The sequence below is a fragment of the Vibrio sp. 10N.286.52.C3 genome, from assembly GCF_041468865.1.
Lineage (GTDB): Bacteria > Pseudomonadota > Gammaproteobacteria > Enterobacterales > Vibrionaceae > Vibrio > Vibrio crassostreae_C.
In genome coordinates this window covers 966-58,636 of record NZ_JBFRJM010000063.1, presented here as the reverse complement: position 1 = coordinate 58,636, position 57,671 = coordinate 966, and the positions used below count along the sequence as shown (strand labels likewise).

46 protein-coding genes and 1 riboswitch (1 of these 47 only partly in view) are annotated in these 57,671 nt (G+C 44.3%); of the genes, 23 read left to right on the top strand and 23 right to left on the bottom strand.

Translation table 11 applies throughout. The features are described 5' to 3' along the window. Both AB4138_RS19920 and AB4138_RS19915 read right to left on the bottom strand, forming a co-directional pair. Nucleotides 1-717 carry the 5' portion of a LysR family transcriptional regulator gene (locus AB4138_RS19920; RefSeq protein ID WP_017069525.1) on the bottom strand. Its footprint begins 195 nt before the window's first position, so 717 of the gene's 912 nt are visible here — the first part of the coding sequence; its start codon is at nucleotides 715-717; its stop codon lies off the left edge, out of view. Between the two features lie 330 nt (nucleotides 718-1,047). Continuing rightward, complete coding sequence (locus AB4138_RS19915) at nucleotides 1,048-2,520, bottom strand: carboxypeptidase M32 (RefSeq protein WP_017066275.1); 1,473 nt, start codon at nucleotides 2,518-2,520, stop codon at nucleotides 1,048-1,050. Between the two features lie 296 nt (nucleotides 2,521-2,816). Here AB4138_RS19915 and AB4138_RS19910 point away from each other — a divergent pair, with 296 nt between their 5' ends. After that, entirely contained in the window at nucleotides 2,817-3,452 is a 636-nt protein-coding gene (locus AB4138_RS19910) for a LysE family translocator (RefSeq protein WP_017058961.1), read from the top strand. Between the two features lie 106 nt (nucleotides 3,453-3,558). On the opposite strand, the gene AB4138_RS19905 is transcribed toward AB4138_RS19910, so the two are convergent. The 4 genes from AB4138_RS19905 to AB4138_RS19890 all read right to left on the bottom strand — a co-directional run bounded on the left by AB4138_RS19905 (nucleotide 3,559) and on the right by AB4138_RS19890 (nucleotide 8,606). Continuing rightward, the gene (locus AB4138_RS19905) at nucleotides 3,559-5,034 is read right to left on the bottom strand and encodes an aerolysin family beta-barrel pore-forming toxin (RefSeq protein ID WP_372307412.1); all 1,476 of its coding nucleotides are present in this window, start codon (nucleotides 5,032-5,034) and stop codon (nucleotides 3,559-3,561) included. Between the two features lie 560 nt (nucleotides 5,035-5,594). Next, nucleotides 5,595-6,056, bottom strand: coding sequence for a hypothetical protein (locus AB4138_RS19900; RefSeq protein WP_017059728.1), 462 nt, complete (start codon nucleotides 6,054-6,056; stop codon nucleotides 5,595-5,597). After that, entirely contained in the window at nucleotides 6,053-6,865 is an 813-nt protein-coding gene (locus AB4138_RS19895; protein WP_372156994.1) for a transcriptional regulator, read from the bottom strand. Before AB4138_RS19895 ends, AB4138_RS19900 begins: the two co-directional genes overlap by 4 nt. Before the next feature lie 370 nt (nucleotides 6,866-7,235). Then, nucleotides 7,236-8,606 (bottom strand): sodium:alanine symporter family protein, encoded by a 1,371-nt coding sequence (locus AB4138_RS19890; protein ID WP_248401192.1) that lies wholly within the window; start codon nucleotides 8,604-8,606, stop codon nucleotides 7,236-7,238. Nucleotides 8,607-8,734: 128 nt separating this feature from the next. Then, a riboswitch (glycine riboswitch) is annotated at nucleotides 8,735-8,854 on the bottom strand. A gap of 609 nt (nucleotides 8,855-9,463) precedes the next feature. Here AB4138_RS19890 and AB4138_RS19885 point away from each other — a divergent pair. Both AB4138_RS19885 and AB4138_RS19880 read left to right on the top strand, forming a co-directional pair. After that, complete coding sequence (locus AB4138_RS19885) at nucleotides 9,464-10,198, top strand: chromosome segregation ATPase (RefSeq protein WP_017059725.1); 735 nt, start codon at nucleotides 9,464-9,466, stop codon at nucleotides 10,196-10,198. 322 nt (nucleotides 10,199-10,520) lie between these two features. Continuing rightward, nucleotides 10,521-10,736 carry a hypothetical protein gene (locus AB4138_RS19880; protein WP_372307409.1) on the top strand — a complete coding sequence of 72 codons (216 nt, stop codon included), beginning with the start codon at nucleotides 10,521-10,523 and terminating at the stop codon, nucleotides 10,734-10,736. Between the two features lie 126 nt (nucleotides 10,737-10,862). Here AB4138_RS19880 and AB4138_RS19875 read toward each other — a convergent pair whose 3' ends face one another. The 6 genes from AB4138_RS19875 to AB4138_RS19850 all read right to left on the bottom strand — a co-directional run bounded on the left by AB4138_RS19875 (nucleotide 10,863) and on the right by AB4138_RS19850 (nucleotide 18,303). Continuing rightward, on the bottom strand, nucleotides 10,863-12,404 hold the full coding sequence (locus AB4138_RS19875; RefSeq protein ID WP_017059723.1) for a sodium:alanine symporter family protein: 1,542 nt from the start codon (nucleotides 12,402-12,404) through the stop codon (nucleotides 10,863-10,865). A gap of 560 nt (nucleotides 12,405-12,964) precedes the next feature. Continuing rightward, entirely contained in the window at nucleotides 12,965-14,137 is a 1,173-nt protein-coding gene (locus AB4138_RS19870) for an ABC transporter permease (RefSeq protein ID WP_102320370.1), read from the bottom strand. Further along, nucleotides 14,134-15,435, bottom strand: coding sequence for an ABC transporter permease (locus AB4138_RS19865; RefSeq protein ID WP_065583586.1), 1,302 nt, complete (start codon nucleotides 15,433-15,435; stop codon nucleotides 14,134-14,136). The genes AB4138_RS19870 and AB4138_RS19865 overlap by 4 nt, the downstream gene beginning before the upstream one ends. Nucleotides 15,436-15,442: 7 nt before the next feature. Continuing rightward, nucleotides 15,443-16,417, bottom strand: a complete 975-nt coding sequence (locus tag AB4138_RS19860; protein ID WP_372051455.1) for an HlyD family secretion protein — start codon at nucleotides 16,415-16,417, stop codon at nucleotides 15,443-15,445. Nucleotides 16,418-16,420: 3 nt separating this feature from the next. Beyond that, the gene (locus AB4138_RS19855) at nucleotides 16,421-17,860 is read right to left on the bottom strand and encodes a TolC family protein (protein WP_017063805.1); all 1,440 of its coding nucleotides are present in this window, start codon (nucleotides 17,858-17,860) and stop codon (nucleotides 16,421-16,423) included. Between the two features lie 215 nt (nucleotides 17,861-18,075). Then, on the bottom strand, nucleotides 18,076-18,303 hold the full coding sequence (locus AB4138_RS19850; RefSeq protein ID WP_009846577.1) for a hypothetical protein: 228 nt from the start codon (nucleotides 18,301-18,303) through the stop codon (nucleotides 18,076-18,078). Between the two features lie 621 nt (nucleotides 18,304-18,924). Here AB4138_RS19850 and AB4138_RS19845 point away from each other — a divergent pair. From AB4138_RS19845 to gnd, 5 genes are all read left to right on the top strand, one after another. Next, on the top strand, nucleotides 18,925-20,577 hold the full coding sequence (locus AB4138_RS19845) for a sensor histidine kinase (RefSeq protein ID WP_032545674.1): 1,653 nt from the start codon (nucleotides 18,925-18,927) through the stop codon (nucleotides 20,575-20,577). Nucleotides 20,578-20,646: 69 nt separating this feature from the next. Next, the gene (locus AB4138_RS19840) at nucleotides 20,647-21,342 is read left to right on the top strand and encodes a response regulator (protein ID WP_017069356.1); all 696 of its coding nucleotides are present in this window, start codon (nucleotides 20,647-20,649) and stop codon (nucleotides 21,340-21,342) included. 410 nt (nucleotides 21,343-21,752) lie between these two features. Further along, nucleotides 21,753-23,255 carry a glucose-6-phosphate dehydrogenase gene (zwf, locus tag AB4138_RS19835; protein ID WP_017059714.1) on the top strand — a complete coding sequence of 501 codons (1,503 nt, stop codon included), beginning with the start codon at nucleotides 21,753-21,755 and terminating at the stop codon, nucleotides 23,253-23,255. Further along, nucleotides 23,252-23,986 carry a 6-phosphogluconolactonase gene (pgl, locus tag AB4138_RS19830; RefSeq protein WP_372307423.1) on the top strand — a complete coding sequence of 245 codons (735 nt, stop codon included), beginning with the start codon at nucleotides 23,252-23,254 and terminating at the stop codon, nucleotides 23,984-23,986. The genes zwf and pgl overlap by 4 nt, the downstream gene beginning before the upstream one ends. Before the next feature lie 28 nt (nucleotides 23,987-24,014). Beyond that, complete coding sequence (gene gnd, locus AB4138_RS19825; RefSeq protein ID WP_017066265.1) at nucleotides 24,015-25,463, top strand: decarboxylating NADP(+)-dependent phosphogluconate dehydrogenase; 1,449 nt, start codon at nucleotides 24,015-24,017, stop codon at nucleotides 25,461-25,463. A 132-nt stretch (nucleotides 25,464-25,595) separates the two neighbouring features. On the opposite strand, the gene AB4138_RS19820 is transcribed toward gnd, so the two are convergent. Next, on the bottom strand, nucleotides 25,596-26,756 hold the full coding sequence (locus AB4138_RS19820) for an HD-GYP domain-containing protein (RefSeq protein WP_372183068.1): 1,161 nt from the start codon (nucleotides 26,754-26,756) through the stop codon (nucleotides 25,596-25,598). 429 nt (nucleotides 26,757-27,185) lie between these two features. Between AB4138_RS19820 and AB4138_RS19815 the strand changes: the two genes are divergently transcribed. Further along, entirely contained in the window at nucleotides 27,186-27,599 is a 414-nt protein-coding gene (locus tag AB4138_RS19815) for a VF530 family DNA-binding protein (protein WP_010438513.1), read from the top strand. 133 nt (nucleotides 27,600-27,732) lie between these two features. On the opposite strand, the gene AB4138_RS19810 is transcribed toward AB4138_RS19815, so the two are convergent. The 5 genes from AB4138_RS19810 to AB4138_RS19790 all read right to left on the bottom strand — a co-directional run bounded on the left by AB4138_RS19810 (nucleotide 27,733) and on the right by AB4138_RS19790 (nucleotide 32,354). Beyond that, nucleotides 27,733-27,924, bottom strand: a complete 192-nt coding sequence (locus AB4138_RS19810) for a hypothetical protein (protein ID WP_017066914.1) — start codon at nucleotides 27,922-27,924, stop codon at nucleotides 27,733-27,735. A 226-nt stretch (nucleotides 27,925-28,150) separates the two neighbouring features. Beyond that, complete coding sequence (locus AB4138_RS19805; RefSeq protein WP_372307404.1) at nucleotides 28,151-28,909, bottom strand: sulfite exporter TauE/SafE family protein; 759 nt, start codon at nucleotides 28,907-28,909, stop codon at nucleotides 28,151-28,153. Between the two features lie 192 nt (nucleotides 28,910-29,101). After that, entirely contained in the window at nucleotides 29,102-30,622 is a 1,521-nt protein-coding gene (locus AB4138_RS19800) for a tripartite tricarboxylate transporter permease (protein WP_372307401.1), read from the bottom strand. Nucleotides 30,623-30,632: 10 nt separating this feature from the next. Beyond that, complete coding sequence (locus AB4138_RS19795) at nucleotides 30,633-31,130, bottom strand: tripartite tricarboxylate transporter TctB family protein (protein WP_010438521.1); 498 nt, start codon at nucleotides 31,128-31,130, stop codon at nucleotides 30,633-30,635. 252 nt (nucleotides 31,131-31,382) lie between these two features. Next, entirely contained in the window at nucleotides 31,383-32,354 is a 972-nt protein-coding gene (locus AB4138_RS19790) for a tripartite tricarboxylate transporter substrate binding protein (protein WP_371965279.1), read from the bottom strand. A gap of 499 nt (nucleotides 32,355-32,853) precedes the next feature. Here AB4138_RS19790 and AB4138_RS19785 point away from each other — a divergent pair, with 499 nt between their 5' ends. The 11 genes from AB4138_RS19785 to AB4138_RS19735 all read left to right on the top strand — a co-directional run bounded on the left by AB4138_RS19785 (nucleotide 32,854) and on the right by AB4138_RS19735 (nucleotide 48,865). Next, a complete protein-coding gene (locus AB4138_RS19785; RefSeq protein WP_372307397.1) occupies nucleotides 32,854-36,027 on the top strand; it encodes an HD domain-containing phosphohydrolase in 3,174 nt (1,057 codons plus the stop codon). A gap of 391 nt (nucleotides 36,028-36,418) precedes the next feature. Continuing rightward, complete coding sequence (locus AB4138_RS19780; RefSeq protein WP_102428969.1) at nucleotides 36,419-37,138, top strand: GntR family transcriptional regulator; 720 nt, start codon at nucleotides 36,419-36,421, stop codon at nucleotides 37,136-37,138. 100 nt (nucleotides 37,139-37,238) lie between these two features. Then, entirely contained in the window at nucleotides 37,239-38,135 is an 897-nt protein-coding gene (gene prpB / locus AB4138_RS19775) for a methylisocitrate lyase (protein ID WP_017071740.1), read from the top strand. Between the two features lie 146 nt (nucleotides 38,136-38,281). Continuing rightward, on the top strand, nucleotides 38,282-39,496 hold the full coding sequence (gene prpC, locus AB4138_RS19770; RefSeq protein ID WP_102428961.1) for a 2-methylcitrate synthase: 1,215 nt from the start codon (nucleotides 38,282-38,284) through the stop codon (nucleotides 39,494-39,496). A 101-nt stretch (nucleotides 39,497-39,597) separates the two neighbouring features. Continuing rightward, entirely contained in the window at nucleotides 39,598-42,234 is a 2,637-nt protein-coding gene (acnD, locus tag AB4138_RS19765) for a Fe/S-dependent 2-methylisocitrate dehydratase AcnD (protein ID WP_372307394.1), read from the top strand. A 9-nt stretch (nucleotides 42,235-42,243) separates the two neighbouring features. After that, entirely contained in the window at nucleotides 42,244-43,416 is a 1,173-nt protein-coding gene (prpF, locus tag AB4138_RS19760) for a 2-methylaconitate cis-trans isomerase PrpF (RefSeq protein WP_372112918.1), read from the top strand. A 118-nt stretch (nucleotides 43,417-43,534) separates the two neighbouring features. Continuing rightward, entirely contained in the window at nucleotides 43,535-45,439 is a 1,905-nt protein-coding gene (locus AB4138_RS19755) for a propionyl-CoA synthetase (RefSeq protein ID WP_372112908.1), read from the top strand. Nucleotides 45,440-45,586: 147 nt separating this feature from the next. Continuing rightward, nucleotides 45,587-46,033, top strand: a complete 447-nt coding sequence (locus tag AB4138_RS19750; RefSeq protein ID WP_050648228.1) for a hypothetical protein — start codon at nucleotides 45,587-45,589, stop codon at nucleotides 46,031-46,033. Nucleotides 46,034-46,269: 236 nt separating this feature from the next. Further along, nucleotides 46,270-46,671 carry a glycine zipper domain-containing protein gene (locus AB4138_RS19745; protein ID WP_004733606.1) on the top strand — a complete coding sequence of 134 codons (402 nt, stop codon included), beginning with the start codon at nucleotides 46,270-46,272 and terminating at the stop codon, nucleotides 46,669-46,671. A 215-nt stretch (nucleotides 46,672-46,886) separates the two neighbouring features. Then, the gene (locus AB4138_RS19740; RefSeq protein ID WP_009846623.1) at nucleotides 46,887-47,366 is read left to right on the top strand and encodes a GNAT family N-acetyltransferase; all 480 of its coding nucleotides are present in this window, start codon (nucleotides 46,887-46,889) and stop codon (nucleotides 47,364-47,366) included. Between the two features lie 86 nt (nucleotides 47,367-47,452). Next, complete coding sequence (locus AB4138_RS19735) at nucleotides 47,453-48,865, top strand: NUDIX domain-containing protein (protein WP_029235369.1); 1,413 nt, start codon at nucleotides 47,453-47,455, stop codon at nucleotides 48,863-48,865. Between the two features lie 100 nt (nucleotides 48,866-48,965). On the opposite strand, the gene AB4138_RS19730 is transcribed toward AB4138_RS19735, so the two are convergent. Beyond that, nucleotides 48,966-49,775: a Cof-type HAD-IIB family hydrolase gene (locus tag AB4138_RS19730; protein ID WP_017062301.1), complete on the bottom strand. Its 810-nt coding sequence runs from the start codon at nucleotides 49,773-49,775 to the stop codon at nucleotides 48,966-48,968. Nucleotides 49,776-49,959: 184 nt separating this feature from the next. On the opposite strand from AB4138_RS19730, the gene queE reads away from it, so the two are divergent. Both queE and queC read left to right on the top strand, forming a co-directional pair. Next, nucleotides 49,960-50,628 (top strand): 7-carboxy-7-deazaguanine synthase QueE, encoded by a 669-nt coding sequence (queE, locus tag AB4138_RS19725; protein ID WP_346762947.1) that lies wholly within the window; start codon nucleotides 49,960-49,962, stop codon nucleotides 50,626-50,628. Between the two features lie 58 nt (nucleotides 50,629-50,686). Next, on the top strand, nucleotides 50,687-51,382 hold the full coding sequence (gene queC / locus AB4138_RS19720; RefSeq protein WP_243583528.1) for a 7-cyano-7-deazaguanine synthase QueC: 696 nt from the start codon (nucleotides 50,687-50,689) through the stop codon (nucleotides 51,380-51,382). A 7-nt stretch (nucleotides 51,383-51,389) separates the two neighbouring features. On the opposite strand, the gene AB4138_RS19715 is transcribed toward queC, so the two are convergent. The 4 genes from AB4138_RS19715 to AB4138_RS19700 form a co-directional block, all read right to left on the bottom strand. Next, nucleotides 51,390-53,369, bottom strand: coding sequence for a diguanylate cyclase (locus AB4138_RS19715; protein ID WP_136974303.1), 1,980 nt, complete (start codon nucleotides 53,367-53,369; stop codon nucleotides 51,390-51,392). 162 nt (nucleotides 53,370-53,531) lie between these two features. Further along, a complete protein-coding gene (locus AB4138_RS19710) occupies nucleotides 53,532-53,882 on the bottom strand; it encodes a DUF2750 domain-containing protein (protein ID WP_017062305.1) in 351 nt (116 codons plus the stop codon). A gap of 135 nt (nucleotides 53,883-54,017) precedes the next feature. Next, nucleotides 54,018-54,635, bottom strand: coding sequence for an OmpA family protein (locus tag AB4138_RS19705; protein ID WP_372307390.1), 618 nt, complete (start codon nucleotides 54,633-54,635; stop codon nucleotides 54,018-54,020). Beyond that, nucleotides 54,635-55,942, bottom strand: a complete 1,308-nt coding sequence (locus AB4138_RS19700) for a TolC family outer membrane protein (protein ID WP_017062307.1) — start codon at nucleotides 55,940-55,942, stop codon at nucleotides 54,635-54,637. Before AB4138_RS19700 ends, AB4138_RS19705 begins: the two co-directional genes overlap by 1 nt. Before the next feature lie 402 nt (nucleotides 55,943-56,344). On the opposite strand from AB4138_RS19700, the gene AB4138_RS19695 reads away from it, so the two are divergent. Then, a partial coding sequence (locus AB4138_RS19695; RefSeq protein WP_372307387.1) for an Ig-like domain-containing protein occupies nucleotides 56,345-57,671 on the top strand: 1,327 nt, incomplete at its 3' end.

The following is a 57,671-nucleotide window of genomic DNA, read 5'->3' as shown; positions in this document are numbered from 1 at the left end:
CAGTAACGCCCAACCCAACCCCGCTTCGACCATCTTTATCACTAGGGCAAGTTGATCGATTGCTTCATTGTCTGAGCTGTAAATAATCTTCTCTGACATACCTTCTTCAATAAAAGATCGTAAGACAAATTGTTTGCTGTTTTTCAGAGCCACCAAGACTGCACTTTTCTCCAACCTAGATAGATCTCCACCTTTTTGAACAAAAGGGAGAAATTCGAAATGCCCAAGGAAAGTAGCATCAAAGCTATACATCGCCTGACGGTCATGCACATTGACGATACCAAAATGGTATTCGCCACTATCTATGCCTCTTTTGATGTCCTGTTTATTCCTAACAAAAAAGTTCACGCGCATTAGCGGAAAATCGCGAAGAAATTGCTGGCGGATTTCAACCAAAGCGCGATGAGGAATCACACTAGAATAAGCGATGTTGACGCTTTCTAATCCACCATAAGAGAGGCTTAGCGCCAATTTATCGAAAGTACGCGCTTGCTCGATGGTTAATTTAGCATTGTGATAAAGAAGGTGACCATCTTCAGTTGGCTCTACCGAACGCCCCACTCGTTCAAACAAACTGACCGCTAGTTGGTCTTCAAGGTTGGTAATCACCTGCCCTATCGTAGTTCGGTGCTTATTGAGTTTGACCGCGGCTTTGCTAAACGAGAGTTGTTCATAAACGGTCACGAACGCGAGAAGTTGTTCAAAACTAAAATTCATAGGTTTCGCTTCCTTTCTAGAGTGATTTACTTAAAATATGATAACTGATCTGCACCAGTGATACTGGACACTCGACTAAGCGAGTTGCCCTACTTCTGTTAATTCATGACTTACTAAATTAGATAAAACGCAACTCGTAAATGTCCAGAACCTTCACAGATGGCACTTCGTAACTCAGAAGTGCCCCTTTTCTAGTTAGAACCAAAGCTACCCTTCAGCCATAATTGTGACTTTTGACTTACAATACTTGTACTATGCTTTTTTCAGCTTGGTTCTACTTACACAGCAAGCTCTGCAAGTAGAAACTTTCAATGTAGTTGGGCGTTTTATCTACAGATAACGACTTCTCAAATGGTCTTTGAAGTATTGCGCATTCAAGGTTTCGCCCGTTGCACCTTTCACCAAGTCATCAGTGGTCAGCAGGCTGCCTTTGCTCCAAATGTTTGATTCTAACCAAGTGAAGATAGGGGATAGGTCACCGCTTTCAATCACAGAGTTTATATCTACCGTTTTCTTCATTGAAGCCATGAACTGCGCCGCGTACATCGCACCTAATGTGTACGATGGGAAGTAACCAAATGCGCCGTCTGTCCAGTGGATGTCTTGCATACAGCCGTTAGTGAAGTTGCCTTGAGTGCTTAAACCAAGGTAAGACTGCATCTTGGTATTCCATAACTCTGGCACGTCAGTGTGTTTGATCTTGCCGTTGATCAAGTCACGCTCAATCTCGTAACGCAGGATAACGTGTGCAGGGTAGGTCAGTTCATCGGCATCAACACGGATGAAGTCTTTCTTCACGCGCGTGTAGATCTTCTGGAAGTTTTCTTTCTCAAATTCTGAGCCTGAGAATTGCTGACCAGCCAAGTTCGCTAAGTGTCCAATGAACGGGTCGCTGCGGCCGACTTGCATCTCGAAGAATAAAGATTGAGATTCATGAATGCCCATAGAACGAGCTTCCCCCGCTGGTTGCCCTGCTAGGTGTTTTGGTAAGCCTTGTTCGTAACGTGCGTGGCCTGTTTCATGCACAATACCCATTAAGCTTTGAACGAATTCCGCTTCGTCATAGCGTGTTGTGATACGCACGTCTGAAGGCACGCCGCCACAGAATGGGTGAACACTTTCATCCAATCGGCCGTGTTCAAAATCGAACTGAAGCAGCTTCATGACTTCTAAACCCAGTGCTTTCTGTTTCTCGGTCGAATAGATACCTGATGGTGCGTTAAATTGCTCGCTCGATTGTTTTTCGATCACTTCATCAATTAAACCTGGAAGCCAAGTTTTAACGTCTGCAAATAGGGTGTCAAGTGAAGTAGAGCTGGTGCCCGGTTCATAAATATCCAGCATCGCATCATAAGGCGTTAGATTGGCTGCGTCTGCGCGAATCTGCGCTTCTTCACGAGAAAGCTCAACCACTTCACGCCAGTTCTTTTCGAATCCAACCCAGTCGTTGTTGCCGCGTTGGCTACGCCACGCATGTTCACATTTTGAACCCGATAGAGATTTCGCTTCAACCAGTTTTTCTGGAAGTAGGTTTGCTTGTTGCCACTGGCGTTTTATTTCACGAAGTGACGATTGTTGCTCAGTGTTCAGCGCTTCATTTTCAGCGTCTGCAATCCAATCGCCAAGCTGTGGTTGAGTCATTAAGCCGTGAATATGAACAGAAAGCTCGGCCATCGCTTCACTACGAGCTTGGTTACCACCTGCTGGCATCATTGAAGCTTGGTCCCAACCACAAATAGAAGCTAGGTGTTGAAAGCGTGAACATTTTTGAGAGTGTTCGACTAGTTTTTTGAATGCGCTCATTTGACTACTCTTAATTTGGTTTCTTTAAATGATCCTTAGGGCTGCGTCAGCGTTAAGGTTCATCTCGTGTACTTTGATTATGGCTTTGCTTTTTAATGACGCCGACCTTCGCAGTCGAAGATATAGCGAGAAAAGCATGAGGCGGTACGATGCCTTGAATTTACTATTTCTTAACAAATCAAACTGTTCTATTGTGCACAAAATCAGTGAGTTGTATAGCTGGTGGCAATTGTTGCTTGCGAATTGTTCAGATACACGGTATTGATGATAGATCGCTGAACAAAAATGACAATGATATGGATATTTTGAACTTTGAGGCATTTCTAATTGCCATCACTATTTTAACGCTAACGCCGGGCTTAGATACGGCTTTGGTGATTCGCAATACTAGCCGCTCTGGCTTAGCTGACGGTTGTATGACGAGCTTTGGTATTTGTAGCGGCTTGTATGTACACGCGTTTTTCTCTGCTGTGGGTATATCTGCAATCCTCGCCCAATCCGCTGAACTCTTTCAAGCCGTTAAGATGGTAGGTGCGGTTTACCTCATCTGGCTTGGCTTAAGCAGTTTGCGAGCGTTGATGAAAAACGGTGGCGGTTTGAAGGTCGGAGAACAAGCTCAGCAGGCTTACAGTGCAAAGCGTTCTTTGCGTGAAGGCTTTCTGTCTAACGTTCTTAACCCAAAAACAGCAGTTTTCTATCTGGCCTTTTTACCTCAATTTGTAAACCCTGAAGGTTCGCCTTTATTGCAATCTATGTTGATGGCTTCGGTACACTTTATGATTGCGATGGTATGGCAATGTGGTTTGGCTGGCGCTCTTAACTCGGCTAAAAATTTGCTCAAAAACGCGAGTTTTATGAAGTGGATGGAAGGCGTGACGGGCATGGTGCTGGTTGGGCTGGGTGTTAAGCTTCTGATGGAAGAGCCTGTGTAGTTCACCGTTTTCAGTTGAACATGAATATATGAAAGCCCACGATGTGTCGTGGGCTTTGTGCTTTATTACTGGTAGATCTTTGTACCGATCTTATTCAACAGCGCAGTTATTCAACGACGCTAATGTTCATCTCAGCACCTTCGAAACCTAAGTCACTCAACTCATCGGCGTTAAAGTTGGTGGTAACTTCGATGTCGCCAATGCGCTCAGTAGATTCGTTGACGGAATCAGTACTTCTTTTGCTGCGTAGATTGTTAGTAATTGGTGTTGCTTGTCCAATTTCGATAGTACCTGCAAATTGAGATTCAGCGTAGAAATCTCCAGACACGTAAGAGTGGAAGGGGCGTAAGCTTCCGCCAGTCGCGTATTGCATGCTTGATAAGCCAGCTTCTTTAATCGCCCAGCCCCAATCCCACCATTTTGTTTCACCTGGGATGTAACGGTGATCCCATTGGTAGCGAATGTCGGCAGATTCACTGCTGCCACGACCCATCGTGAAGGTATGAGCCTTGTATGGGCGGTTATCTGGATGAGAGTGCCACGCGTTGCCACCCCAACGAAGGAAGCCGTTGAATTCAACATCGTAGCTAATATCGGCGTTGAATCGGTACGGGTAAGAGATGCTTGAACGATACAACTCAACTCGAATCGGCAGCTCCGAATTCGCAGGAACCATAGGACGAGCTTGAAGTGTTACTTGTTCGCTAGTGGAGTTGCCATTTGTTTCAGCGAAGCTTTGGTTAGCCTCGAACTTAACTGTGAGCCTAGTTTCACCAACCAAAGGCCACTTGAAGGTGTTCTCTGTTTGAACGCTTTGTGAGAATCCATAGCTGTTCGTTTTCGACCAGTTTGTTGATTCGTCTACTTTTAGGTCGACCACCACTTGTTGCGCGATATTGCTGTTGTTTCTTGCCGTCGCGTAAACCGTCTTCACTAATTCACGATCTGACTCGACAACATCACCATGCCAAAAGTTGTCGTCGTTAACGGTATAGGCAAAATTGTCGACGGTGATTTTGGTTTTTTCATCACAGCGATAGCCACTACAAGAACCATTGTTATTTCCCTGTATCACCCAACTGTTGCCAGAGCGCTTTATCGTCATGTCTTCGCCCACGTACTGACTGTTATTACCGCCAACCCAAGCGTAACCTAGGTTGTGGGCTAAGTAGCTTAATGGGCGTACAAAGTCGTTACGGTTGTTCACTAATTCATACTGAACATCGATTTCGCTGCCTTCCTGAACCGATTTGGCGGAATAGTTAGGGATTTCAGATTGGTCGTTGTTTGGGTAACAGAACGTTGACCCACTGCTTGATTGCTTAATTTCGCCATGATAACCCGGCCCCATGATTACCCAGTTTCCTTTTAACCCGGTGATCTGCCAAGTGCCCATGCGAGCGACCAAAGTACTCTTCTGCTCTTCTGCTTCATAACGGTCTATAGGACGATAACCAGAGCGACAGACATCTTCACCAAGTTGGTCAAACACTATTTGGTCTGGGTAAATCTTCGCATTTACACCGGTTGATAGAACAGACAACACTGCGGTTGCTAAGAGACTTCTGTTTACTGTGATCATTAACAATTCCCTCATTTGTAATTTTTCTATTTTGATAATGTTTTGTGTGCCGTGCAGTTAACAAGACAAGTTCACTTTTTCATGTTGATAAATAGATAGATACTGAAAAGGGTTGAATTAAATTACCCAGTTAATTCAATGGCTTGTATTGTCATTAGTGTTTTTACGGTGAAAGAGTATGCAACTGAACGTAAATTGTTTGATGGGGCTCAAACCGTTTTTAGAAAAATGAAGGCCCATTATTCGGGCTTAGACGTCAAAATTATTTGACGTTATTTTTGGCGTTTGTATGAATGGTTAATTAGAAGAACAGGTATAACCATTCACAATACTCGTAGTTTTAAGGTGGGCAGGTAGTGAGTGACAAAGAGTAAAAATCTAACTTGAATATTTTGCTTTGCTATCGGTTTTAAAATGCAAACACTTAAAGTAAGGAAGACTGTAATAATTGTATTACTAATAAAATAATGAAAATAACCATCCGTTTTTTATGTGTAATATCGGAAAAGCTTGCTACTTGATAATAGGGCACTTTTTGCTAGTGGTTAAACTATCTCTAATTATCGTTTGGCCAGAAGTTGCGTTCGGCCTGTATTACACGTTTTAATGATGGCAAATAAATCATTCGAACTTAAGATATCAATCTTTACCGTTAATGGGTCATTGTTGATTAACAGGTAAGGCGCCAATCGGCTGTCATTCATTGTTTTATTTATTTTTTGCACAGAGACTAAGTCAATGGTGCCAGAAATAGAAAAGAAAAGTGATTGAGAAGGACGGGCTGTTCCTCTGAATCGCAGAACAAGTGGGTCGGGCATGTTGTCGTCTTGAACGGACATCAGGTGCAGCACCTTGTTGTTACTTATTTTCGTTAATCCGTCGGTACGTAATACATTGTCATTCACTATCAGGTCCACCACGCTATGTTGGTAGCGATGCTCTTCTTTTGGTTGGGGCGAAGGGATACTCCATATGCCAACCAATAAAACGAATGCAGAAATGAGCGCAACGATTGGCATCATAATTGACCTCTTTCTAGGAATAACGCCAGTTCGGTACTGGCTTGATCTAGTTGGGTTGGAGTGTAAAAGATGTTGACGGACTGGCGTGTGGCTTTGTTGAGAATAGAGAGCTCTGAATATTCCGCTTCTTCGCTAATGTACGCCACACAATCACATTGATACTGATAGAGAATGCTTTCTAGCTCTGGCGTCATCGCCATTTCAGGGGCTTGGAAAACTTGTATTTGACCTATCCATTGCTCTCTGAGCCGGTTAACGGGGTTGATATCGCTGAGGTTTCTCTCATTAACCTTAGCAAAAGCCAATAGCGCTGATGCTAACAGTAAGCAGCCAGTGGTGAAGTAGCACAACTTGTTTCGACTTTCAGCTGTGGGGAAGTAAGCCGAAGAACTTTGTTTAGGGTTAGGCTTAGGTTCGACTGCAACGGCTGCACCGATAGCAATACCATTATTGCCTACAGGTATTAGGTTGCTCGCAGCAGCAAGGGGAGTTGTGGCTCCATTATTGACGGGCGAGTCGATCACCACGCACTCATCGATAAGGCGATAGCCCACCTTAGGAACGGTGACGATTGGGGTTTCTTTGATGCCTAATCTAACGAACCCTTGGCGCAGTAAACTTATACTTTTCGCTAATGACGTATCCCCTATGAACTCGTTTCCCCAAGCGAAGCTAATAATATCTTGTTTGTTAACAATATCGGGTGAGTTTTTATGTAATAACTCCAGAACTCGAGTTTCACGGTATCCTACTTTAATAGAACGTTCATCGTTATAAATACGGTTTTTAATCGGGTCGAATCTGATCATATAGCCAACGTTTTATTTTTATTATAATTCTCTCTACAATGTAGATGACTATAAACTGACTAATATATGAATTAAAGTCACATGTTTTATTCTTCTGGTTTTTTGTGTCGTTGAAACAAAAAGAAATTTAATATGTTTTTGACAAAACGCCTGACACCAACACACAATCTGTTAAATATAAGTAATGTCTAATTAAGTGTTGGTTTTATTAGTCTTCTATTGGCTATATTAAATCGCATAGCAGTCGAATTAATATTCTCGTTATTTATAAGGGCATATGTGCTGCATAATAATTGAAGACGTTTCGCTATGTGATGAAAATAAAAAGGCCCGCAGTTGAAGTGCGGGCTTGGTATTCAATCAATTCAGGTTACGCTTTAACTGCTTCACAATCTTTTGAAGAAGTTAACGGTTTGAAGAATAGCTTGGTTTCTTCGATAACAACGTGGCGCAGCAAGATAAGCCCGATTAGGTTCGGAATTGCCATTAGGCCGTTCACGATATCAGCTATTATCCAGATCATGTCGAGCTTCAAGAATGCACCAGAAGCCACCAACGCAATGAAGATGATCTTGTAAGGCAATACTGCTTTGGTACCCAGCAAGAACACAACACAGCGCTCACCGTAGTAGTTCCAACCTAAAATTGTTGTAAACGCAAAGAAGATTAAGCCAACAGAAACCAACATAGGGCCAAGGGTATCTGCATTCAGACCAACAGCGAATGCGTGAGTGGTCATCGCAGCGCCTGAAAGATCCGTCTGCCAAGCACCCGTTAAGATAAGCGCCAAACCTGTCATCGTACAGATGATGATGGTGTCGAAGAAGGTACCTGTCATAGAGACAAGTCCTTGTTTCACACATGAGTCTGTTTTAGCCGCTGCTGCAGCCATTGGTGCGCTACCTAGGCCAGATTCGTTCGAGAACACACCACGAGCGATACCTGATTGGATAGCAAGCATGATGCTCGCGCCAAAGAAACCACCGGTAGCTGCTGTGTTGGTAAACGCAGAAGTAACAACAAGAGTAATGGCATTCAGTAGTTGGTCTGCATTTGAAATCAGGACGCTTAAACACGCAACGACGTACATAACCGCCATAGTAGGAACAACTTTCCCTGCTACTTTAGCGATAGATTGGATACCACCAAGGGTAACTACTGCAACCAATGTCGTAAGAACGACAGCAGACATCTCACGAGAAGCGCCAAATGAGATTTGAGTTGCGTCTAAGATAGCGTTGACTTGTGGGAAGGTACCGATACCAAAGCAAGCAACACCGAGCGCGAAGACAGCGAACATTACCGCCAAGATTCGTGAGCCGACACCGTATTGCAGGTAGTACATTGGGCCGCCAACCATTTCGCCATTGCTATCGGTTCTGCGGTATTTAACGGCAAGTAGACATTCTGCGTATTTGGTCGCCATACCAAATACAGCGGCAAGCCACATCCAGAAAAGGGCGCCAGGGCCACCAATCTTGATTGCGGTCGCTACACCAACGATGTTACCTGTACCAATGGTTGCTGAAAGTGCAGTACACAAAGCTGCGAAACTCGATACGTCACCCGTACCAGATTTGTCTTTGCTGAATACCATTTTCAGTGCAGTTGGGAGGTGTCTAAACTGGAGTAAGCCTAAGCGAAAAGTAAAGTAGATACCTGTACCCACTAGCAGAATAAGCAGTGGTGGTCCCCAAACGAATTGGTTGATGGTTTGTAGTGTAGCTTGTAGGTGGTTCATAGATTCCCCTTAATAAATTAAAAATTTAAGGAGAAGAGGGAAGGCAGTGCAGATCACAGGGATCGATAGCACTACTTAATACATACGGATTTCTAGATAGAATTCTTTTGTTAATTAAGGCTGTTGCTTTCCACTCCTCTGTCCTTTTGCCTGAGAGTTTCACTTAGCGAATCACTTATAGATAAGTAACGGGCACTAAGCTTGCTCCTTCGGCGACCGATCTAACGGTTCTCTCCAGAGGTTCCTCCAACGACAGTCCTCACTTTTCTGGATTTCTCCAGCATAAAGCACCTGAAAGATTTACTTCTTCGGCGGGTCAATCTAACTAAATGTTAATGTTTAGTTAAAAACCACTCTCCTGCAGTCTTCATCGGAACAATTACCTAAATAATTAGGTAATCTGTAGGCGTATCCTAGATCATATAAAATGTGATGTCAGCTACAAAATATCTGTTTGCACAAATGTTGTTCAACTAAATGATCAAACAACGAGTCTCTGACGTAACTTGCTTATTTAAATGGTATAAAATAGAGAAACAAGGAGGAGTTATGACTCGACTAATAGCGATTGTTTTTTTATTGGCTTTGGCATTTGTACTATTTCGTTACCGGACAAACGAAAAACTGCAAAAATGGGTAGTGATAGTTATCGTTAGCAGTTTCCTTTTGTATACTGCCAGCTTGATGATTTCGGAGTTAACTCGTTAAGCCTGCCTGTAAACAGGTGGGATGAATGTGTTAGTAAAGCTTAAGTGCTTCTGGCTTGAGCGATAGGTTTAACTGAGCCTTCACAATCAGTATTGGCATTCGTGTCAGTGACCGCGTAACGTTAAATAAATTTTTGGGAGTACCCGCTAGTGAACCAGCAATCTGGACAAAGCGAACAAGATGAAGTGGTTGTTATAGAAGAACGCGATAAGCGCAGTCAGCTCTATATCGGCATTGCTGCGGTTATAGGTTTAGCACTGGGTGGCTTAATTGGTTCTACAGTTACGGCTTCTAAGTGGGAGTCCACTTATCAGGTACTCGAAACTCGTTATCAAGAACTGCATGACAGCAGAGCACAGTTGATGACATCCGTTGAAACTAAAGTGGCAAAAGTTGATACCGAAATCGATGCGAAAGTAGAAGCCGCTCTAGTGAAACAAACGGAAGAGCATCAAAAAGAGCTCCAGGAATTAGCGAAGCAGTCTTCGGTTTTAGAGAAGGCGAACTACTCGTTAGAGCAACAGCTAAATGAACAGAAGCAAACGTTAGAGCAAACTCAGCAAGACAACCAGAAACTTAATCGTCAGGCTGACATGCAATCGACTTTGTTTGAGCGTGCGCGTGAAGTTTTCCGAAAAGAATTACAGATTTCTCAAGAACTTGAAAAACTTGAGAAAGAAAGAGATCAACTCGAGCAGAATCTTGGTTCTCTTAAGAAAGCGTGTGATGTTTACTTAGATGGCACATCATGGGATGCGAAATCTGACGCGTGTGAGAAGCAAGATAACGCTAACTCTCGACTGAGCGATATCAGACAAATGATTGAAGTCCACACCATGGATCTCAAGCAGATCAAAACGCTCACTGAAGAGATGGGTTTATAAGCCGAAGGCTTTACCAACCTAACGTTAGTTTTGCATTAAATATTGAAACGCCCACATCACACACGTGATGTGGGCGTTTTGCGTTTGTCGAGAGCATAGATCCGGTGCTTTCTCATTATTGATTATTTGCGTGTTTTCATTGTTTGCTTAGATATTTGTGAATAGTTACGTATATCCACAATGATATGTTACTTGTTGTCTATTAAATGACTTTGCATACATATTTTCAGCTCAGAGTCGCTGCATAATAGTGTTGTTCAGGATGAACACGCAGTCGATTGCTAGCTCGCATTTGGCTGCTTTGACGAAAAGGGATGGAGTGATGCCAGAGTATCTTTGTGAGAACTGCACCATAGCTTATTGTTTCGATGATTGTCGCTCGCCATTAGCGCAAAAAGAGATGATCAAAGTAGAAGAGTTGGTTCGTCGTGTCGATGTTGAACAGAGTGAAAAGGGTGAAAAGAGTGAGCAGGGCATTGAAGGTAGTTATTCGCCTAATCGTTCAGACATAAAAAATCCCCACAAGCCAAGCTGGTAGGGATTTTGGATAAGTTGCAGTCCTGTTCTCGCTTTCTCAAGCAAAGGGTCTTACAAAAATTTTTAGAACAGTTTCGTTTCTTAGAATGCAGTTAGCTACTAGAGCAAAACCTCATTCCACTAAACGTTATTTCTCATACGTTTTGATTTCGCCTGATTTCACACGAGCAACAAACGATTGCAGTTCTTTCTTCACAACTGGCATCAAGAAGTACAGACCAAGAATGTTGAAGATAGACATCGCAAAGATAGCCGCATCAGAGAAGTCGATTACCGCACCAAATTGAATCGTGGCACCAATAACAACAAACACACAGAACATCACTTTGAAAATCAGTTCCGTTGTTTTACCTTCACCAAATAGGTAAGTCCAAGCCTTAAGACCGTAGTACGACCAAGAGATCATGGTAGAAAACGCAAACATAATTACCGCGAGAGCGAGTGTGTATTTGAATACTTCTGCCGTTTCAGTAAACGATGCAGCAGTCAGCGTTACGCCCGTTAAACCAGAACCATCGAATGGACCTACGTTTAAGCCAGCAATAGTGATAACCAATGCGGTCATTGTACAAATGATTACCGTATCAACGAACGGTTCTAATAGTGATACTAGACCTTCGGTGATTGGTTCTTTTGTTTTAACCGCTGAGTGAGCGATAGCTGCTGAACCTACACCTGCTTCGTTCGAGAACGTTGCACGTTTCAAGCCTTGAATTAACGCACCAATAAATCCACCAACAACACCTTCACCAGTAAATGCACCTGTAAAGATTGCGCTGAACGCAGGGCCGACTTGATCAAGGTTAGAACCGATAACAATCAGAGCCATACCGATATACAGAGCAGCCATCCAAGGAACAACTTTTTCCGTTACCGATGCGATAGAAGGCATACCACCAACAATCACAGAGAAAACTAAAGAAGCAAGTACAAGGCCAGTGATCACACCGTATTCACTTGGTACATCAAATGCGTAAGTTAACATGGCGTGTGCTTGGTTAGCTTGGAACATGTTACCGCCGCCTAATGCGCCTAAAATACACATTAATGCGAAACCAATAGCGAGCACTTTACCTAGTCCGCCTAAACCTCTTTCACCCAGACCTTGGCTTAGGTAGTACATTGGACCGCCCGAAACAACACCTGAAGGTAGGATAGTTCGGTATTTCACACCTAAAGTACACTCACAGAACTTAGAAGCCATACCCAGAAGGCCACACAAGATCATCCAGAATGTCGCGCCAGGACCACCAATCGCAAGTGCAGCACCTACACCGGCAATGTTACCAAGCCCGACAGTACCAGAAAGCGCCGTTGTTAACGCTTGAAAGTGAGAAACCTCGCCGTCCTCTTTAGAGTTAGGATCGGTATACTTACCTTTGATAATGTCTATCGCCATGCCGACACGTTTAAATTGAACAAAGCCAAAATAAACAGTGAAGATGATCGCAGCGAGCAACAGCCAGCCAACAATCACTGGGAAGTTAGCTTCACCAATCGGTACACTTTTAAATATCAGCCCAACGAACCAACCTGTGTATTCGTTGAAAAAACCATCAACACTTTGACTTAAGTTGCTGATAGCTTGGTTAAATGATCCTTCTTCTGCAAATGCACTGGAACTAAACAATAATATAAACCCAAAAAATAATTCACGTATGTTTTTCATGGTTTTCCCTGTCTTTTTAATAAATTATGTTTGTTGCTGTTGTGTTTGTTTTCTATTTGATTTGTATATTTCAGCGCTATATCTACTTCATTCGACGGCAACATAAACGGCTGTAGCTAGGTCGAAAAACGAAATAAATATAAGTACTGATCTTGCTTTATATGGATATCCTTTTGGTATGTGCACCAATAAGACTATGGTATTCGGACTACCAAGCCCTACTGGCAATCCTATACATAAAAATAATGCCAACAAAGAAATTTTTACAATAAATTTACAATTGTTCGGGTTTTGTCATCATTTGGGAATAAGTCGATGCTTTTTATGCTGAGAAAAGCATATGCAGTAGCTGCTATAGAGTCGGGTGAAGGAGAATTCAGAGTGATGGGCTGGAGGGACATAGAGGGCGCGTAGGGGATTTCGAGTATTCGATATGTTTTCGAGGTGTATAAACATTCTAAGGCTGAAAGTGTATTCGGATCTTAGGATATTAAAAAAGCCCTTTATAAGAGCTTTTTTGATGAGCGGAAAGCATGACTACTTTCCGATAGCACATAAAACTAAACGGCTCGATCACTATTGCTATTGCCAACCGTGCTTTTGCTGGATTTGTGGTAGAGCTTAAGTGCCAATAACGAACCCCACAACAAAACTTGTCCCCAGAGTAATGTCCATTGAGATGCCACCTCTTGCCAAGATGCACCCATCTGATCAAGTGCTAAGAAACCTTGGATAGCCGGTGTGCTTGGGAACAGCTGTGATAATAGAACTAACCATTCGGGCATCATTTCAACTGGCCAGATAAAACCTGAAGAGAAGATCAGTGGCATTGAACTGATTAACACTACAACCGTGACTAGCTCTCTTCGTGGCACTAACTCACCAATAAAAATCCCGATCAAACAACTGGCCAGTAAGAATGGCAGAAGTAAGGTTAAGATCTGTGTTGTTGAGGCGAGCTGGTTTATCCCATACATCGAAAAGCTAGCGCCGAAGTAGTACATCGACAACAGGTAATAAATGCCGACTAAGGTACAACAGCGGGCAAGCATCAATTTCGCTGGAGAGGTCTTACTCCAGTAGCCAAATGTCGATTGAGCATTTTGGGTTGCACCCACTAAACCAGAAGCCATGGCTAAGGTTTGTTGCAGGATCAACACAAAGACGGCTGGAACTACGTAATCGATGTATCCCATGCGACTATTAAACGTTGGTTTCAGGTTCAAGCTGAATGCACTGTAGCCTTTGGCTGCCGATTCTAAAGGCACACCTTCGACTAACAAATGGCTGACCTTAACTTGCGCAGCTAACGTACCACCGGCCTTGGCAAGCCCTTCAACAATGGTTCCGTAGACCAAAAAGTAAGAAGCATCACCAGCGTAAGAAAGTGTCGGGCTCTTACCGAGCAACAAGTCTTTATAGAAATCTTCTGGAATGACAAGGAATCCGCCAATCTCTTGGTTAAGCACGGCTTGTTTCGCATCGGCGATGGTGGAGTCTCGACGGACCAATTCGATCTGAGAGGTGGCATCCACCATACGCTCTAATTGATAGCTGCTTTGACTCTTATCCAAGTTCACAACCGAAGCTTTCAGTTGTTGAGGAACTTGGTTCGCGTAAGGCAATGGATACAAGAAGGAATAGAAGACCACACCACCAAATACCGTAAGAAGCACGACAGGGTTGCGCAATACCGCTAAGAGTTCTTGCTTGAGCAGTTGAGTAAAGCTCATCGTTTTACTCCTTGTTGTGCTGATGCTTCTGGCTGTGTTGACGGCGTTGTTTTTGCAGATATAGCTGCTTTTGTAGATGGATCTGCTTGTGCAGTTAGAGTTGATTGCGCCAAGTGTTTCTTAATTAGCAACATTACCACGAAAGCAGGAACTGCGTACCACAACATAGAAGAGAGGCTGATCAAAGACTGTGCTGCGCTCACACCATAACTAGACTGCGCCGTTTGTACTTCGATGTAATGACTCACGGGCAATAAGCTTCTCCAAATTTGAGCAGCTGTGTTCATGTCTGTTACTGGAAAGGTAATACCCATGAACGCAAAGCTTGGTGCCGTAAATGCGCCAGCGAAACTCATCGCCCTTGCTGGATCAAGTGTTAAGAAGAAAAACAAACAACCCATAATGATACAACTGATCACGGTTAGCAGTTGGGCAATAGTCAATGCCACAAAGCTGCCGTTAAATGGCCAGTCTAAGAGCACATAGAACCAAAAACTAAACGCGATACCAAACATCAAAAACAAGACAAGGTAGGGCGTTAATGTTGATGCGAGTGACTTCATAGGGGCGTTGGATAACCAAGCGTGAAGCCCACGAGCTCTAACGTTCGCCGTCAAAACCAATATCGTGCCCACCACAATCATGATCTGCCACAGTGCAGGAATAACCGCAGACACCAAGAACTGTGCATAACTGGTGTTCTTGTTGAACAGCGGCGTGATCTGGCTTTGTACCGTTACTGCTTGGCCTAATGCGGATTGCACCGTGGTATCACCGTGTGACAGCTGTTTCACGACTTCAAGTTGCGCGTTAAAAGTCCCTTGAGCCTGCAGCAAGGCAGAGTTCACCAGCTTACCGATTAAGATAAATTGGCTGTTATAGAATACAGACACTTGCGGATTCAAGCCGAGCAGAAGGTCTCGGTCGAAGTGCCTTGGTATCACAACATAACCATAGATATCACGTTCGATCATCGCTTTCGCCGCATCACTCGCAGAGCTGTATTTCTGAGTGACTTGCAGCGTTGGTGACGCATCAACAAGGCGTGTGAACTGTTGCGAGATTTGACTGTGCTCAAGGTCGACAACTGCGACCGGTAAGTCACGAGCGATCCCTTGTGAAAAAATCAGCCAGATACTGGCAGCAAGCAGCAAAGGAATCCAAGTTAGGCAAGACAACAACCATTTGTCTTTGCGGACAATCGCCCACTGCCGAAGCAAGGTATTCTTCGCTCTATGATGCTCAGTTGATTGCGAGCCTCTAGATTGCGATCCAGTATATTGAGAGTTAGCAGACATAAGTCACCTAAAGCTCAACCACTAGGCTCATGCCCATACGCAGTGTTTCGCTCGTATCGACAGGGTGTGCTTCTACTTCAAAAGTACGTAAATCGAAGCCTTGTGCTGCGTCTGTTGAGCGCCAAGTTGCGAAATCACCCATTACGGCGATGTGAGTTACTTGGAAAGTTAATGATTTATCCAGAGCCGGTAGGTATGCCTCAAACTGGCTGCCTTTCTCGAAATGCTTAAGCATGTCTTCACGAACATTGAGCACAGCCCAAGCATCCTTGGTGTCGATAACAGTCACAACAGGGAAGCCTTGTGGTGCAAGTTCTCCACTGCTCAATAGAACCTGAGAGACTTCGCCATTAAACCAGCTGTGGATCTGTGTGTCTTTTGCGTAAGCTTCAACTTCCGCTACCGCACCCGCTGCCATTAACGCTTTTTGAGCGGCGGCCACTTTGGTTTCGTCACGCGCACCTTCTTGCGCTAATTGATACATTTGGAATGCAGCGCTTTCGGTGTACTTCGCCGCTTGCCACTGTGTTTTGGCTTCATCACGCTTCTGCTCGGCAACCACACCATCGTTGTAAAGGTTGTTTACACGTTGGTAGGTTTTGTCCATCAGATCGGCAGCTGCTTTGGCTTTCAACCATTGGTCTTTAGCCGCTTGGATCTGTTGAGTACGCGCGCCATTCTCTGCTTCTTGTGCTAATGCACCAGCGGCTTTCTGACCAGCTTTTGCTTGCTCTAGCTTCGCATCAATCTCAGGGCTTAGTAGAGAGAAGATCAATTCGCCTTTTTCAACCGAATCGCCTTTGCGCACGAATATTTGATCAATTCTGCCAGGTACTTTCGATGAGATGCTGTATTGCTGCACATCGATTTGACCTTGAAGCTTAACCGGCTGAGGTTGATAAGCTTGATAGAAACTGTATCCGACCCAGCCAATAACGCCGATACCAACTAAAGATAGAAGAAGGGGCTTAATAGGTTTCATGAATTATCCTTTTGACTGGCTAACGGTGTCTGTTTTTGAGTCGAAATCAGACGGAACAGAGGAGGTTAAGTAACTGGAGTAAGCATTCATTTCGCTGGTTAGCGCTAACAGCTTGTTGAGAGAGATTAGGTATTTGAAGCGAGCAGCAGATTGCTGGGTTTTAATGCTCGCAAGATAAAGCTCGGCATCAACCACTTCTAATGAGTTAGATAACCCTTGTGTGAAGGCTTTTTTACGAAGTAATAGGTTTTCCTGAGCTAAAGACAAGCTCGAGTTTAGGCCTTGAACCTCTTCAATCGCTTGGTTTGCTTCAAGGTAAGTCTTTTGTACCAACACGGTTAAGTCTTGCTTAGCTTGTGACTTAAGGAATTGAACCTGTGATACGGCACTGTGAGCCGCAGCGACTTTGTCGGAACGGCCAGAGGTATCAAGCAGTGGCACATTCACACCAATGCCAACCAACCAATCGGGTTTCATTTCACTGGCTAGAGAGTCATCTTCATACAGGCTGTAATCACCATAAAGGTAAACCTCTGGGTAGTATTTACCTTTCTCGGCTTTAATTAAGCTGCTTGCTTGTTTCTCTTTTGCATCAAGAATCTTAAGGCCGGGGTAGGTCATGAGTGTCTGGTCAATGAACACGTCCATATGAGGCAGGTTCTTATTGATAAACAGTTGTTCAGAGGGTTCTACACTTTCATTTTGACCAAGGATTTGGGTCAACGCCAATTGCGCAATTTTAAGATCGTTCTGAGCTTTCGTGCGCTCTACAATCGCTTTATCTAAAGAAGCATCGGCTTGTAGGCGTTCTACTCGGGCGATTTGTCCTTGCTGTTCAAGCTTGATGGCGAAATCACGATGCTGAGTTAAGCCTGCTTCAACGGCTTGACGCGTTCTCACCACGTCTTCCGCTAAGATCACCGAGAAGTAATACTTACTTAAGTCTTCGTAGCGAGCTTGTTTCTCCATCAACAGTTGGCTTTGCGCTTCTTCGCTTTTACCTTCAGCCGCATTTTGCGCAGCGGTTATTCGACCACCAGTGAAGATAGGCCACACAGCACGAATGGAAGAGCTAAAGATGTCTTGTTCGGTAATCGTTGAGGTAACGCCACCAACTAGAGGGCGCAAAATCGCGGATATAGCAGGGTTTACTCCACTCAAGCTATCTGAAAACTGTTCACCATTAATCGTCACATCACTATCAAGGTGCGTGTAGTTAGCCCCTAAGGTAATAGAAGGAAGATTGAGGCTACTTGTTGAGTTCTGAAGGTGTTGATAACGTTCAACGTTGGCTTGTTGAGCCGCAAGAGAGTTGTTGTTCTCTTGGAGAATTTGCCACGCTTCAGAAAAAGTGAGCGGAGCTGCATAGCCTGGTGAAGCCATAGTGCCGAGAAGCATACTGGCGATCGCAAGGTATCGGAATTTTGGTTTGGTCATCTGCATTAAATACCAATTAGAGTATTAACTCTAATGTTAACAGGGCGATAGTCATTTGTCTTGAATAGATTGTCTCATATGAATAGAAATTCTCATAACTCGTTAATCAAGTGTAAATAAGATTGAGTGACGTGAATATCAAAGATAAATGAAACTTAAAAAGCACGCATAAGCATGCTCTTTAAGTTCAGTATAGAAGTGTTTTTACAAAATGAAGTGGCTTATTTAAAGCTAGGACAATGGTGATCGGCGCGCCATACCAATTGTCTTGAACCTTGCATTGTTTGTAATAAATCTCTACCTGACATTTGCGGGAATGCTAACAATACCTTGAGATCGAGAGGGGAGGTGCCATCTTTCTCATAGGCTCTTACGTGAGTAAAAGTCGATTGTAAGTGTTTGAACAGCATAGTCTTAGTAAGACAAATTCCAAAGTTATCGCGTTTCATTGCCTTGTTTCCTTTTCAACAATGTTTATACGTTATGTTTGTTATCCTGTTTCTATTGGACGTTGCCACTGACTGATCGATACTTCCTGCTCATCAATGTTTTATTATTGGGTGATGCTTTTATCAGTCGCCTCTTCGTTGTCTGGCTAGCCGAGTTTGAAATAGCGATGGATGAATAGGGGAGAATACTTAATCCGTTTGTTCATCATTCGTAACGGCGAGCGTGCAACTTTTAGTTATAGATACGTCCAGCGAGCGAAGGGTTGTTGCTATTTTGTTAATCGAAGTTTCGATTCAAAGCGCGGTCTGAAAATCATGACCTATGGCTTAGCAACAATAAACTTCTTCATATGCAACCATTATAATTGTATTTATTTTAAACAACCTAAAAAACACCTAAAAGCTTAGTGATCTAGCTCAATATTTATTCGTTTATTTTGGTTTTTAAGCTAATCAGTCCTAAAAATGAACGATTAATCGAGATGAACAACGTAAAGGATTATCAATTAACAATCTGCTCAATTATTTAGTTGAGTAGCAGTCACAAATTCACGCCCCTAGAAAGGTCATGCGATTAACTTGGTGTTAACATTGATCGTCTAACACTAGGGACGGTGGAATATGAAATGGAGCAGTATCAGTTTCCGTAAAAGGTTACTGATTATCATGACGGTCACTGGCCTCGTTGAACTTTTGATTCTTGCAGCTGCTGGTTTTTACTACATCAAACAATCTCAAGAACAAGAGATGGGTTTGAAAGCGTTAGGTGTTGCTGAATTTCTATCTGAATCGCCGCTTGTCACCAGCATTATTCAAGAAAATGGAACGTTGGACCCTAATGGCGTTCCCTACGTTTTGTCTGAAGAAACCCAAGTTAAATTTCGTAACCTTACTCAGCTCATTGGCGCGGCGTTTATCGTTGTTGGAGATGATAAAGGTATCCGCCTGATTCACCCTTATGATGACAGGCTCGGTAAACCCATGCGTGGTGGCGATAACCAAAAAGCATTGGTATTGGGCGAGTCTTATGTGTCGACAGCCAAAGGATCGCTGGGTTTTTCAGTTCGTGGTAAATCCGCGGTAAAAGACACCCAAGGTACCGTTATTGGTGTGGTGTCAGTTGGTTACTTATTGGATTCGTTGCAAGATCGAATCGAACCTTACTTAGCCTTTTTGATTGTGATGGCGTTGCTGGTGGTTGCGGTCAACGCTTTGATTTCGAGTTATGTATCTCGCCGTTTTCAACGCGCTATTTTGGGCTTTGAGCCTGAAGAGATAGGCCGGTTGTATGTTGAGCTAGATGTAACCATGAGTACCGTGAAAGAGGGCATTCTGAGCATCGATAAGCACGGCATTTTACGTTCAATTAATAAGAGTGCCTGCGATATTTTATCGATAGACAGGGATAAAGCACTCAATCAACAGCGCCTTTCTGATGTATTGCCAGGCAGTGATTTAGAACAACTGCTATCAACCGGCGACACCGACCACGATGTTGAGTTGTATTTAAACAATAAGCGAATCATTGCTAACCGAAGCCCGATTATAGTGGCAGGTGAGGTGGTCGGGGCGGTATCGAGTTTCCGATTACGAGATGAAATCAACGATTTAACAGACCAGCTCTCACAAACCAAAGAATATGCTGATCTACTGCGTTCACAAACCCACGAGCATCAAAACAAGCTTAACACTATTAGTGGCTTGATTCAGATGGGCGAGTTGGATTCTGTTCAACAATTGATTGGTCAAGAAACCGCTCATTACCAGAGCTTAATTGAGTTCTTAAGAGAGACGGTGAAAGACCCTCTTATTGCAGGCATGCTTTTAGGCAAAACAGAGCGAGCTCGAGAGATTGGGTTAGAGCTTAAAGTGGAAGAGGGATCAAGGCTTGAAGCTCTGCCTAGCTGGTTAAACGCGGATGACGTTGTCACAATTCTTGGCAACCTGATTGATAACGCCTTTGACGCCACCATGACGGCGATTAAGCAAGAGGGTCAAATTGCGCCAGCGCGTCGGGTTATTGAAGTTTCAATCAGTGATTTTGGTAATGAAATTATCGTAGAAGTAGAAGACAAAGGGTGCGGTTTGCCGAAAGAGTTGGCGACCAAAGCACTCACCGAAAAAGGCGTATCGAGCAAAGCGAAGCAAAATCGTGGTGTGGGTTTGTATCTGATAAAGCAGCTGGCAGACCGATATCAAGGGCAGCTTGAAATGGTCGACAACCACGATTTTGGCACGCGAATGACGGTTTATCTGCCAAAAGAAGAACAATAATAATTAAGCACGAAGCGATCTTGTGAAGATCATCGTGACGGGAAAAACATGGTTAAAGGAAGAACATAAATGAACGCAATCACGAGAGTCATGGTCATTGAAGATGATATTGCGATTGCAGAGCTACACCATCGTTATTTAGAACAGATGGGTGGCTTTGACGTGGTCGGCATTGCCACTACACAGTCTGAAGCGCTGATGCAACTGGACATCTTAAAACCGAATTTGGTGTTATTGGATGTGTATCTGCCGGACGGGTGTGGGCTCGATATTCTTAATCACGTAAGAGGGAGCAATCAAGGCTGCGACGTTATCTTGATTACTGCTGCTCGGGATGTCGATACGCTGCAGCAAGCAATGCGTGGTGGGGTGGTCGATTATCTATTGAAACCAGTAATGTTCCCTCGTTTGGAAGCGGCACTGAAAAAGTATCAATCTCAACAGCAAGAGTTTGAAAGTGTGTCGGATTTGAATCAAGGTTTGGTTGATAAGATGCTGCAAGCCAATGCCAAAGCGGACTCAGGAAAAGTATCAACCTTGCCCAAAGGAATTGATGGCGTAACGTTGGATAAGATCAGAGCCATTTTTCAGCAAGCTGATGCCGTTAATATTACCGCCGATGAAGCCGGAGAACGAATTGGTGCTAGCCGAACCACCGCCAGACGCTATTTAGAATTTTTGATTACCACTGGTGAGTTAGTCGCAGACTTAAATTACGGTACCGTAGGTCGCCCGGAGCGCTGCTACAACAAAGCGCAAAGATAAACACGACACCATCAAAATAAATATAAAGCCAGTTGAATAAGCTGGTTTTACCTTTTTCTCCCTTTCCTATTGCTCACTCCACCGACCAGATACCGTTCTTTCTTGACTACACTGTTTGAGAATGCCGATTTGCTTCACCCGTGGGTTAAATGAACGGAACTATCGATTAGAATTTGTTCGAAATGAGTCAATATTTAATCGATTGCTTTCACAGTGGTTGATGTAAATCAAATAGTCATAGACAATACTGTCCCGAATAGAGGTGATAGCTTTCACCCTCGTTTACCAAACGCATTCTCAAATTTAATAGGCGCTTACTATTGATGTAATAGTTAAGACCTATTATCTATTTTCGTATGTCGCTGATACCTTTGGCGAATACTAAAAACCTTGTTTTTATAGGAAAGATGATGGTAATACCTGAAAACAGCAGCATCGTTATTTTTGGTGCGTCGGGAGATCTAACTTACCGCAAGTTAATTCCTGCTCTATACCACCTGTATGCTAGCAATCAACTACCAGAATCCTTTGCGATTCTTGGAGTGAGCCGTACTGAGTACAGCGATGAGTCTTACCGTGAGAAGCTGAAGAAGTCTCTTCAGGAAATGGAAAAAACTGAACCAGAGACGCTGAATGCATTTATTGAACATCTGCATTACCAAGCGATCAATACTTCAGATGTAGACGACTATGCTCGTTTAGCACAACGTCTAGACAAGCTTGAGCAAGACTACCAATTCGAAAACCATAACACATTGTTCTACTTGGCAACCCCGCCAAGCCTATACGGTGTGATTCCAGCAAACCTTGCTGCGCATGGCCTTAACGATGAATCGAACGGCTGGCGTCGTCTGATCATCGAAAAACCATTTGGTTACGACTTAGCATCAGCTCAAGCGTTGGATGAAGAGATCCATCATCACTTCCAAGAACACCAGATCTACCGTATCGACCATTACCTTGGTAAAGAGACGGTTCAAAACCTTCTAGTGCTTCGTTTCTCAAACGCGATGTTTGAACCACTGTGGAACCGTAACTTCATTGAATACGTTGAAATCACAGGTGCTGAGTTCCTTGGCGTTGAAGAGCGTGGCGGATACTACGACGGTTCTGGCGCAGTTCGCGACATGTTCCAAAACCACCTGCTGCAAGTGCTAGCGATGGTAGGTATGGAGCCGCCTGCACAAATTAACGCTGATTCTATTCGTGATGAAGTGGTTAAAGTGCTTCAGTGTCTGAAACCATTAGAAGAAGATGATCTGCGTAAAGACTTAGTATTAGGTCAGTACACAGCATCAGATGTTCGTGGTCAGCACCTACTAGGTTACCGTGAAGAGCATGGTGTAGCGGATGATTCTCGTACCGAGACTTACATCGGCTTGAAAGCTCACATCAATAACTGGCGTTGGAATGGTGTTCCTTTCTACGTACGTACAGGTAAACGCTTACCAACACGTGTGACTGAAATCGTGATTCACTTTAAGAACACGCCACACCCAGTATTTGGTCAAGATGCACCAGAGAACAAGCTGATTATCCGCATCCAACCGGATGAAGGTATTCAGATGAGCTTTGGTTTGAAAGAGCCAGGCGCAGGCTTCAAAGCAAAAGAAGTGAAAATGAACTTCTCTTACTCTGACTTGCCTGAAACTCAGATGCTGACGGCTTATGAGCGTCTTCTTCTTGATGCACTGAACGGTGATGCGACTCTGTTTGCACGTACCGATGCGGTAGAAGCATGTTGGAAGTACGTTCAACCAATCTTAGACTTCAAGCAAGATCCTCAAGCACTGTTTGGCTATGCTTGTGGTACTTGGGGCCCACAGGAAGCAGATGAACTTCTGCAACGTGATGGCCGCGCATGGCGTTTCCCATGCAAAAACTTAACAGACACGGATTACTGCGAACTATGATCAATCACAAGATCTTTGCAACGCCTGAACTGGTTGTTGAAAACCTAGCAAATGAAATGAAAGCATACAGCGAGCAGGGCAAACCTGTTCACATTTCACTGTCTGGTGGCAGCACGCCAAAAATGCTTTTCAAACTTTTAGCACAGGCGCCATACGCGGAAGGTATTCAATGGAATAACCTTCACTTCTGGTGGGGCGACGAACGTTGCGTTGTACCAGACGACGCTGAAAGCAATTTCGGTGAAGCAAACGCGCTCTTATTTTCAAAACTAAAAGAGTTTACTCAAGTAAACCTTCCTGCTGAAAACATCCACCGCATCCGTGGTGAAGATGAACCAAAAGCAGAAGCAGAGCGTTTCGCAAAAGAGATGGCAGACGTAATCCCAACAGAAAACGGCACGCCTGTATTCGATTGGATTCTGCTTGGTGTTGGCGCAGACGGCCACACAGCTTCACTATTCCCAGGTGCAACCAACTACCAAGATGAGAACCTATCTGTATTAGCTTTTCACCCTGAGTCTGGTCAAATCCGTGTTTCTAAAACAGCGAAAGTTTTAGAAGCAGCAAAACGAATCAGCTACCTAGTACTGGGTGCAGGTAAAGTTGAGATCGTTAAAGAAATTCATACAACTCCTGCTTCAGAACTGCCTTACCCGGCAGCGAAAATCCAGTCTAAAACTGGCGAAACAGAGTGGTTCCTAGATTCAAATGCAGCAAGTGCTATCGCATAAGTGCGAATAGCCGCAAGGAGATAAAATAATGAAAGGTGATATCGGTGTAATTGGCCTAGCAGTAATGGGTCAGAACCTTATCCTAAACATGAACGACCACGGCTTCAAAGTTGTGGCTCATAACCGTACTGCTGCTAAAGTAGACGAGTTCCTAGAAGGCCCAGCTAAAGGTACTAACATTGTTGGTGCTTACTCTCTAGAAGAGCTAGTTGAGAAGCTAGAAGCGCCACGTAAAGTGATGCTTATGGTTCGTGCTGGTGACGTTGTAGACACGTTCATCGAAAACCTAATCCCACTTCTAGACGAAGGCGACATCATCATTGATGGTGGTAACACTAACTACCCAGACACTAACCGTCGTGTAGTGCATTGTCGTGAGAAAGGCATCCACTTCATCGGTACTGGTGTATCTGGTGGTGAAGAAGGTGCTCGTTTCGGTCCCTCAATCATGCCAGGCGGCGCGGCTGAAGCTTGGGAAGCGGTTAAGCCAATCTTCCAAGGTATCTCTGCAAAAACTGACGCTGGTGAGCCTTGTTGTGACTGGGTTGGTAACGACGGTGCTGGTCACTTCGTTAAGATGGTACACAACGGCATCGAATACGGTGACATGCAGCTTATCACTGAAGCATACCAGTTCATGAAAGATGGCCTAGGTATGTCTGCTGACGAGATGCAAGCAGTATTCGCTGACTGGAACAAGACTGAGCTAGACAGCTACCTAGTTGAAATCACTGCTGACATCCTTGGCTACAAAGATGAAGACGGTGAAGCGCTAGTTGAGAAGATCCTAGACACTGCAGGCCAAAAAGGTACGGGTAAGTGGACGGGTATTAACGCACTAGACCTAGGTATCCCACTAACTCTAATCTCTGAGTCTGTATTCTCTCGTTGCCTGTCTGCTCTTAAAGACCAACGTGTTGAAGCTGAAGCTTTGTTTGAGAAAACAATCACTCCAGTTGAAGGTGATAAGCAAGAGTGGGTTGATGCACTACGTCAAGCTCTACTGGCTTCTAAGATCATTTCTTACGCTCAAGGTTTCATGCTAATGCGTGAAGCGTCGAACGAAAACGGCTGGGACCTAAACTACGGTAACGTAGCACTAATGTGGCGTGGTGGTTGTATCATCCGTTCTGCATTCCTAGGCAACATCCGTGATGCGTACGAAGCAAACCCAGACATCGCGTTCCTAGGTTCTGACGAGTACTTCAAAAACATCCTACAAGGCAGCCTAGTAGCATGGCGTAAAGTAGCAGCGAAATCTCTAGAGTCTGGTATCCCAATGCCATGTACGATTTCTGCGCTATCTTTCCTAGACGGTTACACAACTGCACGTCTACCAGCGAACCTGCTTCAAGCTCAACGTGACTACTTCGGTGCTCACACTTACGAGCGTACTGACCGTCCACGTGGTGAATTCTTCCACACAAACTGGACTGGTACAGGCGGCGATACTGCTTCTACAACTTACGACGTATAATCGTTAGTTAGAATCAGTTAAGAACCTTGTTGTTCTTATTAGCTGTAAACTAGAAAACAAAAGGATGCCAACTGGCATCCTTTTTTGTTGGTTCTGCAAGAGAGTCACAGACAGCAAATTCAATACAACCCGTTAAGCGAGTGCAGCTTGTGGACTTTGCATATCACTGTATTGCTCTCGTATCGACATGAAGTAATCAAGGTTTTGCTTCAGCGCAGAGACGCACTCTGGATCAAACATCAACCCTGTATGCGCTTCAATGTAGTCCATTACCTTAGATGCTGACCATGCGTGTTTGTAAGCTCGTTTACTCAGTAAAGCATCGAACACATCCGCTAGCGTTACAATTCTTGCCTCCAGTGGAATCGCTTCTCCAACGAGCGCATCTGGCAACCCTGAGCCATCAAACCGTTCATGATGGTGACGTACAATATTCTGGATGAACTGAACTTCTTCGCTACACATTGAGCTGTGGTGGGAAAGGGCAACCACGTCATCAATCATCTCTTCGCCATATATCGTGTGATTGTTCATGATGTTTCTTTCTTCTTCCGAAAAACGCTCAGTACTGAAGAGCACTTTGTCTGGGATTCGGTACTTCCCTATGTCGTGAAACGGGGCATACAAGCGAATGCGGTGAACGAATTGGTGGGTGATCTCATTGTTACTGTGCGAAAGCGTACGTGCGAGCTGTTCGCTGTATTTTCCCATGCGAATCAGATGCTCTTTGGTTTCAGGATCGCGTGCGTGCCCCATGTTTAGGGCGATGGCTAATGAGGACTGAAAATGTCTCTGGCGTTCGAAGAGTTGCACAAACAGGTTCGAAATCGCTTGGGTGAGGTAGGCGATGTCGCTTTGTATTGTCTGCTTAGCAAAAAAGTCAGTGCATGAGGCGTTGATGAAAACGAACCCAAGGTTACTCTCTTGGTAGTGGATTGGAGTGGTATAGCTACTTTGGTGACCAAGCTCGAGTAGATGAGAGATTTGTTTAGTCGGATTCATCAAAGAGAGGTCATCAACAATTCTTGTTTCCAATGATTCAGCCAGACGACTCAACGCAGAGTTGGGTTTGATCTCCTGTTCGATGTAATGATGCTTGGCGTTTTGGCACAGTGAATCCGATACAAAATAATTCGATGCTTTATTTTCACTGCACAGCACCACGGATAGCCGAGATAATATGGGGTAGTGTTCACGAGCTAGCTGGAAGAGATCATCGACTATGGCGACGATGTCTTTGTCTTGGGCCGCTGCTCTACTGAAATGGGAGTAGTCAAACATGTGGCAAGCCAACCTTTAATTATAATTATGCCACTGTTTAATCGGGTTTTTTACCGTTTCGATATTCAATAAAACCATAGCACTGTGTTATTGAAATGTAATACTGCGTACTGAAAAACTTTAATTTCATCACTAAATATATGGTTTTTGCATACGGTTACCGTAGGTTTTGTTAAGTTGAACCAGTTTCATAACGTTTGGGGTGAAGGTTTGTTTGCAGAATGTACTTAGTCTGTATAGCGAGCTAAGGTAGGGTGTTAAATAACCATTTTAAAATTAAATGAAAAGATAAATAGGATAACGCACATGCTTTATGCCATCATAAAGGCATAAATAAGGGCAATGGATGTAATGCCCAAGTGATTGAGCTAGAAATGGTCAGTGATGACGGTGTTCTAGAGTAAATTCAAGGCCTTTAGTTGCCTTGAAAAAGGTAATGTTATGACTGAAGAAGAAAGAATCGAACTGCAACAAAATAACCCGTTACACGGCTTAAAGCTTGAAACCATGATCACTGAATTAGTGGATCACTATGGTTGGGAAATTTTAGATGCGGCCATGCGTATGAACTGCTTTAACACTAAGCCTACAGTGGCAAGTGCAGTTAAATACCTGAAGAAAACCGAATGGGCTCGTGAAAAGGTTGAAAACTTCTACCTTTACCGTTTCAAGCGTATGCCTAAAGCATCGGACATTGAGTACCAGATGCCTCCGCGTTCACGTACATTCCGCCATGGACTAGAGCCTCGTGAGCCGATGGAACTAACGGTTGAGTCTATCCATGCCTCTCAAGCTAAAGCTGCGTCTGCATTTAAAGAGCGCCGTGGCGGTAACGGTCGTAATTTCCGTCGTTAACAAGAAGACGTCGCTAGAAAGAACCGTCGCTAAATAAGGCGTCGGCGATTAGCACGGCTAATTAGATAAGCGAAAAACACAAAAGGAGCCTATGAGCTCCTTTTTTAATTCGTTCGATTTAAACCGTAAATGGCTAAGCTTCGCGGTTCTTTCTTTGATTCTTCCAAAGATCGGTGACATAAACGATTGCACTGATAAGTAAGAATAGCGCTGACACAGAAAACAGAGCGGGCATTTTTAGGATCCACGCGAATGTGGCAGCAAGAAAAGCGACAAAGCAAATGAGTCGACTTGATGACATGACATGACCGAGTTTAATGTTCATAACGCCTCCTAATGAAGTCTCACTTTCGACAGGAGAAGTATCCCACCCTTGGAAAAATAAAGGCTAAAAAACAGTCTAAATTGTTATCAAATTTGCTAATTGAAGGACTCGTCTCACACATTTTGGCTTGTCTATTTTATAAGTAATAAAATAGACAAATCGGTATGAGCAGGGTGGAGTCTTTTGGCTTTATCTTTTCAGTTGCAAGTCTTATTAAACCGAACGTCTAATTAGCATAGAAAAAGTAAGCGGTGATCAAAAAGCTCGCGATGATCACTGTGGTTCGAACATAGTGTTGAGGGATGCGGCGAGAGATTTTTGCTGAATAATAACCACCAACCAATGTACCCAATAATACAGCCATGCCAGACGACCAATCAATCGAACCATTGACGATAAAAAATACGATCGCTGCGAGGGAAGCACACGCGGACACGAGCAGTTTGATGCCATTCATCACGTTGATGCTGGTGTAACCAGCCAGCGCCAAGTAGCTCAATGTCACAATGCCTAAGCCTGCATTAAAATAACCACCATAAACACACACGATCAAAAGCAATACAGCGGAAAAGAACGCCCCTGCGCTGGTGGCGTGCTTATGTTTAGCGGTTACTTTCTTTAGCCATTTGTTGAGAGTGCCACCAAAGGTAAAAAGCAGAGCGGCGAACAGTAATAACCAAGGTACGGATTGGGTAAATAGCGCTTCTGGCGTGTGTAGTAGTAAAAATGCACCAATGCCGCCGCCAATTACGCATAGCCCAACAACGAGCTTGAGTTGTTTGGTACCAGATTGAATTTCGTGGCGCAGTGCGTAAGCACCACTGATGTAACCAGCGCATGAAGCAAAGGTGTTGGTCGCGTTGGCTGCTATTGGTGGAACGCCAGCAAATAACAAAGCAGGGAAAGTGATGAAGCTGCCGCCACCCGCAATGGAGTTAAGCACACCGCCAACCACCCCTGATAAGAATAGAATCAACCAATCCATAGTTTTAGAATCCAATACGTTAACTAACTGGTTACCTTACTTGAATTTGTTATGAATATCAGCGCCATGTGTGTTGTAAAGATAGGTTTGTGAGTTTGCTACCATCTTTAACCGCTGGTTTTAATTGAGGCTTTAAATGAAAAAAGGAGCCAATGGCTCCTTTCGTTGAGGTTTAGTTGATTCGATAAAGCTTTACACTTCTACTGGCTTCGCTCTAAAACTCTTAAATAGTTTCACTAGAATCGGGCTAGACAGCACCAATACCGCCAGAATAGTGAAGGTCATCGTAATAGGGCGTTCCCATAAGAAGTTCAACTCACCATCGCTGATCATCAATGCTCGTCTTAAGTTCTCTTCCATCAAGCCGCCCAATATGAAGCCTAACAGTAATGGTGCCAATGGGAAGTTGGCTAGCCTTAATGCTATCGCAGCCATCGCTACCAGTAGCATCACAAACACATCCATCGTGTTGAACGACACCAAATAGACACCTGTGATAGAGAAGAACAGTATCATTGGTAATAGCACCGTTCTTGGTACAGCAAGCAGTTTAGATATGTAAGGGATAAGCGGTAGATTCAAAATAACCAGTACAATGTTGCCAAAGTACATTGAGATAATTACAGACCAAAATACATCTGGGTGCTCAACGAATAATCGAGGTCCCGGTTGAATACCGTAAGCGATTAGGGCACCAAGCATGATTGCGGTAGTACCAGAGCCGGGAATACCAAGCGTCAGTAGCGGAACGAATGAACCACTTGAAGCTGCGTTGTTTGCTGATTCAGGAGCAACAAGACCACGGATACTGCCTTTACCAAATTCTTTCTGTTTGTCTTTCGGTGCCAAGCTTCGCTCCATACCGTAACTCAAGAAAGCGGCAATGGTTGCGCCAGCACCGGGTAAAACACCAGTAAAGAAACCTAGGATCGAAGAGCGAATCGAAACGGGCGCGACTTCTTTAAACTCTTCTTTGGTCACTTTCATACTGCCAATATCGGCCATTTTCTGGCTTTCTTCGCCGCTAGTGTCTTTTTCTGGTTTTAAAATACCCATTAAAGTCTCACCTAGAGCAAACGTTGCCATTGCCAATAGTAAAAAGCTAAAGCCATCCATTAGATCGGTTAAGCCAAAAGTAAATCGCTCAACACCAACGCCTTTATCGATTCCAACGGTGGAAAGCATTAAGCCTAGGATAGTCATCATCCACGCCTTCACCACTTGACCAGGGCCTGCAAATGCGGCTACGGCTGATAAACCTAGTAGCATTAGTGCGAAGTAGTCAGAAGACTGAAAGCTCAATGACACGCTTGCGAGTGCTGGCGCTGCAATCAACAGCATAATGGCTGAGAGCGTGCCACCAGTGAAAGAAGAGTAAGCCGCGAGTGCGAGTGCTTTACCCGCTTGTCCTTTCTGCGCCATTGGGTAGCCATCGAACGCGGTGACGACCGTTGAAGAACAACCTGGAGCATTGATTAAGATTGATGACGTAGATCCACCAAAAACCGCGCCGTAATACACACCAGCCATTAAGATGAGGCCAGAAGAAGGGTCTAAGCCGTATGTAATAGGGATCATCAACGCAATGGCTGAAATTGGTCCTAATCCCGGAAGCATCCCGATAAAGGTACCGACGAAGCAACCCACGATGACCATCATGATGTTCATTGGCATCACAGCGGTCGAAAGCCCTTGTAAAATTCCATCTAACATAATGTTATCCCTACCAAAGAGTGAAGATTAAACCAGGCTCTAGGTAGATATCTAAGCCTTGAGTTAATAGAAGAAAGAACGCGATAACGAAAGGAAACGACGCGCCAAATAAAACAGCTTTACGGCGTTCACCCAATAAGTAAAAGCCAGCAAGCAAGAAGAAGCTCGTTGCCAGAACAAAGCCAAGGTAAGTAAGACCAACACCGTACAGTGCCATCAATACTAAAAAGCCAATCAGTAGTTTCCAATCAAAGTCAGAAATAGCTCCGCTGTCTTTGTCTACTTGTCCGGTGACAAGCAATACTAACGATAAACCAATACCTGCAATGGTTAGTAATGTTGGTAATGTGCGAGCCGTAAAGGGTTCGTACTCGTCGCCAGGGAAAAGGGGAATGAGTGTGGTTTGATAGCCGTAGCAAAGGCACACGAGTAAAAAAATCATTGCCCCGACGCGATCGCGACATAGCAAGTATTCTTTACTTAAAAATTTGGTTGGTAGGTCCGACATATCCAACTCCGTTTAGGGTGGTATAGAAAAGTAAAAAACCGTACATGAGCGAGTTAATGAATAATGTCTGGGATCACTAACCTAAGGTAAGCGGATTACAATGCTTAATGTTCAAGCCACTTGCGTCTACAACGATTCGACAAGTTTTAGTAATTCGATACGGATAAACAAAGGAGTTTGAAGTTAACTCATGTACGGCGAAACAAGAGAATAGTGAAGAGGGTATGGGTAAGATACCCTCTCTAGTCTTGGTTATTTCAAGAAACCAAGCTCACGCATGAGGTCGCCCATTTGCTTTTCTTGATCTTCTAGGAAGGCGTAGAAGTCTTTGTCAGCTTTGTAGTTGTCAATCCAACCATTACGGTCACGAACCACCTGCCATTCGTCGGTCTTGTACATCTTGCCAAGCGCTACATTCCATTCATCAATCTTTGCTTGGCTCGTGCCTGGAGCTGCAAAGAAACCACGCCAGTTAGCAAATACGGTTTCGTTGCCATATTCCGTGAGCGTCGGGATGTTTGGTGCAGCATCAAGTCGTTTTGGTGCCGTGACTGCAAGCACTTTAACTTGACCCGATTTAGACATCTCTAGCACTTCACCAAGGCCTGTCGAAAGCAGCTGTGTTTCGCCAGATAGTAGAGCAGCCATCGCTTTACCACCTGCATCATAGGCGATGTAACGCACTTTCTTAGCGTCGAAACCTTCGCCTTTAAACGCTGCAGCGACTACTAGGTGGTCCATACTGCCACGAGCTGAGCCGCCTGCAATTTTTACTTTACGGGGATTGGCTTCAAATTCTTTAACCACGTCTTTCCAGGAGTTGTATTTAGAATCCGCAGACGCCACGATTGCACCGTAGTCGGCAATGGTTGCAGCAACTGGCGTTAGATCTCGGAAAGATTGAGGGAAAATCCCGGTCAACGAGCGTACAACGATAGGAGTCGAGTTAACCATCAGTGTATCTTCCTGACGCTTAGCGGTTTCGATTAGATGAGCAATAGCTTTACCGCCACCACCACCAGACAAGTTTTGGAAAGAGACATTTTCTACGATGTCTGATTTGACCAATACATCACCCGTACCACGAGCTGTCATATCCCAACCGCCACCAGCGCCGCCAGGGATTAGGAAGTGGATTTTCTCTACGTCAGCAGCAAAAGTGTTGAAAGAAAAGGTTGCTGCGATGATAGAAGCCGCAAGAGTAGGTTTCAGTGCCTTGAACATGGTTCACGTTCCTTATGTAGGGGATCTCTTCAATGGAGAGAAACTTATGTTTTATTTCCAGCTACTAAACAGATGAGTAGGATATTGCTTAGCAGATGAAGCTAAAGTTAACGGTGTGTTAATGAAATGTCTGTAATGCGGCGATATTGAGAATAAAGAACATTGGATTAATATTGTTCATAAAGTTCACGGTAACGTGTTTTTGTCCATTTACTGTTGAATGATATCTGGATTCTAAAATCGTAGTTATTGTCTCAGAATGATTGAATTCATTGACAAAGGTTGGATTTAACTAGCGTTTTCTACTCGAGTGCATTGGTTGTTGGTCTATATTGTTAGATGTGACTACGATAACTATTTCTGCAAAAGAGTCAGGTGTATAGAGGTGTTAGATTTTAGATGTGGAATAATGAGTTACTATAGTTGATATGCAACTTAAGCGGTATTGATTGCGCTAGGCTGTTAACTTTGGAGTTGGCGATTATTCAAGGATGAAATAATGGCATTAAAAAAAATTTCGTTACGATTTACTGTTGGAGGAATGTTTTTACTCGCGACATTTCTTACCGCTGTTGTTGCGGTTTCACTGCAATATTACTTCAGTAAAAAAATGGCGACTGAGAATACCCTATCAAAGTTGACGATGGTGTCCCAAGAGCTGAGTAACTATATCGGCGCGGTTGATTCTGACGCAGCCAATACCGCGCGTTTACTTTCTTCAGTGAAACGTTCTATAAGTAACAAAATATCGAAAGAAGAGTCGCGTACTATTCTTTCAGAAGCAATTAAAGATAACCCTCTATTTTATAGTATTTACATTGGCTCGTCTAATGAAAACTTCTTCCAAATTATTAATCTAGAATCTGCGCCTGTCGTTAGAGAAAAAATCGGTGCACAACAAACGGACCGTTGGGTTGTGGTTGAGATTCAAAATATAGGGCAGGAGCGAGTCCGGACAACGAAATACTTTGACCAAGAGTTTTCCCTCAGAAGCTCAACTACGGAGCAGAGCAACTACCTTCCAACTACTAGGCCTTGGTATGTTTCTGCTAATGTTCAGTCGGTCGAAAAAACTCAGCCATATCTTTTCCAGCATTTACAAATTACCGGGCAAACTTATTCTTTAGCGTTTGATTCAAAAATAGAATCTGAAGTTCAACATGTGATTGGTATTGATATTGTGTTGTCTTCTTTGGCTAGCAAACTATCAAGTACGGCGCTTGGCTTAGCAGAAGACAGTAAGGTTGAGTCTTTCTTATATTCGAAATCGGGTAATATTATTGCGTCTAACCTCAAGGTTAACAATCAGGAATCGGAGTTTGATGTATCAACATTGATGCTATCGTCTGAGCAGCAAGCCTTGGTTAACGATACCCCTCCGCTGTTAGTGTCTAATCAAAATGATTGGGGGCCGATGGACTTTTCAGTGGCGGGAAAACCAAACGGCTATGCGATAGACCTTCTTAAAATGATTGGTGAGATGACAGGGATCAGGTTTGAATTTGTGAATGGTTTCTCTTGGGGCGAGCTTGTCAGTAAGTTTCAAGAAGGAAGTATTGATGGCCTGCAATCGGTTCAAAATTATAAAAATAATGGCATAGATGGCCTATACACGACTCCAATTTATGAATTGCCATTTTCTATCGTGACAAGGGTCGGCGCGAAGGTTGTCACTAATTATGCCGAGCTTGAGGGTAAAAAAGTTGCCATTTTATCTGGGTGGTCAATTATTCCTAAGTTGAGAGAGGATTTTCCGAACATTGATTTAGTTGAATTTGAAAACCTAGAGTCTGCATTTAATTCAATTGAAAGCGAAGAGAACTTTGCTTTCTTAGAAGCAGAACCCGTACTCTCGTTTGCATTAGATAGGTTTTTCCAGCCAGGCCTTGTTGTCAATGGGACTCTAGAAGATCTAAAACAGAACTACTCAAACCAATTCCACTTGGTGCTGCAGAGCAAGCATAGACAATTGCTCCCAATCATTGATCAAGCTATCAGCAAGTTAAGTGGTGAACAACTTGATGCCTTAGCGAAAAAGTGGCTGCATGATACCGGCTTTAATACGAATACGACGGTTCCTTATACTGAACTTTATGATTTGACTAAGGAAGCAACGGTTGAAGGCAGTATGGTAAGGGTAGAGTTGAATGGCGAGATCAAACATCTCTATTTAAAGAAAATAGACACGGGCGAACACTACTCTGAGTATTTTGCGGTATTGATTCCCGAATCTGAAGTCTTCAGTACAGTCAATAAACGTCTAGCAACCTCTGTTGGTGTAACGGTGTTACTGATGAGTTTGACGTTGCCTATTGCTTGGGCTTTTGGTGCGCCGATAGTGCATCCAATTCGCCAATTAGAGGAAGAGACTCATAAGGTTAAGCTGCGTGATTATGACAACGTGACAATTCTTGATACTCGAATCAAAGAAGTGTGGGAATTATCTGTTGCTGTAAAAGATATGGCTATGGAGATTAAACGACATGAACAGATGCAAGAGGCGTTTGTTGAGTCGTTTATCAAGCTCATCGCTCAAGCGATCGATGATAAGTCCGCTTATACGGCAGGGCATTGTAATCGTGTACCAGAACTCGGCTTGATGCTGGCTGACGCGGCGGAACAATCGCAGTCTGAGCACTTCAAAGACTTTGAGTTTAAAAATGATGACGAACGCCGTGAGTTTAGAATTGCGGCTTGGCTTCATGATTGTGGCAAGATCACGACACCGGAACACATCGTCGATAAAGGTACGAAGTTAGAAGCGAACTACAACCGAATCCACGAGGTGAGAACTCGATTTGAAGTACTTTGGCGTGATGCGGAAATCACCGCTTTGAGAAAACAACTTGATGGTACGCTATCAACGCAACTGATAGCCGATGAACTTACGGCAACGAAGCAGCAGCTACAAGATGACTTTGCCTTTATCGCTACGTCGAACGTTGGTGGTGAGTTCATGAGTGATGACAAAGTCACTCGTATTCGCTCGATAGCTGAGACGACCTGGACGCGTCACTTTGATGATCAACTTGGTCTATCACCGATAGAGGCAATGAATCGAGAGCCGAGTTCAAGTTTACCAGCCACAGAACCACTTTTGAGTGATAAGCCAGAGCACATAGTGAAAAGAGATAGGCCGTTAGAATTTGACCCGAAACATCAAATTAAAATGGATGTGCCTGAGCACTTATACAACCTAGGCGAAGTCTACAATCTGAGTATTGCACGCGGTACATTGACTGCTGAAGATAGATTTAAGATAAACGAGCACATGCTTGGCACGATTAAGATGCTTGAGAACCTGCCATTCCCGAAAGAGCTAAGTCGTGTTCCTCGCTACGCTTCAACTCACCATGAAACACTTAAAGGTACAGGGTATCCAAGGAAGCTGACTGGTGATGACCTCTCAATCCCAGAACGTATTCTGGTGATCTCTGATATTTTTGAGGCATTAACCGCTGCAGATAGGCCTTATAAGAAGGCTAAGCCAATCAGTGTTGCTGTCGACATCATGTATAAAATGGCATTGGACGAGCATCTCGATATCGAACTGTTTAGATTGTTCTTAACCAGCGGCACTCACCTGCGTTATGCAGAAGAGTATCTGAAGCCGGAACAAATTGATTTCGTTGATATCAGCAAATACCTAGATGTTACTCGTCAGATTGCTTGAGTAAAGGTGGCTTGTTAGAACGGGGTCTATGAATGAAAGGCGCACATGAGTGCGCCTTTTTTATATCTGTTTATCGGTGAGCTGGTGGATAGATACTAAGGGATCTGCGTTTGACAAGTTCGGCTATAAGTTGTCGACACATCGATTCTAAGTAATTTTAGAGTAGATAAGAATTTAGTGGTTCTTTCTCCGTTTAAATCTATATATAACAAATGCTTGATTTGTTTTCAGTGTCCTTTTGGATGAGTTTTTATCGTCTATAAAAAATACTACCTTAGTCTAAATTGTCGACAATTATCTTGATTGTCGACAATTTAATCGTGTATTTTATGTTCATGTTATGGAATTGTTGACAATTAAGGTTCAGCAAATAGAAGTGAGCAGCGTGAATATGAATACTGCGATAAAAGATCTCAGCTTAAATGCAAACACGAAAACACGTGTTAGCGATAAAGAGAACACTAAATCAGAAAATCTCACTGAGTATCTCGTTGAGGCGATTGTTAGCGGTGAATTACTACCGGGCAGTAAGATTTCGGAACCTGAATTGGCTAAACGCTTCGAAGTAAGCCGAGGCCCATTACGTGAAGCGATAATGCGAGTTGAAGGGCTTGGCCTAATAGAACGCATTCCACATGTTGGCGCGCGAGTGATTACTTTTTCGGCAGAAAAACTGCTAGAGCTTTACGCGGTGCGAGAGGCTTTGGAAGGCATGGCTGCTCGACTCGCAGCGAGACATATCACACAAGAAGAGCTTGTCGGGCTTGAAGGGTTATTGTCGACACATTCAAAGCATATCGATGAAGTAGAAGGTTCTTCTTACTTTCATCAACATGGGGATTTTGATTTCCATTACCGCATTATCAAAGCGAGTCGCAACAGCAAACTCATTTCGTTGTTGTGTGACGAGCTTTATCACTTATTACGCATGTATCGCTATCAATCACCTAGGGCGCAGTCTCGTCCAAAAGAGGCGCTAGATGAACACAAATACATTCTACAAGCGATCCGTAACCGTGATGAAGAGCTAGCAGAAATGCTTATGCGAAGACACATATCGGGAAGTCGACTGCTTATAGAACAACAAATCCAATCCAAAGATCTTGATTAACTGGCGACTGGTATCTGTCAGCGGGTCAGAGCTGGCGATAACCAAAAGCCGTAAGTCTTAAAGGTTAGCTAGAAATAAACAATTAACAGGGAGCGTCATTATGAAGTTATCAGCAGGAGCTAAGTTCCGACAAGCTGTGCAAGACAACGACCCATTGCAGATCGTCGGCACGGTCAATCCGTACTGCGCGATGATGGCAAAGAACTTGGGGCATCAGGCGATCTATTTGTCTGGCGGAGGCATCGCCAATGCGTCTTATGGGTTGCCTGATTTAGGCATCACCACATTGAACGATGTGTTGGTAGATGTTGAACGTATTACCAACGCGTGTGATCTGCCATTGCTGGTGGATATCGATACGGGATTTGGTGGCGCATTCAATATTGTACGTACGATTCGCGCTATGGAGAAGGCAGGCGCAGCAGCAATCCACATGGAAGACCAAGTCGCTCAGAAACGCTGTGGTCATCGACCAAATAAAGCGATTGTAAGTCAGCAAGAGATGGTCGATAGAGTTAAGGCTGCAACTGATGCTAGAACCGACGAAAGCTTTGTGATTATGGCTCGTACGGATGCATTGGCGGTTGAAGGAATAGACAGTGCGATTGAACGAGCGATAGCTTGTGTTGAAGCGGGCGCAGACATGATCTTCCCTGAGGCGATGAATCAACTCGATCAATACGTGAAGTTCTCGGCAGCGCTGAAATCAGCAACGGGCAAGCACGTGCCTATTCTTGCGAACATCACTGAATTTGGCCAAACACCACTCTACAGCTGTAACGAGTTAGCCCAATCAAGTGTCGACATGGTGCTTTATCCATTGAGTGCGTTCCGTGCGATGAACAAAGCGGCGGAGAATGTTTACAAACACTTGTTAGTTGAAGGTAATCAAGAAGCTTTGTTGGATTCAATGCAAACCCGTAAAGAGCTTTACGAACACCTGAATTACCACGACTACGAGAACAAGCTTGATCAGTTGTTTTCAAGCGAAGGGTAAACCGGTTTCAATTAATCAAAAATTAACTTAATCCAATAACGTGAAATGGTTAGTCGCCATATCCAGTACCGATGATAAAGATCATCGGATACATAAACAGGCAGCACCAAAGAGTGCAGGCGACTAACACAGAAAAGGAGTTCACCATGTCTGTATCTTTGAGTGATAAAGCAGCTGTCGATAAGGCTTCAACAGAAAACCAACAACAAAGCGCAAAAACAGCAAGTACACCAGTAAGCGCACCTGCAATAGGTGGTGCTGGTCTACGTGGCCAAAGTGCGGGAACCACTGCGCTATGTACCGTAGGCCAGTCAGGAACGGGTTTAACCTACCGTGGCTATGACATAACCGACCTTGCTAATCATGCTCAGTTCGAAGAAGTGGCGCATCTGCTACTAAGAGGTCACTTACCCACTGAAAAAGAGCTCGATGACTACAAAGCCTTGTTAGTTGGTCTGCGCGGCTTGCCTCAACCTTTGAAAGCGGCCTTAGAACTGATCCCTGCAGACGCTCATCCAATGGATGTGATGAGAACTGGTTGTTCAATGCTAGGTAATCTAGAGCAAGAGACTGATTTTTCTGAGCAACTGCCCGCGACTGAACGAATGCTCGCGCTTTTCCCTGCCATTATTTGTTATTGGTACCGCTTTAGCCATGATGGCGTGCGAATTGATACTGAAGATCAAAGTGAAGCCTGTCTGGGTGGCTACTTCTTGAAAATGCTAACGGATAAAACACCTAGTGAACTTCATAAGAAGGTGATGCACTGCTCGCTAACCCTGTATGCGGAACATGAGTTTAATGCTTCGACTTTTGCCGCTCGTGTTTGTGCATCAACGTTGTCTGATATCCATTCGTGCGTCACCGCAGCGATTGGTACGTTGAGAGGTCCTTTACATGGCGGTGCGAATGAAGCGGCGATGGAAATGATCCAAGATTGGCAAACGGCTGATGAAGCAGAAACTAACATCATGCAGATGCTTGCTAACAAAGACAAAATCATGGGCTTCGGTCATGCCATTTATCGTGAGAGCGATCCACGAAACGCCTTAATCAAGCATTGGTCAAAAGAGCTAGCTCAAGAGGTGGGTGATAAACAGCTTTATGCCGTTTCAGAGCGTGTTGAAGCGGTTATGAAGCGCGAGAAAGGACTGTTCTGTAATGCTGACTTCTTCCATGCGTCGGCTTATCACTTCATGGACATCCCAACCAAACTGTTTACGCCAATCTTCGTGATGAGCCGCCTTACGGGTTGGACAGCACACGTGTTCGAACAAAGAGAAAACAATCGCATCATTCGTCCAAGTGCAGACTACACCGGGCCAGAGCATCAAGACTGGCTACCTATTCATCTACGTTAGCCCTCTATAACGAGCCGACTTATATCTTGAGGTGACTTCCGTCTTCATACGACAAGGCCTCAAGAAACAACGAATAGAATTTAACAGATAATGGTGGATGTATGTCTGATGTAAAACTTGAAAGAAACCAAGAGCTTGATGAAAACAAGTATCGAAAGGTTTTACCGGGAACGGGTTTAGAATATTTCGACGCTTGCGAAGCGGTAGAAGCAATCTCCCCGGGCGCTTATAAAACCTTGCCTTATACGTCGCGAGTGTTGGCAGAGCAATTAGTAAGACGCTGTGATCCTGAAACCCTTGAAGACAGCTTAAAGCAGATCATTGAACGCAAGAGTGACTTAGATTTTCCTTGGTATCCTGCGCGAGTGGTGTGTCATGACATTCTAGGTCAAACAGCCCTAGTAGATTTGGCTGGATTAAGAGACGCGATTGCCGACCAAGGCGGAGACCCTGCCAAGGTGAACCCAGTGGTCGAAACTCAACTGATTGTTGATCACTCTTTGGCAGTGGAACATGCCGGGTTTGATAACGAAGCATTTGATAAAAACCGCGCGATTGAAGAGCGCAGAAACGAAGACCGTTTTCATTTTATTGAATGGTGTAAAACCGCGTTTAAAAACGTGAGTGTGATCCCAGCGGGTAACGGGATCATGCACCAGATTAACTTGGAGAAAATGTCTCCAGTTATTCAATCTAAAGAAGGCATCGCGTTTCCTGATACTTGTGTTGGTACCGATAGCCATACACCGCACGTTGATGCTCTGGGCGTTATTGCGATTGGTGTGGGCGGCTTGGAAGCTGAGACAGTGATGCTCGGTCGTCCGTCGATGATGCGATTGCCTGATATTGTCGGCGTTAAACTGACGGGTCAGAGACAAGAAGGGATAACTGCAACGGATATTGTGCTTGCGATTACTGAGTTCCTTCGCAATGAGAGAGTGGTCTCAAGCTATTTGGAATTCTTCGGTGAGGGGGCTCGTGCACTGACCATTGGTGACCGCGCAACCATCTCCAACATGACGCCAGAGTATGGTGCGACAGCGGGTATGTTCTATATCGATGAGCAGACTATTCAATACCTGAAACTCACTGGTCGAGAGCCTGAGCAGGTTGAACTAGTTGAACGCTACGCCAAGCAAACTGGGCTATGGGCTGACGATCTCGATTCTGCCCAATATGAGCGTGTACTTGAGTTTGATTTATCGAAGGTTGAGCGCAATCTTGCAGGGCCGTCTAACCCTCATCGCCGTTTGCCAACCAGAGAGCTGGCTGAACAAGGTATCAGTCAAACATCTTGGAAAGAGCAGCATGCTAAGCAGTACAGCGATGAACAGATGCCTGATGGTGCCGTAATCATCGCAGCGATTACCTCTTGTACTAACACCAGTAATCCAAGAAATGTGGTCGCCGCAGCATTGGTGGCTAAGAAAGCCAATCAGCTTGGATTAGTTCGTAAACCGTGGGTGAAAACGTCATTTGCTCCAGGTTCTAAAGTTGCCAAGCTCTATCTCGAGTCGGCGGGTTTGCTTCCTGAGCTGGAACAATTAGGATTTGGTATCGTCGGTTATGCGTGTACTACCTGTAATGGTATGAGCGGAGCCCTAGATCCTGCTATCCAACAAGAGATCATCGACCGCGACCTGTACTCAACCGCTGTGTTGTCAGGGAATCGAAATTTCGATGGTCGAATCCATCCCTATGCAAAACAAGCGTTTTTAGCCTCACCGCCATTAGTGGTTGCTTATGCCTTGGCGGGTACGATTCGCTTTGATATCGAGAAAGACAGCTTAGGCACTGACAACCATGGTAAGCCAATCTACTTAAGCGATTTATGGCCGAGTGATGCCGAGATCGATGCTGTTGTCGGTGAGCATGTTAAGCCTCAGCAATTCCAACAAATCTACGTAAAAATGTTCCAGCCAGACGAGGAGCAGGTGACTACTGAACCGCTTTATGACTGGCGACCTCAAAGTACCTATATTCGCAGGCCACCTTATTGGGAAGGTGCTCTTGCGGGAGAACGAAGCCTATCTGGTATGAGACCTTTAGCGATTCTGGGTGACAATATCACTACAGATCACTTATCCCCTTCAAATGCGATTCTCGCTTCGAGCGCTGCGGGGGAATATCTCACCAAAATGGAAGTGCCGGAAGAGGACTTTAACTCTTACGCGACCCATCGAGGCGATCACTTAACCGCGCAACGAGCAACATTCGCCAACCCTAAGCTGTATAACGAAATGGTTAAGGACGCTGGAGAAGTTGTGCAAGGTTCACTAGCAAGAGTTGAACCAGAAGGTCAAGTTACGCGAATGTGGGAAGCGATAGAAACCTACATGAACCGTAAACAGCCTTTGATTGTCGTGGCGGGTGCCGATTATGGACAAGGTTCATCACGTGACTGGGCAGCCAAAGGGGTGCGCTTGGCGGGTGTTGAAGTGATTGTTGCCGAAGGCTTTGAACGAATCCACAGAACCAACTTAGTTGGAATGGGTGTGTTGCCTTTGCAGTTTAAAGCGGGAACCAATCGCAATACCTTAGAACTGGACGGCACCGAGCTTTACGACGTGTACGGCGACATTGAAGCAGGGTCTGATTTGGCTCTAGTCATCACTCGTAAAAACGGTGACAAGCTGGATGTTCCTGTGACCTGCCGACTAGACACGGCAGACGAAGTGAATGTGTACAGCGCTGGTGGCGTATTGCAACGTTTCGCTAAAGACTTTCTCGCACAGTAGGAGCTTATGATGACAAATAAACAGATAAAAGTACCTGCTACCTACATGCGGGGCGGAACAAGCAAAGGCGTTTTCTTCAACTTAAGTGACTTACCTGAGGCTGCGCAAGTTGCCGGAGAAGCTCGAGACGCATTACTTCTGCGCGTGATTGGTAGTCCAGATCCTTATGGCAAACAAACCGATGGCATGGGTGGTGCAACATCCAGTACCAGTAAAACCGTTATTGTTTCGAAAAGTAGTAAAGCCGATCACGATGTTGATTACCTATTCGGCCAAGTAGCAATAGACCAGCCGTTCGTTGATTGGAGCGGTAACTGCGGCAATCTGTCTGCTGCAGTGGGCCCATTTGCTATTCATAGTGGCCTAGTCGACTCGAATCGTATTCCAGAAAACGGTGTGGTCGAGGTGCGAGTATGGCAAGTGAACATAGAGAAAACCATTATTGTTCATGTACCTATCGCTGGTGGCGAAGTTCAAGAGTTAGGTGATTTTGAACTCGACGGTGTGACTTTCCCCGCCGCTGAGATCCAAGTTGATTTCCTAGACCCCGCCGATGCGAGTGGCTCTATGTTCCCAACAGGGAATGTTGTCGATTTTTTAGATGTTCCCGATCTGGGTTGCATCAAAGCGACATACATTAATGCTGGGATACCCACCATTTTTGTTGATGCTGAATCGGTTGGCTACCAAGGCACTGAACTTCAGTCAGATATCAATAGTGATACCAAAGCCTTGGCTCTGTTTGAATCCATACGAGCACATGGTGCAGTAGCAATGGGTCTTATTGATTCTTTAGAACAAGCTGAATCATGTCAACATACACCTAAAGTCGCGTTTGTTGCTAAGCCTCAAGCGTACCAAGCTTCCAGTGGTAAGTCGGTTGCTGTCGAAGATACTGACCTTCTGGTGCGTGCTTTGTCTATGGGGCAACTGCACCATGCCATGATGGGTACGGCTGCGGTTGCTATTGCTTCAGCGGCAAGTGTTCCTGGCACCTTAGTGAACTTGGCAGCCGGTGAGGGAAGTCGTGATTTCGTGACCTTTGGACACCCGTCAGGAACCTTAAAGGTAGGTGCGAAAGCGCTGCAGGCCGAAAGTGGGTGGAAAATAGAGAGGGCGATTATGAGTCGTAGTGCCCGAGTGATCATGGAAGGTGCCATTCGTGTGCCTTTTCCCAAGTAAAGCGATTGTCGTGAACGGTTAAATGTTCACGAATACAACGCTGAGAAAAGAGTGCACCCAAGTGAAACTGTTAAAAGCTAGTCGCTTGGACTAATGGATAAATCATGGAGGAGGCACTATGTCTGCTACGAATCGAATGACTAGAAAAACAGATTACATCACCGAGTATCAATGGGCGAGGGAAGACCCAAATTCGTTTTGGGAAACACAATCACAAGCGATAGATTGGTTTGAACCACCAAAAACGATATTACAAACTGACGATAACGGAATTGAGCGTTGGTTTCCTGATGGGGTGATGAACACCTGCTGGCTCGCGCTGGATTATCATTGTGAAAATGGGCGAGGTGACAATACCGCACTGATTTACGACTCTCCAGTTACAGGAACTCAATCCTCGTACACTTACAATCAATTGCGTAACCAAGTGGCTAAAGTCGCTGGTATGTTAGCCACGCAAGGCGTTACCAAAGGTGATCGTGTGGTGATCTACATGCCAATGATTCCTGAAGCGGCGATGGCAATGTTGGCCTGTGCACGACTAGGTGCAGTGCATTCGGTGGTGTTTGGTGGTTTTGCCCCTCATGAGCTTGCCGTTCGAATTGAAGATGCCGAGCCCAAGGTGTTGATTACTGCATCCTGCGGTGTCGAGATAAATAAAGTCCTGCCATATAAGCCGATGGTCGATCGCGCGATCATGGACAGCCGATGGAAGCCTGAGAAAGTGGTGGTATTCCAAAGAGAGCAGTCTCTAGCCGAATTGAACAACGAACGTGATGTACTTTGGCAGCAAGCTGTTGAGGATGCTTTGCCTCACGTATGTGTGCCTGTTCTAGCGACTGACCCACTATATATCTTGTATACATCAGGGACGACGGGTAAGCCAAAAGGCGTGGTGCGCGATAATGGTGGTCATGCGGTCGCGATGAAATACTCGATGAGCACTATCTACGATATGCCGCAAGATGGTGTGTTTTGGGCGGCTTCTGATGTCGGCTGGGTAGTGGGGCATTCCTATATTGTGTATGCGCCATTGATTCATGGTTGCACAACCATCTTGTTTGAAGGAAAGCCAGTTAGAACGCCAGATCCGGGGGCATTCTGGCGTGTGTGTGAAGAGTACAACGTCGATGTGTTATTTTCTGCGCCAACGGCATTTAGAGCTATCAAGAAAGAAGATCCTGAAGGCGAGTTACTCACCAAGTATGACTTATCATCGCTCAAGTCGATTTTTATGGCGGGAGAGCGTTTGGACCCGCCAACATTGGATTGGGTTGAGTCTCATACCAATAAACCGGTTATTGACCACTGGTGGCAAACCGAAACGGGTTGGGCTATTTCTGCCAATCCGACAGGGCTGGAATCTTTGCCAGTGAAAGCAGGTTCTTCAACTAAGCCTGTGCCCGGTTACCAAGTCGAGATTCTTAATGAATTGGGTGAAACGGCACAGCCTAATCAGCAAGGCTTTGTTGCACTCAAACGTCCACTACCACCCGGTTGTCTGCCAACGGTTTGGCGTAATCATGATCGATTTGAATCTGGCTATCTGAGCCAATTCCCAGGCTATTATGTTTCTGGGGACGGTGGCTATCTCGATGAAGATGGGTATCTATTTATTATGGGCCGTATCGACGATGTGATAAACGTAGCGGGACACCGTCTGTCGACTGGAGAAATGGAAGAGATCGTGGGTGGTCACCCAGCCATTGCAGAATGTGCGGTAGTCGGGATTCACGATGACTTGAAAGGACAACTTCCTTTAGGTCTAGTTGTGTTAAAAGATGGCGTAAAAGTCGATGGCATTGAGTTGCAAAGGGAATTGGTTGGCAAGGTTCGTAATGAGATCGGCGCGGTAGCTTGTTTTAAGCAAGCCTTGGTTGTTGAGAGGTTACCTAAGACACGCTCAGGTAAGATCTTACGTAGAACGATCCGGCAGATCGCAGAAGGTGAACAATATGTGGTGCCTTCAACTATTGACGACCCTACCAGCTTAGCTGAAATTGCTGAAAAGCTCGGCAAATAGACGTCGCAGTTTAGGTAATCTCACCTTCGGCTTGTTGATTTATACATAATCCGGCGTGATGGTTTACCTAAACTCTACTTTATTCATCCGCTTATCCATTGCGTTTACTATGACCTCATTATGAATCCCACATATTGAGGTCTTTTTATGCGAGCTTACTTTTTGTTGATTGCTTTATTGGTCAGTGGTGCTGCTAGTGCCAGTATTTCAAAGGATGAAGCGAGTAGAGCGTTGTTAGAACCTTTGAGTCATCCCAAGGTATTTAAATGTGTATCAAAGACTGGCGTCGATCTCTATCAAGCGGTTTTTGATATTGGTGTGGGATATGAAGCCGACCCTATTAACTCGAAGATGATCGTTAATTCAAGGAAAGGCCGCTACGAATATCAAATCTTAGGCGCAGTAAGGTCTGAAAGAGCTGGTGAAATTGTCGTGTTAACTCGCCATGTGGGAGACGGTGTTAAAGTTGCGGCTATGATTGATGACGAAAATGGCAAGATACTGGGGATCGGCGATAAAAATCATTATCGAGATTGTGGTGTTAGGCCACCACCTAGCGTAGCAAACATGCAAAACTTTTGGTCTAAAGGCTAAGAGATATGTGAAAGGCAAGAATTATAGAGAAAGCTCGATTGAGGCGACCTTATTGGTCGCCTTTTTTGTTTGTCAGGCTAAAGCGAGCTCAAAGATATATATCAATAAGCACTTATGCGATGGTTGAATGATACATAACTGAACATGATGTATCGTCTAAACGTGGCTTTATTTATCTCATTAACGGTTCTGCTTAAGATGGCTCTACTCCAAACGAAGAACTAAGCGAGACTCCTATGAAATTCACTAAACCTTTTCTTTTAGCGACACTGATTGTGACTCTTTCTGGTTGCGCATCACCAGCAATGGATAACGAAAATGAGAATGCTGCACGTAATCGTGGTGCTGTGGGCGGTGCTTTATTAGGAGCGACAGCTGGCGCTCTAACTGGAGATGCGAGCTTAGCCGCGAAGGGGGCTGCATTGGGTGGTGTGACTGGTGGTGTTGCTGGTTCAATGAAAGATACGGATGATGCAAGAAACGCACAACGAACCCAAGTTACTGCTGATGGTCTAGCGCAAGACAATCGCACTGATGCAGAAAAGCGAGTTGCGGAAGTAGAGGCGGAAATTAAGCTTATTGAACTGGAACAACAGCTTGCTGATCTCAAAGAAGAGAAAGAAGATAACGGTGCATAAAGCTGAAGCTACAGCAAAAGCCACAGCAAAAAACATAGCTTCGATATTCGTTTAATTCAAAATCATTCAAACAGAATGGCCACGTAATGTGGCCGTTTTTGTATCTAAAATACACACTTCAAACAATGAATTAATTCAATAACTTGTATAGATACTCACGCCAAGTACACTAGACTCAGTTTAGATATTAATTTGGTTTGAGAAGCGCAATAGTCATGAATGTCACCTTAAGGGCCGCAAAGCACGCGGATTTAGAACAACTTAACGAGTTAATGTTCGATCTCCACCATCACCACCACCTTGCTAGCCCAGAGCACTTTAAAACGGCAGAAGAGATTGAGCAGGAAAAAAGCATTGCACGATACTTGGATGACCCTGAATGTTTGGTTTATGTGGCATTAAAAGGAGAGCTCATTGTTGGCTTTATCTCTGGGCATTTTTGTGAGCTTATCTCAACGGTCAGCAAACCAGTGCCGATGGGAAGTGTCGATGAACTGTTTGTCTTGCCTGATTATCGAAAAGAATCGATTGCTGAAAAGTTGTTTAACAAAGTTGAAAGTACTTTTGATGATTATGGGGTTGAACAAGTCTTTGTAGAAGTTTGGGACTTTAACTCGCCTGCCAAGGACTTCTATCAAAAAATGGGGTTCACACCTCACATTCAATGGATGAGGAAGGCTTTGCACAAAACGTAGACAGCGATTTTGTGTGGCTTTGATTACAATAGTTCAACTGCAACAGCAGTCTTCAATATTCTTCTATTATTTTTTAGGTAAACTCGTTGGTTATTCGATATTTATTAGTTTTCATACTGTCTCTTTTGAGTACTACTTCCGCTTGGGCAAACGACACTTTGCCCGATCATATCGCGGGCGCCTTGTGTGTAGTACGTGCTGATAACCAAATCGTGTTGGTTGATGAGTTGATCACCGGTCAATTGTCTCTACCGGGAGGCACTGTTGTTTCAGGTGAGCCGCCAGCCGTCGCGGCGCAACGTGAAACGTGGGAAGAGGCTGGTTTGTCGGTAACGGTCGGTGATGTGCTAGGTTATACCGACAGTGCCGTCGTGTTTGATTGTATTTCTGACTCTGAAGTGATCAGTTACAAGGCTCGAAATGAGTTAGGTGGCTTTGAGCTGCCGATTTGGTTTGCTCCTCATTATGGCGTGGAAGTCAGCCGAGCGATGTTACTTCCTCCTACTGAATTGCAAGATCACCAATACCGCTACCCAGAACAGTGGTCTGAGATTAACGAGCTGTTTTTATCTGCGACAGATCAACCGGTGACGTATGTGACTGAGCTGGTGGGCGCGGCACCCAAAGTCCATCAAGTTGAATTAAATTGGATTGTGTCACTTCAAAACACGTTCGATAAGATGCCAAGCGTATTTGCGAATACTGTGCTTTTGACTGACTTGTTGGCCAAGCCATGGGTCTTCATTGTGATATTGCCGTTAATTGCTTGGTACTTTGGCCGTAACTTCGCGTTGAAGTTTGGCTTCACTTTGATCTCGGTGACACTACTTACTTTAATCGCGCACCAAGGTTTTGGTTTTCCACGTCCACACGCTTACATGCCAACATTGAAACTGGTGATGAGCAGTGGGTATAGTTTTCCAAGTCTGTTGGCTGCCTTGTGGGTCAGTTTAACCTTGTTAGTCTTTTGGAAACTAAAGCGCCTCTTGGAGCAAAAAGCCATTCTGGTAGTGCTCGCTGGCCTGCTGTGGATCATGCTATTTAAGTCTTATTCAGGTAGTGCGTTTTTTAGTGATGTATTAATGGGTGGCGTATTAGGCGCTTTAACGACGTGGCATATCGTGAGATTAGACGCGAAACCGGATGTTGATATTAGCGCCTTATTGAGTTCTAAAGGTGTTTGGTGGGCATTGTGCTTACTGTCGATTGTTCTGACGGTGATATGGCCACTGCCAACATTCTCATTCTGGGTGGCGATTTTGATGACGATTGCATGCCTAGTGACGTTAACAGACTCGAAACCTTTGGTTGGTCAGTTCTCATTCAAGATCGTTCTTGGAGTGATGGCGATGTTGTTAGCGGGAAATCTGCTGATTAGCTGGGCTGGAAGCTTTGTCTCTTTCAGCGGTATTGCTTCATTTATTGTTGAAACGTTACGTTTCCCAATCTTGATTCTGTTTGGTGTGGTGGCATTTCGTCTGCCATGGAAAAGAGAGTAAGCGACTCGACTAACACAAAATCAAAAAGGCTGTGCAGTGCACAGCCTTTGTCATTTCTGAAACAAGCAAAAAGTAATTCTTATTAGAACCTGTTGAGCGTTTATGAGTTGAAGATAAACTTCTCAATCGCGACCGCTACACCATGGTCGTCGTTGCTAGCTGTGATGTGATCCGCCAGTTTCTTGGTTTCTTCCATTGCGTTTTCCATTGCAATGCCAAGGCCTGCGTATTCAAGCATATGGTGATCGTTTTCAGCATCACCCATGCAGATGACTTCTTCCGCTTTAATGCCTAAGTGTTTCGCTATCGCTTCAATACCGACACCCTTGTTTGATTTCGGGTTTAGGAACTCTAAGAAGAATGGTGCACTTTGTACGATAGTAAACTGAGTCTTAAGCTCTTGTGGCAACTTACCGATGATTTCAGTCAGCTTGCTTGGTTCAGCGACAATCATAGTTTTGATGATTTCGTGGTCATCTTCTAGTTGAGAAAAGTCGAACTCGGTTATATCTAAGCAATTAATACGCGCTTCAATACCAGTGTACTCATTGTTCTCAGGTGTGATTAAGCCGTGGATCTTGCTGAAAGCATGGACATAACCACCAAGCTGTTCAGCGAGGGCAGCAATCTCTTTTGCGGCTTTACCGTTGCTGATCTCACTGTGAATGATCTCTTTTGTCGATACGTTCTGAACCATAGAGCCGTTGTAGAAGAGTACAAAGTCATCTTCGCCGTCAATCGAAAGCTCATCTAATTTGCTTTGCATGCCTTCTAAAGGGCGACCAGAAGCGAGAACTACTTTCACACCTGCAGCTCGTGCTTTGGCGATTGCGTCTTTGTTCTCTTGAGAAATCACTTTTTCACTGTTGAGTAGTGTGCCATCCATATCAAGAGCAATCAGTTTGTACATGTTGTTCCTTACTAAAAAATTAAAAGCTAACGAAATCTATGGGCGAAAGGATAAGGGAACTTGAAAGTTCAGGCTAGGGCTTTGATCAACTCATTTATCAGTACTCATTTGTTTGACCAAAAGGGGGAAGTGCTTTAAGGTCTGCGGTTGATTAATTTCATCAAATGATTGAGCTGAGGGAAAGTTGTACAAGATTAATGAAATGTTTGAAACCATTCAGGGTGAGGGCGTGTTTACTGGCGTTCCCGCTGTTTTTGTTCGTCTGCAAATTTGCCCAGTGGGCTGTTCTTGGTGTGATACCAAGCAGACCTGGGAAGCGTTGCCAGAAGAGGAAACCAGCCTTGGCGATATTATGGTTAAGACAGAAGATTCACCTACTTGGTCAGCAATCGATGCTCAAGGAATCGTGAATGAATATATCAAGCAAGGTTACACTGCTAAGCACATTGTGATTACTGGTGGTGAGCCATGCATTTATGATCTTGTTCCTCTTACTGAAGCGTTTGAGCAGCACGGTTGTCGCTGTCAGATTGAGACTAGCGGAACATCAGAAGTTAAAGCCACACCGGACACTTGGGTTACGGTGTCACCGAAAGTGGCGATGAAAGCGAAACTGGAAATCTTAGATAGCGCCTTGCAACGTGCTAACGAAATTAAGCATCCAGTAGGTACAAGCAAAGACATCGAACAACTTGACGGTTTATTGGAGCGAGCAGCAGTTCCTAACGACACTGTTATCGCTCTGCAACCAATCAGCCAAAAAGACCGCGCTACTCAGCTTTGTATTGATACCTGCATTGAGCGCAATTGGCGCTTATCAATACAAACTCACAAATATTTGAGCATCGCATAGGTTGTATTTTTACTGGGCAAGATAAGTCGCTAGTAGAAGGTTCTCGTAAGGATTTAAGATGAAAAAAGCAGTGGTAGTATTCAGTGGTGGTCAAGACTCAACAACGTGTCTTGTTCAAGCATTAAAAGAGTATGATGAAGTTCATGCGATTACGTTTGATTATGGTCAGCGCCATAGACTCGAGATTGAAGTTGCTGAGTCATTGTCGAAAGAGCTTGGTGTGAAAGCGCACAAAGTGATGGATGTGACTCTGTTGAATGAACTGGCTATCAGCTCTTTGACTCGTGACGATATTCCTGTGTCTCATGAGCTGCAAGAGAATGGGCTGCCGAATTCATTCGTTCCTGGTCGTAATATTCTATTTCTGACTCTAGCGGGTATTTACGCTTACCAAATCGGTGCTGAAACCGTGATTACAGGTGTGTGTGAAACAGACTTTTCTGGTTACCCTGATTGTCGTAATGACTTTGTGAAGGCGATGAACTCTGCGCTTGTACAAGGTATGGACAAGCCGCTTGATATTAAAACACCGTTAATGTGGCTCAACAAAGCTGAAACATGGGCGTTGGCCGACCAGTACTCAGCACTTGAGCTTGTTCGAAATAAAACACTGACTTGTTACAATGGCATTGTCGGGGATGGTTGTGGCGATTGCCCAGCGTGTGAACTGCGTAAAGTTGGCCTTAACGATTACCTAGGTGATCGTGAAGGTATTATGGCTGAGTTGGTTCGCAAACAGACTGAGAATAAATAACCTCAGGTCAATCAATTGGTTCGTTGTAAGCATCAATGATGCAGTTTCGGCCGTTGCTTTTGGCTTGATAGAGTGCTTGGTCGAGCACTGAATACAAGTCATCAAAGTCACTTAATGCGTTTGAGGTTGCTAGATAAGCAAAACTCGCGGTCACATTAAGTGACTTTTTGCTTTCTGATAAAAAGACAGTGCTTGAAATGGCGTAGTGCAACTCTTCAACGCGTTCTCGTACCTCTGCTGGTGGGGTATCGGTTAATATGATGACAAATTCTTCACCCCCTAAGCGACCAAACAATTCACCATTCACTAAGTGTTTTCTAATTTGATCACTAATATGGACCAGTGCCCGATCACCAGTAGGGTGCCCATGCTCATCATTAATCTTCTTAAACTTATCTAGATCGAGCAGCACGAGCACATGCTGTTTGTCCGTCCCTTTACAGCGTTTCACTCTTTTGATTCTTCGAATTATCTCAGTTCGGCTATATGCTTTCGTTAAGCCATCAATTGCTGCTTTTGCGCGAACCGTTTTGTTTATCAATACCGTGAAGCTTGCAGCGCAAAGCAACAGAATAACAACGATGTTGTACATCCATCTTTGATGTTCCATTTTTTCAATTTGAACGCGGTCGAGTTTCGTCTGATGTGTCAGGAAAGAGCTTTCTAGTTCTTGTTCATATTTGGCGTGCGTCAGGCCGAGCGCTTCGAGTGCGAGTCGATTGTCGATATCTCTAGCTTCCATTTGTATTGACGAGTATCGCTGGTAGAAATAGAAAGCTTGTTGGTAATCGCTGAGTGATTGATGAATATCAGAAAGCTGAAGAAGTGACTGCGCGATGTATTTATGCCTTGTGACTTGTTCAGCTAATTCTAGCGCTTGTTGAGCATAGTTGAGTGCTTCCGTTGGCAGTTTCTGTTCTTCGAACATATCGCTGATCGCCAAGTAAGCATTGATGCGAATGACATCATTGCTCAGTTCGCTCGAAGCTGAAAGAGACTCAATTAGGTAGGTTCTCGCCACATCATAGTTTTTCGTTTGAGTGTACGCTTTTCCTAAGCCAAGACTTGTGAGTGCAATACCGTAGCTATGCGACGTTGAGCTCAGCAGTGTTCTTGCTGTCTGAAAGTGGTGAATTGCTAGTTCACTTTGCTCTTGGTTAAGGTAGAGATCCGCAAGGCTGTGATGCACTTGTGCTTTCATTAAATCTGAAGCGTTTACTCTGAGAATGAGAGCTTGCTCTAGATACTCCGCCGATTTTTCATATTGCTTTAATTCTTTGAGCAAGTTACCCACATCGTTGTAAACCCCTGAAATATCATGCCCTTGTGGAAACACGTTTATTAGTGATAGGTAGGTGTCTAGTGCAGCTTGATAGTCACTGCGGAAATGATGATTGTTCGCGATGACTCGATAAGTCCCGAATTTTGGTAATACAGGGTCAGCGATGTCATGTAAATCTGACTGAAGGGCAGAGCAGTAATAGTTCGCTTGATGGTATTTAGCTTGCTCGTTAAGCGATCGGCATAGCTGGTACTTTAGTAAGGCTTTACCAGTTAAATCACTGCGAGATTGCATTTTCGCCAAAAGTGTTAGAAAGCCTTGTTGTGCTTGTTCATATTGGCCTTTGCCGTCTTTCCTCAGAGCAGAAATAAACGCTGTTTCTATCGCTTGGTAGTCATTGTCGTTTGAAGCGATTCCGTAGAACGGCTGATCTCGGTGGCTCATGTATTGATACAGAAGAGACGCAAGGTAAAGCTTATCTCCATAAACCGTTGAGCCGATGTAGCGTGTTTGCAGCATGTTTAATGCGCGCTCAGGAGAGTGGTTTAAAGTAGAGAGATAAAGCGCGTTCCAATCAGCATTTGGAGTAGAGCTTAGATTGGAGGTATAGACTGGTGAATTGTGGTCACGATCTGATGTTGATACTTGGCTATAAGAACAAAAGCTAATGAATAGTAGAAAGGTAACAAAAACGAAGTGATTCACAAGAGACGATCAATCAGATAAAGAACGATATTCTATTATTAGTTTGATGTTGCTTCAAATTTTGAATGGTGCGACTACGTGGTTATGCGAGGTAGGTCTCTAATTTATTGATACTAATCAGAGGTATATCGGTCGCGCGAATCGTGCGACCGATATCGGAAATTAGATGTATAATTTCGCTAGGTCAGAAGGCTCAAGTTCTTTGCCTTCTAATGTTGCATTCCAGTTAGTACCAACAAGAACGCCGTCTTCAGCAAGAGTCAGTAACCAATCTTCTACAAAGATATCTAGTGGAATTTCTAATACTTCGAAGTCAGCCCACTCTTCAACGTTGTGAGTTTGAGCATCTTCTTTTGAAGACCAGAATGGCATCACTTCGCTGTTTTCGAATTCACTTGAGTCACATGCTAGCCAACCTTCTTCGTTGCGAAGGCCCCATACCAGTTTAGTTTCTTGTGTTTCAGAAACGAAAAGTTCTAGATTTGCTTGAGTATCAGCTGTTAGTTTGCTCATGGATTAATTCTCTATGTTGATAACGTGGCAAGATTAACATTATAGACGGCTTAGGTATATGCTATTCAAGGAATTATCACCATACTGAAACGTTAACTTAAGATAACGTTTCAGTATGGTAAAAGCTGGGTACGCCTACTTTTTAATTTTGGTGAAGATGTGCCATTCTTCTTTGATATTACCCTTAAATCCAACAACGGAAGCAACAACTTTTCGATGTAGTGCGTGATTGATTTGGGTGTCATCACTGCTGAATTCAGAATCACCATGACCTACGATGTTGACTCTAGATGGCTGAATACCGTTGCTAATTAGCGCTCGTCTTACATGTGATGCACGTTCTTTCGAAAGCTTTAGGTTATGTTCCGCGTTACCTACTTTGCTGGCATAACCTTGCAATTCAATGCTGGTACTTTCGTAGCGCTTTAAAAATGCCGCCATTTGGCGTATCTGCCCTAGAAAGACAGGGTTTATTTCCGTTGAATTATTAGCGAAGAGTATATGCAGCTCTTTCTTTTCCGATGACTCGAAATATGATCCACAACCGTCGTTATCGATCTCGGCACCAATTTGTGTATCGGGACATAAATCTCGCGCGTTTATTACACCGTCATTGTCATCATCTTGAAGATCGTAAATTTGACTGACCGGCGGTAGAGCGCGATATTCGAATTCATCTTCGTTGTTTTCAGCTAAAGCATTGGCAGATACAACCATGAAGCAAAGCGATAATACTGTGTTGGTAAGCTTCATTAATATTCCACCTTTTCATTCCATTCTTCTGGGATCTCAACTCGTAAACCGATGAGTAGGTTACCAGTTGCGTTCATTACGCGATATTTTGCGTATTGCTCGTCATACTTAGCATCTAAATAGCCTTTACGAGCTTCGAATAATTCATTCTCAGTGTTAAGTAAGTCGAGAAGGGTACGTTTACCGATACGGTATTGTTTCTCATATGATATTACCGTGTCTGATGCCGAGTCTACGTGGTCAGATAGGAACTCTTTTTGCTGAACCGTTAAATCAAGTGCGCTCCATGATAGACGTAGACTCTCTTCTACATTGCGGTAAGTACTTTCGCGAAGGTCCTTGGCTTTGTTGAGTTGGTAGGCTGCACTTTCTGTGCGGTCTTGATCCGAACCACCATTGTAAAGGTTGTATCTTAAACGAACCATGGCAGAAAACTCATCGCTGCTGCCTTCTGTACCACCGGCGTCATCACGCCAAGTTTGAGCGGCTTCAAAAGAAACAGTCGGGTAGTTGGTACTCTTAGATTGTTTGTATTGGAACTTCGCTGAGTCAACATCGGCTTGTGCAATCTTAATGACTGGATGCTGGTTAAACGCTTTTGCCAACGCACCATCAACGGTATAAGGAATTGCACCGGCATCTGCGCGAGGGAAAGTTAACCCTAAAGGAGATTGACCAACAAGTCTTTTAAACTGAGTATGCGTATCAAAAAGGTTGTTTTGAGCAGCAAGCAAATTCCCGTGCGCTTTCGCAATACGAGCTTCAACTTGTGACATATCTGCTGTCGAGCCAATTCCTGACTCCACGCGCTTACGAATATCGTTATATATCTCTTTGTGCGTCGCTAAGTTACTTTCCGAAAGAGAAAGCACTTCATAGGCTTTCACTGCATCAAGATAAACCTTTGTTACTTCTAAAGCGATGTCTTGCGCGTTAGATAGTAGTTGATAGCGCACGGACTCTGCATCAGCCGCAGTACGGTCAATATCATTGGATGTATTAGCGCCATCCCATATTAACTGGGTCAAGGTGATCGTTGCTTCTTTTCTAGTCAGATCGGTAGTGTCTTGGTTGGTTGCTAGATCAGTATGTTCATAACCAATCCCACCATCTAAGTCTATACTTGGTCGATAAGCACCACCAGAAGCGTCGTTAAGATAACGCTTACTGATATATTCGTTATAAGCACTTTTGATTTCAGGGTTGCTTTCTAATGTAAACGCAACGGCTTGCTCTAAGGTTTGTGCTGTTGTCGGCAAACTTAGCGCTATAGCTAACCCTAATGTTGTCGTTTGAATGTAATTCAATTTCCATCTCTCCAAATTGGACTGCATCTAAACCTACGCTTTTTAATGTGCTAGATACGAAATTTAGATGAACCGCCAAAAAAATAACGTTCGCTCGAGAAGCTACCGTAAATGGTTGTAAAGTTGTTAACAGTTTGCTGTGCGTTTTATGATGATTTTGAGAACGTCAATTTTACGTTTTTAGCTCTGTTATTTTTCGCAAACACAATAACTTATATTGATAGTGTGAGCACTTTCATTATTGTGTGATGTGATCAGCGTCATTACCTTGTCACTCGGTATGTTAAATGCACGATTCATAACTAGGAATTATGTGATGTTAAATGTTATATTTAGGCTAATATTATAAATAAGATGTCACAAAGTTGACGTGACAAGCGAAAATGGTTTTTAGGGGTTGATATGGACATTACAGCATTGAATTTGACCGGTGCTCTTGCATTGGGTCAGCGCATTGTTATTTCAGTTGATGGCACGGTTAGAGTACTCGAAGAGGGAGAGCCTCTACAGGCTGGAGATGTAACTCTTGAATCTCAAAATGGACCTAATGAACCTCAGGTATCAGTTAAGCGTTTTTCACCTGAAGACGGTGAAGTTGAACTAGACCAGGATATCGCAAATATTTTTGCCGCATTAGAAGAAGGTGAAGACCCTACTGAGTTAGGAGATGAGTTCGCTACCGCTGCTGGTCAAAATGGTTCTAGCTTGGCAACTAGTGGGACTGTAGAGCGAGACGGTGAAGAAACGATCCCAGCAACCGAATTTATAACAACGGGATTTGAAGCGCTGGGCATGTCGCGAACTCAAAGCCTGAGCCTTCTAGAGCAATTCCGTTCGTTTGAGCAAACTAATAGCGCCCCTACCTTTGTTGATACCAATAACTCGCCTGTCGGTGACACTCTCTCATTTACAACCGATGAAGATACTCCAGTAAGCGGAACGTTGTCAGCATCAGATGAAGATGGCGATTCGCTGTCTTTCGTTAAGTTCACCGATCCATCAAACGGTACTGTCGTTGTCGATGAAAATGGTGATTGGACTTATACCCCCAACGAAAACTTCAACGGTACCGATAGCTTTACGGTTATCGTCGATGATGGAAATGGTGGTACTGACACAATTACGGTTAACGTTGGCGTAACTCCCGTAAATGACGCGCCGATAGGTAATGACCTTTCAGTAACCACCGACGAAGATACCCCAGTAAGCGGAACGCTAAACGCAACAGATACGGACGGAGACTCGTTAACATTCTCAAAAGGCACAGATCCGTCAAACGGTTCTGTAGTCGTTGATGAAAATGGTAATTGGACCTATACGCCAGACGAAAACTACAACGGAAGCGATAGCTTCACCGTTGTAGTTAGCGACGGGAATGGAGGCACAGATACTATTACTGTTGATATTGGCGTGACGCCTGTAGATGACGACTCTTTATTTTTTAACCAAGAACTAAGTTATGCGGAAAACCAAGTGGCGGGCGCGGTGGTGGGTACCTTGTCCGGCAGCGATCTGGATGGCGTGACCAAATACGAGTTCAAACACAGTGACGGCACCTTAAGCACCATCAGTGAAGACGGTTTCTACAGTGTGGATGCGGCCGGCAACATCAGCATCACGACAGCGGGCGTTTCGGCGGAGGTGAACGACTTCGAGCAAGGCACGAACAGTGGCGATTACCAGATGGTGATGACCGACGGTTACGGCTCGACAGCGGAAGCGACGGTGA

Bases quoted from the DNA above. Each gene is read 5' to 3' on its own strand.
- AB4138_RS19915 (WP_017066275.1), bottom strand. From the start codon at position 2,520: ATGAGCGCATTCAAAAAACTAGTCGAACACTCTCAAAAATGTTCACGC.
- AB4138_RS19910 (WP_017058961.1), top strand. From the start codon at position 2,817: ATGGATATTTTGAACTTTGAGGCATTTCTAATTGCCATCACTATTTTA.
- AB4138_RS19905 (WP_372307412.1), bottom strand. From the start codon at position 5,034: ATGATCACAGTAAACAGAAGTCTCTTAGCAACCGCAGTGTTGTCTGTT.
- AB4138_RS19900 (WP_017059728.1), bottom strand. From the start codon at position 6,056: ATGATGCCAATCGTTGCGCTCATTTCTGCATTCGTTTTATTGGTTGGC.
- AB4138_RS19895 (WP_372156994.1), bottom strand. From the start codon at position 6,865: ATGATCAGATTCGACCCGATTAAAAACCGTATTTATAACGATGAACGT.
- AB4138_RS19890 (WP_248401192.1), bottom strand. From the start codon at position 8,606: ATGAACCACCTACAAGCTACACTACAAACCATCAACCAATTCGTTTGG.
- AB4138_RS19880 (WP_372307409.1), top strand. From the start codon at position 10,521: ATGCCAGAGTATCTTTGTGAGAACTGCACCATAGCTTATTGTTTCGAT.
- AB4138_RS19875 (WP_017059723.1), bottom strand. From the start codon at position 12,404: ATGAAAAACATACGTGAATTATTTTTTGGGTTTATATTATTGTTTAGT.
- AB4138_RS19870 (WP_102320370.1), bottom strand. From the start codon at position 14,137: ATGAGCTTTACTCAACTGCTCAAGCAAGAACTCTTAGCGGTATTGCGC.
- AB4138_RS19865 (WP_065583586.1), bottom strand. From the start codon at position 15,435: ATGTCTGCTAACTCTCAATATACTGGATCGCAATCTAGAGGCTCGCAA.
- AB4138_RS19860 (WP_372051455.1), bottom strand. From the start codon at position 16,417: ATGAAACCTATTAAGCCCCTTCTTCTATCTTTAGTTGGTATCGGCGTT.
- AB4138_RS19855 (WP_017063805.1), bottom strand. From the start codon at position 17,860: ATGCAGATGACCAAACCAAAATTCCGATACCTTGCGATCGCCAGTATG.
- AB4138_RS19850 (WP_009846577.1), bottom strand. From the start codon at position 18,303: ATGAAACGCGATAACTTTGGAATTTGTCTTACTAAGACTATGCTGTTC.
- AB4138_RS19845 (WP_032545674.1), top strand. From the start codon at position 18,925: ATGAAATGGAGCAGTATCAGTTTCCGTAAAAGGTTACTGATTATCATG.
- AB4138_RS19840 (WP_017069356.1), top strand. From the start codon at position 20,647: ATGAACGCAATCACGAGAGTCATGGTCATTGAAGATGATATTGCGATT.
- zwf (WP_017059714.1), top strand. From the start codon at position 21,753: ATGGTAATACCTGAAAACAGCAGCATCGTTATTTTTGGTGCGTCGGGA.
- pgl (WP_372307423.1), top strand. From the start codon at position 23,252: ATGATCAATCACAAGATCTTTGCAACGCCTGAACTGGTTGTTGAAAAC.
- gnd (WP_017066265.1), top strand. From the start codon at position 24,015: ATGAAAGGTGATATCGGTGTAATTGGCCTAGCAGTAATGGGTCAGAAC.
- AB4138_RS19815 (WP_010438513.1), top strand. From the start codon at position 27,186: ATGACTGAAGAAGAAAGAATCGAACTGCAACAAAATAACCCGTTACAC.
- AB4138_RS19810 (WP_017066914.1), bottom strand. From the start codon at position 27,924: ATGAACATTAAACTCGGTCATGTCATGTCATCAAGTCGACTCATTTGC.
- AB4138_RS19805 (WP_372307404.1), bottom strand. From the start codon at position 28,909: ATGGATTGGTTGATTCTATTCTTATCAGGGGTGGTTGGCGGTGTGCTT.
- AB4138_RS19800 (WP_372307401.1), bottom strand. From the start codon at position 30,622: ATGTTAGATGGAATTTTACAAGGGCTTTCGACCGCTGTGATGCCAATG.
- AB4138_RS19795 (WP_010438521.1), bottom strand. From the start codon at position 31,130: ATGTCGGACCTACCAACCAAATTTTTAAGTAAAGAATACTTGCTATGT.
- AB4138_RS19790 (WP_371965279.1), bottom strand. From the start codon at position 32,354: ATGTTCAAGGCACTGAAACCTACTCTTGCGGCTTCTATCATCGCAGCA.
- AB4138_RS19785 (WP_372307397.1), top strand. From the start codon at position 32,854: ATGGCATTAAAAAAAATTTCGTTACGATTTACTGTTGGAGGAATGTTT.
- AB4138_RS19780 (WP_102428969.1), top strand. From the start codon at position 36,419: ATGAATACTGCGATAAAAGATCTCAGCTTAAATGCAAACACGAAAACA.
- prpB (WP_017071740.1), top strand. From the start codon at position 37,239: ATGAAGTTATCAGCAGGAGCTAAGTTCCGACAAGCTGTGCAAGACAAC.
- prpC (WP_102428961.1), top strand. From the start codon at position 38,282: ATGTCTGTATCTTTGAGTGATAAAGCAGCTGTCGATAAGGCTTCAACA.
- acnD (WP_372307394.1), top strand. From the start codon at position 39,598: ATGTCTGATGTAAAACTTGAAAGAAACCAAGAGCTTGATGAAAACAAG.
- prpF (WP_372112918.1), top strand. From the start codon at position 42,244: ATGACAAATAAACAGATAAAAGTACCTGCTACCTACATGCGGGGCGGA.
- AB4138_RS19755 (WP_372112908.1), top strand. From the start codon at position 43,535: ATGTCTGCTACGAATCGAATGACTAGAAAAACAGATTACATCACCGAG.
- AB4138_RS19750 (WP_050648228.1), top strand. From the start codon at position 45,587: ATGCGAGCTTACTTTTTGTTGATTGCTTTATTGGTCAGTGGTGCTGCT.
- AB4138_RS19745 (WP_004733606.1), top strand. From the start codon at position 46,270: ATGAAATTCACTAAACCTTTTCTTTTAGCGACACTGATTGTGACTCTT.
- AB4138_RS19740 (WP_009846623.1), top strand. From the start codon at position 46,887: ATGAATGTCACCTTAAGGGCCGCAAAGCACGCGGATTTAGAACAACTT.
- AB4138_RS19730 (WP_017062301.1), bottom strand. From the start codon at position 49,775: ATGTACAAACTGATTGCTCTTGATATGGATGGCACACTACTCAACAGT.
- queC (WP_243583528.1), top strand. From the start codon at position 50,687: ATGAAAAAAGCAGTGGTAGTATTCAGTGGTGGTCAAGACTCAACAACG.
- AB4138_RS19710 (WP_017062305.1), bottom strand. From the start codon at position 53,882: ATGAGCAAACTAACAGCTGATACTCAAGCAAATCTAGAACTTTTCGTT.
- AB4138_RS19705 (WP_372307390.1), bottom strand. From the start codon at position 54,635: ATGAAGCTTACCAACACAGTATTATCGCTTTGCTTCATGGTTGTATCT.